Origin of the sequence: Ottowia thiooxydans DSM 14619 (genome assembly GCF_000422885.1) — a bacterium.
Taxonomy (GTDB): Bacteria; Pseudomonadota; Gammaproteobacteria; order Burkholderiales; family Burkholderiaceae_C; genus Ottowia; species Ottowia thiooxydans.
Map to the genome: position 1 here is coordinate 16,416 of NZ_KE383946.1, position 57,671 is coordinate 74,086.

Annotated in this window: 49 protein-coding genes and 2 pseudogenes; 18 read left to right on the forward strand and 33 right to left on the reverse strand. The window is 58.4% G+C overall.

Going from position 1 to position 57,671, the window contains the following annotated elements:
* The 5 genes and pseudogenes from G518_RS41425 to G518_RS0132825 all read right to left on the reverse strand — a co-directional run.
* A pseudogene (locus G518_RS41425) lies at positions 1-376 on the reverse strand (hypothetical protein); the annotation flags it as partial.
* Positions 377-429: 53 nt separating this feature from the next.
* A complete protein-coding gene (locus G518_RS0132810; protein WP_028606074.1) occupies positions 430-1,230 on the reverse strand; it encodes a hypothetical protein in 801 nt (266 codons plus the stop codon).
* Between the two features lie 452 nt (positions 1,231-1,682).
* Positions 1,683-2,582, reverse strand: coding sequence for a hypothetical protein (locus G518_RS41430; protein ID WP_028606075.1), 900 nt, complete (start codon positions 2,580-2,582; stop codon positions 1,683-1,685).
* A gap of 73 nt (positions 2,583-2,655) precedes the next feature.
* Entirely contained in the window at positions 2,656-3,456 is an 801-nt protein-coding gene (locus tag G518_RS0132820) for a hypothetical protein (RefSeq protein ID WP_028606076.1), read from the reverse strand.
* 234 nt (positions 3,457-3,690) lie between these two features.
* A complete protein-coding gene (locus G518_RS0132825) occupies positions 3,691-4,182 on the reverse strand; it encodes a flavodoxin family protein (protein WP_028606077.1) in 492 nt (163 codons plus the stop codon).
* Between the two features lie 116 nt (positions 4,183-4,298).
* On the opposite strand from G518_RS0132825, the gene nirJ reads away from it, so the two are divergent.
* Together nirJ and G518_RS0132835 are read left to right on the forward strand one after the other, a co-directional pair.
* Positions 4,299-5,549 carry a heme d1 biosynthesis radical SAM protein NirJ gene (gene nirJ, locus G518_RS0132830; RefSeq protein WP_028606078.1) on the forward strand — a complete coding sequence of 417 codons (1,251 nt, stop codon included), beginning with the start codon at positions 4,299-4,301 and terminating at the stop codon, positions 5,547-5,549.
* A gap of 73 nt (positions 5,550-5,622) precedes the next feature.
* Positions 5,623-7,179, forward strand: a complete 1,557-nt coding sequence (locus G518_RS0132835) for a cytochrome D1 domain-containing protein (RefSeq protein WP_245598240.1) — start codon at positions 5,623-5,625, stop codon at positions 7,177-7,179.
* 54 nt (positions 7,180-7,233) lie between these two features.
* Here G518_RS0132835 and G518_RS0132840 read toward each other — a convergent pair whose 3' ends face one another.
* Together G518_RS0132840 and G518_RS0132845 are read right to left on the reverse strand one after the other, a co-directional pair.
* On the reverse strand, positions 7,234-7,932 hold the full coding sequence (locus G518_RS0132840; protein ID WP_028606080.1) for a Crp/Fnr family transcriptional regulator: 699 nt from the start codon (positions 7,930-7,932) through the stop codon (positions 7,234-7,236).
* A 503-nt stretch (positions 7,933-8,435) separates the two neighbouring features.
* Positions 8,436-8,726 (reverse strand): putative quinol monooxygenase, encoded by a 291-nt coding sequence (locus G518_RS0132845; protein WP_156909635.1) that lies wholly within the window; start codon positions 8,724-8,726, stop codon positions 8,436-8,438.
* Positions 8,727-8,896: 170 nt separating this feature from the next.
* Between G518_RS0132845 and G518_RS0132850 the strand changes: the two genes are divergently transcribed.
* From G518_RS0132850 to G518_RS0132875, 6 genes are all read left to right on the forward strand, one after another.
* Entirely contained in the window at positions 8,897-9,700 is an 804-nt protein-coding gene (locus G518_RS0132850) for an IclR family transcriptional regulator (RefSeq protein ID WP_028606082.1), read from the forward strand.
* Between the two features lie 128 nt (positions 9,701-9,828).
* Positions 9,829-11,145: a fumarylacetoacetase gene (fahA, locus tag G518_RS0132855; RefSeq protein ID WP_051237668.1), complete on the forward strand. Its 1,317-nt coding sequence runs from the start codon at positions 9,829-9,831 to the stop codon at positions 11,143-11,145.
* Between the two features lie 35 nt (positions 11,146-11,180).
* Entirely contained in the window at positions 11,181-11,972 is a 792-nt protein-coding gene (locus G518_RS0132860; RefSeq protein WP_051237669.1) for an SDR family NAD(P)-dependent oxidoreductase, read from the forward strand.
* Between the two features lie 19 nt (positions 11,973-11,991).
* Complete coding sequence (locus tag G518_RS0132865; RefSeq protein WP_028606085.1) at positions 11,992-12,540, forward strand: VOC family protein; 549 nt, start codon at positions 11,992-11,994, stop codon at positions 12,538-12,540.
* A gap of 92 nt (positions 12,541-12,632) precedes the next feature.
* Positions 12,633-13,655, forward strand: a complete 1,023-nt coding sequence (locus G518_RS0132870; RefSeq protein ID WP_051237670.1) for a Bug family tripartite tricarboxylate transporter substrate binding protein — start codon at positions 12,633-12,635, stop codon at positions 13,653-13,655.
* Between the two features lie 52 nt (positions 13,656-13,707).
* The gene (locus G518_RS0132875) at positions 13,708-14,874 is read left to right on the forward strand and encodes a mandelate racemase/muconate lactonizing enzyme family protein (RefSeq protein ID WP_028606087.1); all 1,167 of its coding nucleotides are present in this window, start codon (positions 13,708-13,710) and stop codon (positions 14,872-14,874) included.
* Positions 14,875-15,059: 185 nt separating this feature from the next.
* On the opposite strand, the gene G518_RS0132880 is transcribed toward G518_RS0132875, so the two are convergent.
* The 10 genes and pseudogenes from G518_RS0132880 to G518_RS0132935 all read right to left on the reverse strand — a co-directional run bounded on the left by G518_RS0132880 (position 15,060) and on the right by G518_RS0132935 (position 26,898).
* Positions 15,060-15,665 (reverse strand): midcut-by-XrtH protein, encoded by a 606-nt coding sequence (locus tag G518_RS0132880; protein WP_028606088.1) that lies wholly within the window; start codon positions 15,663-15,665, stop codon positions 15,060-15,062.
* Positions 15,666-15,930: 265 nt separating this feature from the next.
* A pseudogene (gene paaZ / locus G518_RS38105) lies at positions 15,931-17,484 on the reverse strand (phenylacetic acid degradation bifunctional protein PaaZ); the annotation flags it as partial.
* A 72-nt stretch (positions 17,485-17,556) separates the two neighbouring features.
* Positions 17,557-18,294: an ABC transporter ATP-binding protein gene (locus tag G518_RS0132890; protein ID WP_028606089.1), complete on the reverse strand. Its 738-nt coding sequence runs from the start codon at positions 18,292-18,294 to the stop codon at positions 17,557-17,559.
* On the reverse strand, positions 18,291-20,111 hold the full coding sequence (locus G518_RS38110) for a branched-chain amino acid ABC transporter ATP-binding protein/permease (RefSeq protein WP_051237671.1): 1,821 nt from the start codon (positions 20,109-20,111) through the stop codon (positions 18,291-18,293). The genes G518_RS0132890 and G518_RS38110 overlap by 4 nt, the downstream gene beginning before the upstream one ends.
* Positions 20,108-21,136 (reverse strand): branched-chain amino acid ABC transporter permease, encoded by a 1,029-nt coding sequence (locus tag G518_RS0132900; RefSeq protein WP_028606090.1) that lies wholly within the window; start codon positions 21,134-21,136, stop codon positions 20,108-20,110. Before G518_RS0132900 ends, G518_RS38110 begins: the two co-directional genes overlap by 4 nt.
* A 117-nt stretch (positions 21,137-21,253) precedes the next feature.
* Positions 21,254-22,366, reverse strand: a complete 1,113-nt coding sequence (locus G518_RS0132910; protein ID WP_245598241.1) for an ABC transporter substrate-binding protein — start codon at positions 22,364-22,366, stop codon at positions 21,254-21,256.
* A gap of 395 nt (positions 22,367-22,761) precedes the next feature.
* Complete coding sequence (locus G518_RS0132915) at positions 22,762-23,748, reverse strand: CobD/CbiB family protein (protein ID WP_028606092.1); 987 nt, start codon at positions 23,746-23,748, stop codon at positions 22,762-22,764.
* A gap of 270 nt (positions 23,749-24,018) precedes the next feature.
* Complete coding sequence (locus tag G518_RS0132925) at positions 24,019-25,413, reverse strand: sensor histidine kinase (protein ID WP_028606093.1); 1,395 nt, start codon at positions 25,411-25,413, stop codon at positions 24,019-24,021.
* On the reverse strand, positions 25,382-26,068 hold the full coding sequence (locus tag G518_RS0132930; RefSeq protein ID WP_028606094.1) for a response regulator transcription factor: 687 nt from the start codon (positions 26,066-26,068) through the stop codon (positions 25,382-25,384). Before G518_RS0132930 ends, G518_RS0132925 begins: the two co-directional genes overlap by 32 nt.
* Positions 26,068-26,898, reverse strand: a complete 831-nt coding sequence (locus G518_RS0132935) for a MipA/OmpV family protein (RefSeq protein WP_028606095.1) — start codon at positions 26,896-26,898, stop codon at positions 26,068-26,070. Before G518_RS0132935 ends, G518_RS0132930 begins: the two co-directional genes overlap by 1 nt.
* A 192-nt stretch (positions 26,899-27,090) precedes the next feature.
* On the opposite strand from G518_RS0132935, the gene G518_RS38115 reads away from it, so the two are divergent.
* The 3 genes from G518_RS38115 (at position 27,091) to G518_RS38120 (ending at position 32,372) form a co-directional block, all read left to right on the forward strand.
* Positions 27,091-28,275: an efflux RND transporter periplasmic adaptor subunit gene (locus G518_RS38115; protein ID WP_084652515.1), complete on the forward strand. Its 1,185-nt coding sequence runs from the start codon at positions 27,091-27,093 to the stop codon at positions 28,273-28,275.
* A gap of 2 nt (positions 28,276-28,277) precedes the next feature.
* On the forward strand, positions 28,278-31,382 hold the full coding sequence (locus G518_RS0132945) for an efflux RND transporter permease subunit (RefSeq protein ID WP_169458040.1): 3,105 nt from the start codon (positions 28,278-28,280) through the stop codon (positions 31,380-31,382).
* A gap of 87 nt (positions 31,383-31,469) precedes the next feature.
* The gene (locus G518_RS38120; RefSeq protein WP_036596958.1) at positions 31,470-32,372 is read left to right on the forward strand and encodes an MlaA family lipoprotein; all 903 of its coding nucleotides are present in this window, start codon (positions 31,470-31,472) and stop codon (positions 32,370-32,372) included.
* Positions 32,373-32,422: 50 nt separating this feature from the next.
* On the opposite strand, the gene G518_RS0132955 is transcribed toward G518_RS38120, so the two are convergent.
* The 12 genes from G518_RS0132955 to G518_RS0133010 form a co-directional block, all read right to left on the reverse strand.
* Positions 32,423-33,160, reverse strand: coding sequence for an NUDIX hydrolase (locus tag G518_RS0132955; protein WP_028606097.1), 738 nt, complete (start codon positions 33,158-33,160; stop codon positions 32,423-32,425).
* Between the two features lie 39 nt (positions 33,161-33,199).
* On the reverse strand, positions 33,200-34,444 hold the full coding sequence (locus G518_RS38125; protein WP_036596935.1) for an MFS transporter: 1,245 nt from the start codon (positions 34,442-34,444) through the stop codon (positions 33,200-33,202).
* Between the two features lie 329 nt (positions 34,445-34,773).
* Entirely contained in the window at positions 34,774-35,157 is a 384-nt protein-coding gene (rplS, locus tag G518_RS0132965) for a 50S ribosomal protein L19 (RefSeq protein WP_028606098.1), read from the reverse strand.
* 129 nt (positions 35,158-35,286) lie between these two features.
* Positions 35,287-36,087 carry a tRNA (guanosine(37)-N1)-methyltransferase TrmD gene (gene trmD / locus G518_RS0132970; protein WP_028606099.1) on the reverse strand — a complete coding sequence of 267 codons (801 nt, stop codon included), beginning with the start codon at positions 36,085-36,087 and terminating at the stop codon, positions 35,287-35,289.
* Positions 36,088-36,116: 29 nt separating this feature from the next.
* On the reverse strand, positions 36,117-37,115 hold the full coding sequence (hslO, locus tag G518_RS0132975) for an Hsp33 family molecular chaperone HslO (protein WP_028606100.1): 999 nt from the start codon (positions 37,113-37,115) through the stop codon (positions 36,117-36,119).
* 69 nt (positions 37,116-37,184) lie between these two features.
* Positions 37,185-37,709, reverse strand: coding sequence for a gamma carbonic anhydrase family protein (locus G518_RS0132980; protein ID WP_028606101.1), 525 nt, complete (start codon positions 37,707-37,709; stop codon positions 37,185-37,187).
* A 110-nt stretch (positions 37,710-37,819) separates the two neighbouring features.
* Entirely contained in the window at positions 37,820-38,599 is a 780-nt protein-coding gene (locus G518_RS0132985; protein ID WP_028606102.1) for a ferritin-like domain-containing protein, read from the reverse strand.
* A gap of 388 nt (positions 38,600-38,987) precedes the next feature.
* Complete coding sequence (locus tag G518_RS0132990) at positions 38,988-39,848, reverse strand: isocitrate lyase/PEP mutase family protein (RefSeq protein ID WP_028606103.1); 861 nt, start codon at positions 39,846-39,848, stop codon at positions 38,988-38,990.
* Between the two features lie 64 nt (positions 39,849-39,912).
* A complete protein-coding gene (prpF, locus tag G518_RS0132995) occupies positions 39,913-41,103 on the reverse strand; it encodes a 2-methylaconitate cis-trans isomerase PrpF (RefSeq protein WP_028606104.1) in 1,191 nt (396 codons plus the stop codon).
* A gap of 243 nt (positions 41,104-41,346) precedes the next feature.
* Positions 41,347-43,983, reverse strand: coding sequence for a Fe/S-dependent 2-methylisocitrate dehydratase AcnD (acnD, locus tag G518_RS0133000; RefSeq protein ID WP_028606105.1), 2,637 nt, complete (start codon positions 43,981-43,983; stop codon positions 41,347-41,349).
* 121 nt (positions 43,984-44,104) lie between these two features.
* Complete coding sequence (gene prpC, locus G518_RS0133005; RefSeq protein ID WP_028606106.1) at positions 44,105-45,271, reverse strand: bifunctional 2-methylcitrate synthase/citrate synthase; 1,167 nt, start codon at positions 45,269-45,271, stop codon at positions 44,105-44,107.
* The gene (locus tag G518_RS0133010) at positions 45,268-45,666 is read right to left on the reverse strand and encodes an acyl-CoA thioesterase (protein ID WP_028606107.1); all 399 of its coding nucleotides are present in this window, start codon (positions 45,664-45,666) and stop codon (positions 45,268-45,270) included. Before G518_RS0133010 ends, prpC begins: the two co-directional genes overlap by 4 nt.
* A 161-nt stretch (positions 45,667-45,827) precedes the next feature.
* Between G518_RS0133010 and G518_RS0133015 the strand changes: the two genes are divergently transcribed.
* The 3 genes from G518_RS0133015 (at position 45,828) to G518_RS41255 (ending at position 48,817) form a co-directional block, all read left to right on the forward strand.
* A complete protein-coding gene (locus tag G518_RS0133015; RefSeq protein WP_028606108.1) occupies positions 45,828-47,249 on the forward strand; it encodes a short-chain fatty acyl-CoA regulator family protein in 1,422 nt (473 codons plus the stop codon).
* A 70-nt stretch (positions 47,250-47,319) separates the two neighbouring features.
* The gene (locus G518_RS0133020; RefSeq protein WP_028606109.1) at positions 47,320-47,691 is read left to right on the forward strand and encodes a hypothetical protein; all 372 of its coding nucleotides are present in this window, start codon (positions 47,320-47,322) and stop codon (positions 47,689-47,691) included.
* A gap of 229 nt (positions 47,692-47,920) precedes the next feature.
* On the forward strand, positions 47,921-48,817 hold the full coding sequence (locus G518_RS41255; protein WP_036596938.1) for a copper chaperone PCu(A)C domain-containing protein: 897 nt from the start codon (positions 47,921-47,923) through the stop codon (positions 48,815-48,817).
* A 114-nt stretch (positions 48,818-48,931) separates the two neighbouring features.
* Here the strand turns inward: G518_RS41255 and G518_RS38135 are convergent, their stop codons facing one another.
* From G518_RS38135 to G518_RS0133040, 3 genes are all read right to left on the reverse strand, one after another.
* Positions 48,932-50,806, reverse strand: a complete 1,875-nt coding sequence (locus G518_RS38135; protein WP_051237673.1) for an O-linked N-acetylglucosamine transferase, SPINDLY family protein — start codon at positions 50,804-50,806, stop codon at positions 48,932-48,934.
* Positions 50,781-51,704, reverse strand: a complete 924-nt coding sequence (xerD, locus tag G518_RS0133035) for a site-specific tyrosine recombinase XerD (RefSeq protein ID WP_028606110.1) — start codon at positions 51,702-51,704, stop codon at positions 50,781-50,783. Before xerD ends, G518_RS38135 begins: the two co-directional genes overlap by 26 nt.
* A gap of 102 nt (positions 51,705-51,806) precedes the next feature.
* Positions 51,807-52,772 carry a tripartite tricarboxylate transporter substrate binding protein BugE gene (locus G518_RS0133040; protein WP_028606111.1) on the reverse strand — a complete coding sequence of 322 codons (966 nt, stop codon included), beginning with the start codon at positions 52,770-52,772 and terminating at the stop codon, positions 51,807-51,809.
* A 146-nt stretch (positions 52,773-52,918) separates the two neighbouring features.
* On the opposite strand from G518_RS0133040, the gene G518_RS0133045 reads away from it, so the two are divergent.
* A complete protein-coding gene (locus G518_RS0133045) occupies positions 52,919-53,824 on the forward strand; it encodes an AEC family transporter (protein WP_036596940.1) in 906 nt (301 codons plus the stop codon).
* A 197-nt stretch (positions 53,825-54,021) separates the two neighbouring features.
* On the opposite strand, the gene queG is transcribed toward G518_RS0133045, so the two are convergent.
* Positions 54,022-55,071 (reverse strand): tRNA epoxyqueuosine(34) reductase QueG, encoded by a 1,050-nt coding sequence (queG, locus tag G518_RS0133050; RefSeq protein WP_028606113.1) that lies wholly within the window; start codon positions 55,069-55,071, stop codon positions 54,022-54,024.
* Positions 55,072-55,098: 27 nt separating this feature from the next.
* Here queG and tsaE point away from each other — a divergent pair, with 27 nt between their 5' ends.
* From tsaE to G518_RS0133065, 3 genes are all read left to right on the forward strand, one after another.
* On the forward strand, positions 55,099-55,608 hold the full coding sequence (gene tsaE / locus G518_RS0133055; protein WP_425414329.1) for a tRNA (adenosine(37)-N6)-threonylcarbamoyltransferase complex ATPase subunit type 1 TsaE: 510 nt from the start codon (positions 55,099-55,101) through the stop codon (positions 55,606-55,608).
* On the forward strand, positions 55,605-57,032 hold the full coding sequence (locus tag G518_RS0133060; protein ID WP_036596942.1) for an N-acetylmuramoyl-L-alanine amidase: 1,428 nt from the start codon (positions 55,605-55,607) through the stop codon (positions 57,030-57,032). The genes tsaE and G518_RS0133060 overlap by 4 nt, the downstream gene beginning before the upstream one ends.
* A gap of 283 nt (positions 57,033-57,315) precedes the next feature.
* Positions 57,316-57,648, forward strand: a complete 333-nt coding sequence (locus tag G518_RS0133065) for a cupin domain-containing protein (RefSeq protein ID WP_028606116.1) — start codon at positions 57,316-57,318, stop codon at positions 57,646-57,648.
* The last annotated feature ends 23 nt before the right edge of the window (positions 57,649-57,671 follow it).

A 57,671-nucleotide genomic window follows, 5' to 3' on the forward strand; every position in this document is an offset into this window, starting at 1 on the left:
CGCCGGTGGCACCTGTGACACCCGTAGCACCTGTCGCGCCGGTGGCACCCGTAGCACCCGTAGCGCCAGTGACACCTGCGTCTCCCGTTGCACCAGTGGCACCCGTTGCTCCAGCAGGCCCTGTTGGACCCGCACCCACGGACAGTTTGCCCGTCGAATCAGTGAACACATACCCGCCCGTCGTTCCCAAGGCAGGAATCGTGACAGAACCATCATTGGCAAACCCGGTAATCACAGCACCACCAGGGGTCTTGACGGCCACGCCATTAGCACCCGACAGCGAGACCTGCGCGTGAACTGACATACCGCTCATGAGCAAGGCTGCGGCTACGGCGAGCGGACGCATGCCGCTTGTAAGGTTGAATTCTTGAGTCATGGTGATCTTCCTGGGCGGGGTTCTATGTCTGGGCGAAAAGAATGGGGGGTGCATCACGAGCGCTTCGATTTCACAAAGCGGCGCCGCAGGAATGCGGCCACGCCCATGAGAAGCGCCATCAGCGTCAGACTGGCCGTGCTGCTGGCTGGCACCGGCGCCACCATGGTCACGATGCTGGATGGGTTGCTGAACCAGTTGGCTGCAAAGCCACCACTGATCACATTGGTCTGAGTGGGTGCCAAGCGAAGACCACGTGAGGCATTCACATTACTCACACCCACCGTGGTGATGTTCTGAGTACCGCCCGGCTGCAAGCTCAGATGTGCCGTGCCACCCGACCCTTGCAAGGTGGTGTTTATTAGCGTCAGGACACCAGCCACCGTCTGTTCGGTACCGGCTGCAAAGCTCAGCGTGAGACCCGCTGAAGTGGCGCTGAAGTTGTTGAAAGGGGTATTGCCAGAAAAAGATGTGCTGGTGTTGGCACAAGCGTTGCTCGCCAGAACCGTGCTTCCTGCTCCGCTGAAAGTGCCGCTGTTCTGCCAGCTTTGCGTGAGCTCCACACTGGCTCCAGTGGCGGTCAGCGAACCGCCCGCACCAATGATCACGTTGCCTACCTTTTGAAAGGTCGCATTGCTGATGTCCAGCGTGCCATTGACCACCAGATCATCACAATCCAGATCCATGGTGATTCCGGCCAAGCTGACCGGACCATCCGCTGGCTCTATGGTGATACCCGCTGAGTGTGCCGTGGATACCGACACCAAGCCAGCCACCAGCCACGCAGCCTTTGCCTTGTGCAGCCCTCGCCACAGCGCCCTTGGCTCTCCAAGGTCTTCAAATTGCTTGTTCTGCATGTAGCGCGCACTTCCCTAGGGGTTTACAAAAAACAACTAATTGTGAGTTTTGTGTGAATTAGCGCGCAGAGTGTAAAACTATATTACAGTTTTTTCTAAGTGAAAACCCTAGTATTGGATTATTTTTTTAGACGAAATTAATGACAAATCAGCGGGGAATGCAGTTTTTTTTTGGTCTAAAACACTCCTGTGACGAGCCCCCGCCGTAAGCCGTCCGTCAGCGAGCTTTCGCACAAATCCTTCGATGCTCGACCAGAGCGGACTCGACGATACGCCGAGTCTGCGGAGTGCTCCGGATCACTTAGGGTGCTGATCTTGGGTGGCCGGTTGGCTTGCGGCCCTCACGAATGCACACGAACACCCACATCAAGAGTCACTAACCAAGCCTGCGCAACCGCTCACGAGCAATGCAGCAGAGGAAAGCAGCCCCAGGTTTTTTCAGGAAGTGCTCTTCACGGCATGGTCCCTCGCACGTGCCAGCTGATAGGGATCTGGGTAGGGAAAATCGGAATGAAGGTGGTAAAGGGTGCACTAGCCAGCGAAAACAAATCCCCCGCCAGGAAACCCACTGAACCAGAACCGGCGCAACTGGTACTCGACCCGATCATTTCGCAAGAGATGGGAGTTGTCACCCCATTCTTGAGAAGAGTGAATGTGTATCTCTGGGCGCCGATACCAGTGGAACTTCTGGGTGAACTTCCGTCAATTGACTTCACGCTCAAAGTCGTCATCGTGCCTGCTGCTGGCATAAGAAAGCCATAGCCAGGTGTGATCAGTGAGGCACTGGAAACACCGACATATTGAACTGCAACGTTAGAAAGCCTATCCCCCGAGCTACCGTACAGCGTTTGGACATTCGATCCCGAAGGTCCGACAGGCCCGGTTGGGCCAATATCGCCCTGGGGTCCCGGGGCGCCCGCTGAACCCGACTCACCGTTCATCCCAGGCGGGCCTGGGATGCCCTGTGGACCCGTTGGGCCCTGTATCCCCTGAGGACCTGTGGCACCAGTTGGCCCGATGACACCGGTCTCGCCAACGAGCCCTGTCGCCCCGGTAGCGCCTGTTGCGCCCGTCGCCCCTGTCGCACCTACGGGACCTGTGGGACCCGCACCCACCGCAAGCTTCCCTGTGGGGTCAGTGAAAACGTAGCCGCCTGTCGATCCCAAGGCTGGAATGGTCACCGAGCCATCATTGGCAAAACCGGTGATGACAGAGCCACCAGGCGTCTTGATGGAAACGCCATTGGCCCCTGACAGCGAAACCTGCGCATGAACCGCCACGCCGCTCACCAGCACAGTAGTGGCCACGGCAAGCGGGCGAAAAACGCCTTTGAAGTTGGCTTGATGAATCATGAGATCGCTCTTCCTTGACGAGGTTCTGGGTATGGGTTTGAGTCTGGATACGGCTAGAGGGGCATCTTCTATTTCAGGAACGCTTGCGCTTTTGCGCCCGACGTTTCAGGAAGGCAGTTCCACTCAAAAGAAGTGCCATCAGCGTCAGGCTGACAGCATCACTGGTTGGCACTGGCGCTATCCCGGACACCACGCTGGAAGGGTTGCTGAACCAATTGGGTGAATAGCCGTTCATGATCTGGTTCATCTGGGTGGGCGCGAGGCGCTGGCCACGCGATGCATTCACGTTGCTAACCCCAACCGCGGTGATGTTCTGCGTACCCGCCGCTTGCAAGCTCAAGAAGGCAGTGCCCCCCTGCCCTTGCAGCGTGACGTTCTGCAGAACAAGAAGGCCAGACACCGTCTGATCTGTTCCGGCCGCAAAGCCCAATGCCAGGCCGGCGGAAGTAGAGCTGAGATTATGAAAATTGGTGTTGCCGGCAAATGAGGTACTGGCATTGGCGCAAGCATTACTTGCGATGACTGAGCTTCCCGCGCCGCTGAAGCTGCCGTTGTTTTGCCAACTGTGCGTGATCTCAATGCTGGCATCAGAGGCAGTGAGCGAACCACCTGCGCCAATCACGACATTGCCCACCTTCTGCAGAGTGGCGCTACTGATGTCGAGCGTGCCGTTGACCACCAGATCATCGCAATCCAGATCCAGTGTGATGCCCGCCAGGCTCACCGGACCGTCGGCTGGTTCAATCGTAATACCTGCCGCATGCACCGTGGAGGCCCCTGCCATGCTCGCCACAAGCCAGGCAGCTATGGCGACGTGCCGCCCTCGCCACAGCGTCCTTGGCGCTCCAAGGTCTTCAGGTTGCTTGTTTTGCATGGAGCGGGCACTTCCCTATGGAGTTAACAAAAAACAACGGATATCTAGTTTTTTGTGATTTAAGGCACGAATTGTAAAACTCAACTGCAGGGTTTTAATGCGAAATAACCCTCATTTAGCGACTTTTCAAGTCAGAAACACTGGCATAAAGTATTAACTGAGCCACTTTTATTTTCAAATTACCCCTCCACCCACCCGCGTTCTAGTAATCGTGTTCGGCCACACATTCAGGATCTAAAACACTCCGGCGCCCATCCCGGCAGCAAGTCCTTCGCCCAATTGCGCGCAACGTTCCAGGTCAATCGGGCTGATGTTCTTGGGCGCCAGGATGGATTCCGGCGTTTGCGCATGGGTGCAAACAATCAAGCCAGGAGCCACCTGCCTGAGCCGCCAACCGGTGGCAATACGGTCAATCTGGCGCAGGGCGTTTTGCCCATCGCTCCCAGCACAGACCATGGCGATGTACGGGCGTCCATTGATTTTTTCCAGTGCGGGGTAATAACACCGGTCAAAAAAATCCTTCATCAAGCCGGATACCGCGCCCAAGTTTTCAGGCGTGGCGAACAAATAGCCATCTGCCCCCAGAACGTCCTGCGGCCCGGCTTCCAGTGCGGGTAAAAGTCGTACATCCACGCCCTCCTGTGCCCGCGCAGCCTGGGCTGCGGCCTCGGCCATTTGACGTGTCCCGCCTGTGAGACTGTGATAGACGATGAGCAAGGTTTTCATGAGCAGAGCCCTACAACGCAGTACTTGGAAACGACGGCAAACTTGACTCACATCATGTGCCGCGCAGGCGCACAGGCCTAGCATGGGATTCGTTTTAACACCCCAGCGATTGCCCCATGTTCCGCATCTCCCAATTCATGCACGAGCTGGCCCGCGCCGAAGCCACGGGTATGTATCCCCCGCCTCTGCGGCGCGGCACTCCCAATGCCAGCGCTCCCGGCCCGGTGGTGATCTGGAACCTGATCCGCCGCTGCAACCTAACCTGCAAGCATTGCTACGCTTTTTCGGCCGACCACGACTACCCAGATGAGCTGAGTAAGGATGAGGTGTTCGGCGTCATGGAAGACTTGAAAGCGTTTCGAGTACCGGTGCTAATCCTCTCCGGTGGCGAGCCACTGATGCGGCCTGACATCTTTGAAATCGCCGAGCGCGCCAAGGCCATGAAGTTCTATGTGGGTCTTTCCACCAATGGCACCCTTATCGATGAGCCACTGGCTCGCCGCATCCATGAAACCGGCTTCGATTACGTAGGCATCAGTCTCGACGGCATCGGCGCTACGCACGATAAATTCCGCAGGCTGCAAGGAGCGTTTGATCGCAGTCTTGCCGCCGTGCGGCATCTGCAGAAGCTCGGCACCAAGGTGGGGTTACGTTTCACCATGACAGAACTGAACGCACACGACTTGCCCAATCTGCTGGAGTTGATGCAGGTCGAAGGCGTGGACAAGTTTTACTTCTCTCACCTCAACTACGCTGGCCGCGGCAACATTCACCGAGGCAAAGACGCGCGCCACGTCGCCACCCGCCAGGCACTAGATCTACTCTACAGCACCGCCTGGGCAGATGCCCAAGCCGGCGGCCATCATGAGTACGTCACCGGAAACAATGATGCTGACGGCGTTTATCTACTGCAGTGGGTGGAGCAGCACCTACCCCGCTGGAAAGATTCTGTGCGGGAACGCCTCATCGCTTGGGGCGGAAACAGCTCGGGCGTCAATGTGGCCAATATCGACAACGTGGGCGAAGTTCATCCAGACACCATGTGGTGGCATCACGGCCTGGGCAACGTGAAGGCGCGCCCTTTCTCCGAAATCTGGATGGATACCAGCGATCCGCTGATGGCTGGCCTGAAGGCGAAGCCTCGCCGGGTCAGCGGCCGCTGCAGTGCCTGCCGGCATTTCGCCATCTGCGGCGGAAACACCCGCGTGCGAGCTCAACAAGTCACGGGCAACGCATGGGCGGAAGATCCGGGCTGCTACCTCACCGACGAGGAGATAGGCTTTGAGGGCGGACACAACAGAGTCGAAACCACTGCATTCTCCTCCCGCCGCCGGGTCATTGAACTCGTGCCATTCGGCGATGATTGATCAAATCACCATGATTGAATCCAGCAGATCCGGTTATATGCCGAGAAAGTTTTTCGTCCGAATTTTCTTGAGCATGGCCTTGGTAGGCTCCGCAGCAAATCTGGCTGCACAGCCATCACCGCAGACTGCCATCGACACCGCCAAACTCTATCAGCAGCACTGTGCCGTTTGCCATGGCGCGCAGCGTCTGGGAGGCATGGGTCCGGCCCTGCTTCCGGAGAGCCTTGCACGGCTGAAAAAAAACGCAGCGATCGCCGTCATACGCGAAGGTCGCCCCGCCACACAGATGGCCGGATTCAGTACGGAGTTGAAGGCACCGGAAATTGCAGCCTTGGCTGAATGGATCTATACCCCGGTGGTTCCCGCGCCCGCTTGGAGTGAAGCCGACATCACTGCGAGCCGCACCGAAACCTCAGGTTGGCGCGATTGGCCGGCAAGCCCTCAATGGAGCGCCGATCCCATGAACATGTTCGTGGTGGTGGAAGCAGGCGATCACCATGTGTCGCTGGTGGACGGCAACAGCTTCGAGCCCATCCACCGCTTTGCCTCGCGCTTTGCGCTGCACGGCGGCCCCAAGTTCACGCCTGAGGGCCGTTATGTGTTCTTCGGCTCCCGCGACGGCTGGATCACCAAATACGACCTGTGGAATCTAAAAACCGTTTCAGAAGTACGCGCAGGCATCAACATGCGCAACATCGCTGTGAGCGGCGACGGCAAATGGGTGATGGCAGCCAACTATCTGCCTCATACGTTGGCGCTTTTCGATGCCGATCTGAAGCTCGTTAGAACCTATACGGCCAGCACGCTGGACCACAAGCAGAGCTCACGCGTTTCGGCCGTGTACGACGCCCAACCCAGAAAAAGTTTCATCGTGGCGCTCAAGGACATTCCCGAGCTCTGGGAGATCAGCTATGACCCCGCCGCAGCGCCCATCTACGACGGTCTGGTTCATGACTACAAGATGGGTGAGGCCATTGCAAAGCCTGGCTTCCAAGGCGTGCGGCGCACGCCACTTAACGAGCCGCTGGATGATTTTTTCTTTGACCAGAGCTACACCCACGCACTGGGTGCCTCCCGGCCTCACGCCGATGGCTCTCCCAGCGGGCAAGTGGTGAATCTGGACGCGCGGCGCAAAATTGCGGAACTCCCAATAGCAGGCATGCCGCATCTTGGCTCAGGCATCACCTTCGACCATCAGGGCGCGCGTTTGCTGGCCAGCCCCAATTTGCAATCCGGCACGATCAGCGTGATCGATATGAAAACATGGAAGCTGGTGAAAGACATAGAAACACCCGGCCCTGGGTTTTTCATGCGAAGCCATGAATCAACACCCTATGCCTGGGTTGATTCAATGATGAGCCCTACAGCAAAGAACACGCTGACCATCATCGATAAGCGCACGCTCGAACCGGTGGCCAGCGTGAAAGTACCCTCTGGGAAAACGCTGGCGCACATAGAGTTCACCAAAGACGGAAAGTACGCGCTCGCAAGCCTGTGGGAAGACGATGGCGCGCTCATCATCTACGACGCAGCCACGTTCAAGGAGTTCAAGCGCCTGCCCATGCGAAAACCTGTGGGCAAGTACAACGTGTTCAACAAGATCAATCGCTCTGAGGGTACTTCGCACTAGCGCGGTGGTGGCGCCACGGGGCCAGACCATTCAGGCTCGCCCCCTCATCCATGCTCAGCGCGGCTGGTAATTCGCCAGCTTTTCCGTGTCAACGATGTGGATATCCCGCTTGTCGACCTGAATCAAACCGGCCGATTCGAGTTCATGCAATACCCTTGAGAAATACTCCGGGGTCAGGGAAAGTCTTGAAGCAATGGCAGCCTTGGCAACGGGCAAGGATACGGTGGCTGATGAAGCATCTCCATCGCTCGCCACCCTGAGATCACTCAGCAGGTATCCAATCACGCGCTGCACACCACTGTGCAGCGAATAGGCTTCTACATCCTTGATGAGCCCATGCAGCCGCCGCGAAAGCCCGGCCATCACACGCAAGGAAAACCGCCAGTCGTTTTGAATTTCCCGAACGATGACGTCTTTGTCAATGCTCAGCAGCAAAGTGTCTGAGAGCGCTTGTGCGGTGACGATATAGGGCATCTGCAGGAACATGATGGCCTCCGCAAAAGAACGCCCAGGTCCGCAAAGCTCAATGACCTTTTCCACCCCTGAAGGTGAAATGACGAACAGCTTGATTTGCCCCAATACCACCACATGAAACTCTTCACACGGCTCGCCCGCATGGAAGATGATTTTTCCGCGCTCCATCCTCCTCAGTTTGCAGCCTTCAGCCAAGCGTGCGAGCTCCGCCTCCGGCATGTCTGAAAACAGTGGTAGCGTTGCCAGATACCGGGGAAGATTGAATTTTTCTGGTGTCATGAGTTGGCAGTTCGCTGAAAAACAGATCCATTGAAACCTGTGTTGTACCGAATTGCGTTTAATCGATAAACACCGTTCGAGCTGCGCTCAGGATAGATCGAGCTTAGTGTGAACGGTTTACATAGTTGAAAACGAGCTGGAGTCAGGCAAAAAACAGGCGCAGAGATACAAGGTGGTATCTCAAGGGGTTTTCACGCCCCATACACGACACCGACTCCCGCGCAATCTTTCCAGGGAGCTTTCACTTCATGACACCCATCTCACGCCAAATAGTCTACCGCGCTTGAATGGCAGTGAGAAAGTCCTCCGCGGGGAGATTGTGAGAATTCCCGCCGGGCGGCCACTCACCAAACGGCTTCCGCTCCCTAAGCGCCAATCATCCAGGAGGCCCCTGACGACAGCCTTGCGTCAGCCGCAGGGGCGCTCAGTATCCCAACGCGGTAGAGCGATGTCTGAAACAGAACATCAGGACCGTACGCCAAGATAAGACATGAAACATGGCTTCACTCCATCGCCAGCCTCAGTGAATTCACCCGCGCTGGGCCATCTCTCAGCCCCGCCACCGCAGCCTGGAAGTCCCTGACATGCGCAGACTGGCGCTGCTGCGCAATAACGGCCTCGGAGGCGAACCGCTCTATGAGAACAAATGACCCGACTCCATTCTCTGATCGATACACCTCAAAACGCTCCACCCCCTTCAACTGAAGGCTGGCGCGAGCCAACTCCATGAGAGCCATTTCCAATGACGCATCTTGCCCAGGCAACGCCTGCATCTCCACAATCTGATCGATCACTTGAATCCCCTTAGAACGTCCTATGGACCAAGGTTCGAACGTTAACGCGCCGGAACACAACCTCAAGGGATTCAGCTAGGATGATGTCCATCTAGTGGACTCATGAATGAATAAATTGCACAACAAGCATCAATGCCTCTTCCCCGTTCGCTTGGAAGGAATGATCTGAAATGAAAGAAAGCACTGAAGGGAATTTGATTGGCACCTTGCGCCGCTCTGCGATGATTTTGCGCGCGCTCGCCGCAGACCACTACCACGGCAGAGCGCTCACAGATTTGGCTTCTGCAGTGGGTCTCCCCCACCCTACGGTGCATCGTCTGCTCGCGCAGCTCAGCGCAGAAGGCTTGGTGGTGCAGGAAATGCAGTCAAAGCGATACCGCCTTGGTCCTCTCGTTTATGAGCTTGGCCTGGCCGCCGGCAGTGGCTACGACCTGGGTCTCATATACCAACCAGCCATGCACAAGGTCTCCCGCGTCACGGGCGACACCAGCTACGTCATCATGAGGAGCGGCTTTGAGGCGGTATGCGTCGCCAGATCAGAAGGATCGCACCCTGTACGCACTCTCACACTCAACATAGGAAGCCGCAGGCCACTCGGTGTCGGCGCGGGAGGACTCGCCATTCTCGCCGCCTGCGCAGAAGATGAGGCGCGCTGGATCGTTTCCGCGACAAAAGACAAGATCCGCAGGTTCGGACGCCTCAGCATCAGCCGACAACTGAAGGCTATCGAGGAATCGAGGGTACAAGGCTATGCCACCGTGACCAACCAGGTGTCTCTTGGCGTTACTGGCGTTGGCATGGCGTTTCTTGATTCCAACGGCGCGCCACTTGGCGCCATCAGCGTGGGCGCACTGACAGATCGCCTCCCCCGCGATCGCCACGCACAAATCGCAAAGCTTCTAAAAAACGCAGTTGATGAGATCGAAGCGGGTTTAAAAGCCATGCCGACCAGGCCCTGGGCAGGCCTTTCCTGATTTCCATCAATGTCCATTGAATGGACATTGGCATGCCATAGCCTCTGGCTTACCGAATCGTTTTCTTCCAAACTCGCAGCACTGTTGCCGGGCTCCCGCAAGGCACACTGAAACGGAGAAGAGAACTGATGTTGCGCCTGAACCGGACGCATGATGCAACCGCAAGAAGTTGGCTCGCCAGCGCCAATGACGCCGCCACGGACTTTCCACTGCAAAACCTGCCGCATGGGGTATTCAGGAATGTCGGGCATGAAAACGCTCGCGGCGGCCTCGCCATTGGTGATTCAGTTCTTGACCTGCGAGCACTGATCCAATCGGAACTGCTGTACGGGGAGGCTCTCATGTATGCGGAGAAAGCAGCCCTACCCGCTTTGAACGACTTCCTGGCGTTGGGCCACATAGCGGCATCGACACTTCGCTCTGCCATCTTCGACCTGCTGCGAGACAACGCCCCCGCCGATCTCCAGGAGAGGGTACGGACATGCCTGATCCCTATGGCAGACATCAAACTCTTGCTTCCAGTAAGGGTTGGTGGATTCACTGATTTCTTCACTTCCGAACATCACGCCACCCGTGCAGGGCGTATTTCACGCCCGGAGAACCCCCTGCCCCAGGCATTTCTGCAAATGCCAATGGCTTACAACGGGCGCGCAAGTTCCATACGCACCAGCGGAACGCCCCTGAAGCGCCCGAAGGGCATCTTTGTGAAGGATGGCGAGTATGTGTATGAGCCATCGCTCTGCCTGGACTACGAACTGGAAGTAGGCTTCTTCGTGGGGCAAGGGAACGCGCTCGGTGAAACCCTTTCCTTGGACGAGGCCGAGCAACGAATTTCCGGATGCTGCCTGGTCAACGACTGGTCGACCCGGGACATTCAGCGCGCAGAAATTTTCCCGCTCGGCCCCTTTCTAGGCAAGAGCACGCTCACAAGCATTTCGCCCTGGATTGTCACGGCAGAAGCGCTGCTGCCATTCAGAACGCAAGCCGCAGCGCCAGGCCGCTACCCGGCACATCTCTCCAGCAAACGCAATGATTCCTCAGGTGCGCTAGACCTTACCTTGACCGCGCTCATGACCACCAAGAAATCGAGAGCGGAAAAACACAAGCCCGCTGTCCTCACAAGCACCAATCTTCTGAACTGCCACTGGACGCTGGCACAGATGCTCGCACACCACGCCAGCAACGGTTGCGCCATCGAGCCTGGTGACCTGATGGCATCAGGCACCACTTCAGGCCCGGAACAGCACTCTGCCGCCTGCCTTTACGAGCTTTGCATCGATCCACAACGCCAGGTGTTGCGCGCCATCTCTTTGCCCAACGGCGAATCAAGGATGTGGCTTGAGGACGGCGACGAAATCATCCTGCGTGCGCGAGCGCAGCGCGAAGGATTCGTCTCAATCGGCTTTGGCGAATGCGTGGGCCGAGTGGAACCGTGCGCGGAATGAACTGAATCCCAACCAGTAGTTAATGGAGAAAACTTATGCAAGAAACGAACACAAAAGCAGAACTCAGAGCCGGCGGCCAGGGCGTGCTGTCCTTGAAAGACAAAGTCGCAGTGGTCACAGGAGCCAGCAGTGGAATAGGCGAAGCGACAGCGCGGCGCCTTGCGGAAGCCGGCGCACGTGTGATCGTGGGCTACAACGAGGGTGAAGAGCGCGCGAGAAAAGTGCTCGCCTCCCTTCCAGGAGAGGGCCACGCCATACAAAAGATTACTTTGACAGACACGCGAACCATAGAAGCCGCTGCAGCAGCCATCAAGGCCAGCCACGGGCGTGTGGATGTGCTCGTGAACTCGGCCGGCATCGCCAAGATCATCCCGCATGCCGACGTACAGGCGTTAGATGACGCAACCTTCGACCACATCATGGTGATCAACGCCCGTGGCCCCTTTGCCGTGATCCGCACGTTTCTTCCGTTGCTGCAGGTTGGCACGGACAGCGTGATCGTTAACGTTTCGTCGATCTCGGCGTTCACAGCTCTAGGCAGCAGCATCGCCTACTGCGCTTCCAAGGCGGCCCTGGACACCATGAGCATGTCTTTGGCACGGGTGCTTGGCCCCAATATCCGGGTAGTGGGGATATCACCCGCTGCGGTGGCCACGCCTATTCTTCCGGAGCTTGGCCGAGCCCGCGTTGAGAAGCAAGCCGCGCTGACGCCACTCAAGACTGTGACCGAACCAGACGATATCGCCCTCTCCGTGATGGCCGCCGTCACGCACCTGCGGCTCATGACTGGCAGCACCATCGTGGTCGACGGTGGACGTCACCTTTAATCCTTGGACGGAGATTCTGATGCTCTGCAAACAATTCCATCATGTTGCCTACCGATGCAAAGATGCCAAGCAGACAGTTGACTTCTACACCCGCATGCTGGGGTTGAAGTTCTCCCACGTCATGGGAGCGGACCATGTTCCCTCAACCGGTCTGTACAGCCCGCACATTCACATTTTCTTCGAACTTGAAGACGGCTCCAACATCGCCTTCTTTGAATGTCCGCATGATCCTGGCGAGGTCAAGGACCTCACCAGCCCGGACTGGATCCAGCACATTGCCTTCCGGGTAGCGGATCTTCAAACATTGGAAGCAGCCAAGAAAGATCTTGAATCCAAGGGGATCAAGGTGCTGGGGCCAACGGTACACGATGACTTCGTGACATCCATCTACTTTTGGGATCCGTCCGGACATCGCCTCGAACTGACATCGGTGATGGCAGATCAGCAACGGATGAAGCGCTACGAGGAAGAGGCTCCTCGCGCGCTTGAAGTATGGAATCGCACGCACGACTGGAGCAACCGGCGAGAAGCCTTTGGAGCGGACCAGGGCTACGCCCACCGCGAATGAAAACGCCAATGTAGCGCCTAAAGCTGGAGAGGGTTTCAACCCCTTCACCCTCCGGATCCTTTCCGCAGGTGAAGGCCATCAACGCCCCACCCATGAACGAACACCGAGCGGCAAGCGTCGCACAAAAGAATGGAGACATCAACATGCGCCTGAAACTACTGAAATCTACGGCAACAGCCCTCATCATGTGGGCAGCAGCTACCGGAGCCTCGTTCTCGCAAACCTGGCCCGCCAAGCCCATAGAACTGGTTCACGGCTTCGCCGCTGGTGGCCAGGCCGACATCGTCGCCAGGTTGATTGCGCAGGGTTTGACCGAGCGCTTGAAGTCACCGGTCGTGGTGGTATCAAGAAGCGGCGCTGGTGGCAACCTGGCTAGTGAATCGGTCACCAGGGCTACGCCAGATGGCCATACGCTAATTTTGCTCACCGGTGGCCACGCGGTCTCCGCCGCGCTCTACAAGAATCTCAAGTTTGATCCGGTCAAGGACTTCGCGTTCGTTTCACCGATCTCGATTAACCCGTTCGTTTTGGTCGTCCGTAAGGACAGCGCCATTACGGACATCGCTTCCTTGATCGCAGCGGCGAAGAAACAACCGGGACGAATCACCTACAGCTCCGTTGGAATCGGATCCACGCAACATCTGGTGGGCGAACTATTCGCGAGCAGCACGGACACCCAGTTGACGCATGTCCCGTACCGAGGTGGCGGCGCACCTATGGCAGACCTGCTGGGAGGGCAGATTGACCTGAACATCGACTCAATCGCAGCCACGCGTAGCGCCATAGAGTCAGGGCGCGCTCGCGCCATTGGCATCACAAGCGCTGACAAATGGCCCACTTTGCCGTCGATTGAACCGGTGTCTGCAGTTCAACCTGGCTTCGCGGTCACCTCATGGATTGGCATAGCCGCCCCGGCTGCGACGCCTCAGCCGATTGTCAGCAGGCTGAACACGGAGCTGCAATCTCTACTGGCTGATCAACAGTTCCAGCAACGCCTTCTGGACAACGGTTCACGCGTCAATCCTGGCTCCCCGGAGGACCTTCGCCGTCTCGTAACCTCCGAGATCGATCGTTGGACCAAGGTCATCAGCAAGGCTGGCATTGAGCGCAACTGAAGCTCAAATGAAACTCAATCAGGCGCGACCTTTTTTTCTGGATGGCAAGAGGATGCACAAGATTTCGTCGGTTGAGGCACTGCATATTGGGCAATTCCTCTATGCCCGCATCAGGACCGAAGCCGGATATACAGGCTACGGTGAGGCGGGCTCCTGGGGCCACATAGAAGCGGCCAAGGCTGCCTTGGAGAAATTCGGCCACTACCTCGTCGGCAAGGACGCGAACCAGATTGAGTACCACTGGAACGTGATGCAACGCTTCTCGCATTTCCGCGGAACAGCGGTTAACGCGGCCGTGTCCGCCATAGACATTGCACTTTGGGACCTGCTGGGAAAGCGCCTGCAAACTCCAGTCTGGCAATTGCTAGGCGGTCAGTACCGAAACAAGCTGCGTGTCTATGGGCATGTGTATGCCGAATCGCTTGAAGAAGTTCTGAAGGAATGCCGCAGGCTGCGCGCCGAAGGCTTCACTGCAGTCGGGCATATCAACCCATTTTTGGATGAGCCTGAGGGAGAAACCTATTTCCGATCGCACGTTGGAAAGCTGAGCGACGCCAAAGAACGGGTGATGGCATTTCGTGAAGCCGTGGGGCCTGATGTCGACCTGCTGATCGAGATGCACAGACGCCTGAATCCCGCTGAAGCCATAGCGATAGGCAATTTATTGGAACCTGCCGCGCCCATGTGGCTGGAAGACCCTCTGCGTCCTGAGTTCTACGCGCAAACCACCACCGTAGGGCAATCCATTTCGGTGCCCATAGCGACCGGCGAGCGCTTTTCCACACCGGCAGAGTTTCAGATGCAACTGGCTGGCGGGGGTGTTCGCTATGCGAGGGTCTCGGTCTGTGTGTGCGGCGGCATTACGGGTGCAAGAAAAGTGGCCGCCCTGGCTGAAGCGCAGAACATTGACATTGCCCCGCACAATCCACTATCGCCCATCAGCCTCGCAGCTTGCATGCAAGTCGCCGCAAGCAGCCCCAATTTTGCGATTCAGGAGTACCCCACTGGCTTCGAGAATCTGGTTTTGAAATCAGGCAAAACTCTTCTTGGCGCCGACCTTGTAGACCACTACCCTGTACCCGAATCGGGGTTCATTACGGTGAGCGACCGCCCTGGAATTGGAATAGAGTTGAGAGAAAACGCCCAATCATCCCGGCCCCCCATTTTCAGGCCGGTGTCCATGCGCATGAGCGCAGATGGCGCCCCGTTGGACCAATAGCTCAAAGGCTATTGGTGATGAAAGAGCACGGAGGGCATGTGCTCCGACATGGGAGGTGTCGTAGCATCCCCCCCAGTGGAATAGACCGCTCAGGCGAGTAAATCGCAACCAAGGTTTGAGACGGTCCCGACGAATTCCGTTGCCAAAGCGAAGAAACTCATCCTGGGAACGCCTGACTCAGGACACTAGCCTCCGCACTCAGGCCCCTCACAACCACCTCCAGGCTGACCACCACCGCCTCCTGGGCTACCCGCTTCAACGCAAGCCTCGAGCGCGACAATACAGCCCGCGGAGGGTGCAAGTGATTGGCCGATTTGGCACGTACTACCCGCCGCAACCTGACCTCCGGAGGCTATGAGGCTTGAGATCTTCAGCGGTACAGTGGTGGTGTTGGTCAATGTGGTGCTGAGGGCAGTAATCGGGACACTGCCACCTGTCGCACTGGACATGCTAGCCGCGGCTGCCATCGCTTGATTGATCACCAAGCCACCGCTACCTGCCGCCAGTACAAACGCCAAGCCAAACAGCACTGCCCAATGTTTCGCGCTGCCACCGAGGCGCACCCGACGAACTCCCATGAATCCCAACATCGAGGCCAGGATCAGCAAACCCCAGAAGGTAAAAGATGGCACTGCCGCTGGAGGAAGGATTGGGACAGGAATGGGTGCGTATGCGAGGGTGGCGTTGCACAAGAGAGGCACTTGGGCCTGCGCCGCACAAGTGAAGACGGCAAGGGAAGCCGTCGCTAACCAACGGGTTCCGCGGCTGTGCCGGCGGGTGCTTATCAGCATGGTGTTCTCTCCATTTTTGGGACAGTCGTGAGTGATTTACTTCAACAACTGACAACAAGTCTAGAAAGAGCGCAATAAGCCAGGAAGCGTAGTTCCCGTCAAAAATCCGTCAAAAACTCGATTTTTGTGCATTTTTCCACACCCACGTGCATCTTCCGGAGGCGAGCAGAACTACGGAATTCTCAGGGGTCGGGCGCGAGACTCTCAACCGTGCAAGCGCCCCACTCCTCGGGACGCTCGCTTATCGCTGGAAATTTCAGGCTGTTTCGCCTGTAATGGCCGCTAGCATGGCAGGTGAGCCTTGCACGGCGGCGCGTTGCATCATGTGCTTGACCGCACGCAGGCCGCCTAACTCCTCACCACCGCCCGCGCGGCCAGGGCCACCGTGCTTGAGGAAAGGCAATGCGGAACCGTGGCCGGTAGATTCAGGTGCAGCGGCACGGTCAAGGATCTGCAAGCGACCATGCAACATGGCCATTTGCGGAATGACCTTGGCAGCCACTTCAGCGCTCTTGGTGACCAATGTACCGGCCAGGCTGCCCTTGCCCTTTGCTGCCAGAGCAACGGCTTCTTCTATCCCGCCGCTGTAACTCATGAGGGTGCTGACGGGCCCAAAAGCCTCAACGTCATGGGCTGCGTGGTTGGAAGAGTCGCGAGCCAGGAGCAGCGTAGGTTGGAAGAAAGCGCCGTTCTCGGCGCCCTCGCCCACCGGAGCAAAACCTTCCGCACCACCGAACACCACTTCAGCCCCTTGACGCAATGTATCTACGCGGTCGCCCACGTCTTTTTGCTGCGATTTAGATGCCAGCGCACCCATGCGAACGTTCTCAAGCCGTGGATCGCCCACCGTGGTCTTGGCCAGACGATCCTTGAGCTTGGCTGCCACCGCATCAACATGCTGTGAAGGCACAATCGCCCGGCGGATGGCCGTGCATTTTTGACCCGCCTTTTGTGTCATCTCACGGGCAACTTCTTTAACGAGGAGATCAAACTCTTCGTCATCGGGCGTGACGTCAGGCGCCAGGATGGCACAGTTCAGCGAATCAGCTTCGGCGTTGAAGGGAATGCTGTTCTTGATGATGTTGGGCGACACACGCAACTTGGCAGCCGTGTCCGCTGAGCCGGTGAAGGTCACTACATCGGACACATCCAGCCTATCCAGCAGATCACCCGTGCCGCCAATCACAAGCTGCAAGGAGCCTTCCGGCAAGATGCCAGAGTCATTGATAAGGCGAACCAGCTTTTCTGTGAGGAAGCTGGTGGCAGTGGCCGGCTTTCCAATGCTGGGCATACCAGCGAGGAACGTGGGCGCAAATTTCTCCAGCAGTCCCCACACGGGGAAATTGAAGGCATTGATGTGCACCGCCACCCCACCACGCGGCACGAGGACGTGCGTGCCGGCGTAGGCGCCTGTCTTGCCCAGAGACATTTGCTGGCCCTCGTGCCAGAGGTTTCCGCTACGAGGCAACTCCTTGGCCATGCTGGCATAGGCGAACAGAGTGCCCGTGCCGCCTTCTATGTCTACCCAACCGTCTGTGCGGGTAGCGCCGGTGTGAACGGAAAGCTCATACATTTCTTCCTTGCGCTCTCCCAGGTACTTGGCGAGCGCTTTCAGCGCCGCAGCGCGCTGTTGAAAATCCATGGCCATCAGGGCCGGTAAACCCACCTTGCGAGCATGTTCGAGTGCTTCGGCGAAATCGATGGCTTCAGCATGGGTGTGGGCGATCACGCCGTTGTCGATGGCGCTACGCAGAACCTGCGCAGGTTCTGCGCCAATCCAGCGGCCGGCAATGTAGCTTTGAAGTTGAGGCGTTGTCATGGGAGTATTCCGGGAAAATTGAAAGAAATGAGGCCGTCCTGGGCAAGCTTTGCCGGGACGGCCCTGATGCGATCAAGCGGCCTTTTGGCCGCCTACACCCAGATAAGTTTCGATCACGCGGCGATCGTGTAGCAGATCGCTCGCGGCGCCTTGCAGCGCAACAGCGCCCATCTCCAGCACATAGGCTCGATCAGCTACCTGCAAGGCAGCCCGGGCATTCTGTTCAACCAGAAGCACCGAAACTCCCAGACGGCGAAGCGAGGAGACTATATTGAGCACCTCGCGCACGATCAAAGGTGCCAATCCGAGCGATGGCTCATCAAGCATCAACAGACGTGGGCGTGCCATCAGCGCGCGGCCAATGGCCAGCATCTGGCGCTCTCCGCCTGAGAGAGTAGAAGCCATCTGAGCACGACGCTCATCGAGACGCGGGAACATCTGAAACACCTCGGTCATACGCTCCTTCTGGTCGCGCTGGCCACGTCTCCAGCGGGCAAAGCCCCCCAAGAGCAGGTTGTCTTCCACGGACATTTCGCCGAACAGTTCACGCTTCTCAGGAACCAGCCCGACCCCCGAGGCCACCATGGCCTCCACGGTAGGGCGATTCACACGCGCACCCGACAGGTTGAGCCCACCACTGGAGGGCAATAGGCCCATGATGGCATTGAGCAAGGTAGATTTGCCTGCGCCATTGGGTCCGATGACGGTAACGATCTCGCCCTCACCTACCGTCAGCGCCACCTGGTGCACGGCTTCCACCGGGCCATAGCAAACCGAAAATCCGTTGAGCTCCAGCAAAAGCTTACTCATGCGGCTACCTCCGGTAAATCGCCGCCAAGGTAGGCTGCCATGACGCGTGGATCTGATTGCACCTGCGCAGGGGTTCCCGTGGCAATCACCGTGCCGAACTCCAGCACTGTAATGCGATCAGCCAGGTTCATGACGAATTCCATGTCGTGTTCCACCACCAAAATGGCCAGACCTTCTGAGCGCAGTTGCGTCAAGAGTGCGGCCAGGGATTGCTTTTCGAGGTGGCGCAAACCAGCAGCCGGCTCATCCAGCAACAATATCGCTGGCTGCCCGGCAAGCGCCCGGGCGATTTCCACAATACGCTGCTGGCCTAGCGGCAGCGATGCGGCTGGCGTATCTATGTACTCAAGCAAACCACAGCGTTCGATCTGGCGCCGTGCTTCAGCCAATAGAGCGGCTTCCTCTCGGCGGTCAAGCCGCAACATGGCAGACATCCAGCCGCGGTGCCCCCGCAGGTGCGCGCCCAGCGCCACGTTCTCAAGCACGCTGCGTTGACCCAGCAAGCGAACGTGCTGGAAAGTGCGGCCAAGCCCGAGCGAGGCAAACGCCCGGGAAGGCTTGCCCTTCATGTCCTGGCCCATCAGCTTGACGCTGCCGGAGGTGGGATCGTCCACGCCTGAGATCATGTTGAAGAACGTGCTCTTGCCTGCGCCATTGGGCCCGATCAAGGCGTGTACTTCACCACTCTTGACGGTGAGGTTCACCGCGTTATTGGCGATCAGCCCTGAAAAGCGCTTGGTGACATCGTCTGCTTCAAGAACAACCGAACCCGCCTGCGGCAATGCACGAGTGGCAAGAGTCACAGGCGCCGCAGAGTTGGCGCGCGGAGGTATTGGCTTGAGGAATTTCCGTACCTGTACGGCGATCAATGGCCACAGTCCATCGGCCGCGCGCTGCAAGACCAGCAGCATCAACAGACCGAACACAATGACCTCGAAGTTCCCGCTGGCGCCCAGCAGCTTGGGCAGCAAATCCTGCAACTGCTCCTTGAGCAAGGTGATCAGTGTGGCGCCCAGAACGGCACCCCACAGGTGCCCGGATCCACCCACCACCGCCATGAACAGGTATTCAATACCAATGTTGATGTTGAAAGGTGTGGGATTGACGAAGCGCTGCAAGTGCGCATACAGCCAGCCCGACACAGCAGCCAGCAAGGCCGCCAGTACGAACAGCTTGATGCGCTGGCGAGCAGTATCCACCCCCATGGACTCAGCCATCACGCGGCCAGTCTTGAGCGAACGAATAGCCCGGCCCTCACGCGAATCAAGCAGGTTATGCAGAGTCCAGATGCTCAGGAGCAGCACAGCCCAGATCAGAATACCGAGCACGCGAGGTGAGCTCAGATCCAACCCGAAAAGTGACAGCGGCTGCACGCCGGTGATCCCTGTAAAGCCGCCCAGCACTTCCAGGTTGCCGAAGATGTAGTACAGGCTTAAGCCCCAGGCAATGGTGCCCAGCGGCAGGTAGTGCCCAGATAGACGCAATGTGACTGCACCTAACGCCCATGCAATCAGAGCAGTTACGGCAAGGCCCAACAACAACCCCAGCCACGGGAGCAAGCCCGGAGGCAACGCTGCCAAGGCCTCCCGAGCCATAGGGGAAGTGCATATCCAGGCCGTGGCATAGGCACCCAAGCCTACGAAGGCGGCTTGACCGAACGAGGTCATGCCCCCCACGCCGGTGAGCAAAACCAGGCCCACGGCGACCATCGAATAAAGGCCGATGTAGTTCAGCAGCGTGACTGTGAACGGTGCAAGGAACGACCAGATCAGCGCCAGCAGCGCTATAGCGATAAGAGTAAGGTGGCGCGAGTTCATTCCTCGTCCTCCACATGGTGCGTGTGCAGCGAACGCCACCACAGCACAGGAATGATCAAAGTGAACACCAAAACTTCCTTGAAAGCACTGGCCCAGAATGAAGAGAAGGATTCAAGCTGCCCCACCAGCAGGGCGCCCAAAACAGCCAGCGGGTAACTTGCCAAGCCACCAAAGATGGCTGCAACGAAACCCTTGAGGCCAATGATGAAACCGGTGTCGTAGTAAACGGTAGTGATTGGTGCAATCAAAATCCCGCATACCCCACCGATCAGCGCCGCCAAGGCAAAGCTGAGATCGCCAGAAAGCTCCGTGGGAATGCCCATCAGCCGCGCACCGACCCTGTTCATCGCAGTGGCGCGAAGCGCCTTGCCCACAATGGACTTTTCGAAAAACAGGAACATGACCGCCACCAGAACCGCCACTGCCCCCACCACCACCAACGACTGGCCGGTAAACGGGATACCGCCGATTTCCCAGCGTGCGTCGGAATAGGCCGTAGTGCGTGAGCCCTCCGCGCCAAAGAAATAAAGACCCAACCCCACCAGCACTCCATGCAGCGCCACCGAGACGATCAGCAAAATCAGAACCGTGGCATGCGCCAACGGACGGAACGCCAATCGGTAGAGCAATGGACCCATGGGGGTGATCAAGGCAAGAACCGCCAATGTCTGGCCAAGCTGGGATGTGGGTTTAACACCCCAGATCATTGCCAACGCCAACACTGGCAAGCCAATGGCCCAGAAAGCGGTGGAAGCCCAGTCGACCCGCACACCACGCATGTGGCGCCAGGCTTCGACCACCAGCGTCATGCCGGCGAGTGCAATCAGCAGCCAGACTAAAGCTGGCGCCTTGCCTGCTTGCAACGCCGCCATGGCCAGCGCTGCATAAGCAACAAACTCACCTTGCGGGATAAAGATGACTCGCGTGACAGAAAAAACAAGCACGAGCGCGAGCGCCATGAGCGCATATATGGCGCCGTTCACCACGCCATCTTGCGCCAGCATCAGGGCGATTTGCAAATCCATCGAATGATCTTGGTTGGGCAGAGGCCCTTGCCACCGCAAGAAGCCGCCGCGAGCATGGAAAGCCAATCTGGTGTGGTGCTAGGCACCACACTAGGATTTGGCCTCGTCAAGCATTAATCAGGGTTGGTAAACCCACTTGCCGCCCTGGATTTTCACCATGACGCGAGCGCGTTGATCCAGACCCAGGTGGTCGTTGGCGGACATGTTGAAAATGCCATGAGCACCGGCGACTTCCTTCACGCCTTCCATGGCGTCACGCAAGGCGGCGCGGAATGCAGGCGTACCGGGCTGCGCTTTTTTCAGGGCCACAGGAATTGCGGAAGCCAGGATCTGACCTGCATCCCATGCATGGCCACCGAAAGTGGAGACGCTTCCCTTGCCGTTGGCAGCTTCATAGGCCTGGATGTAAGCCAGCGCTGATTTGCGCACTGGGTTGCTTGTGGGCAGTTGGTCAGCCACCAGCACTGGGCCAGCTGGCAACAGGGTGCCTTCGACGTCTTTACCGCCTACGCGCAAGAAGTCAGCATTCGCCACGCCGTGCGTCTGGTAGATCTTGCCGGTGTAGCCACGCTCTTTGAGCGTCTTTTGCGGCAGCGCGGCAGGTGTGCCAGAGCCAGCAATCAGCACTGCATCTGGCTTGGCGCCCATCAGCTTCAGGACCTGGCCGGTCACAGCTGTATCTGTGCGGGAATAGCGCTCGTTACCCACCAACTTGATCTTTTTCAGATCAAGGGCTTTGACGGTTTCCCGATACCAGCCTTCGCCATAGGCATCAGCAAAGCCGATGAAGCCCACGGTCTTGATGCCATCCTTGGCCATGTGCTCGGCAATAGCCAGCGCCATCATGATGTCATTCTGTGGGGTCTTGAAGACCCAGCGCTTTTTCGCGTCCACCGGCTCGATGATGACAGCCGAGGCACCCAGCGTGATCATGGGTGTTTGAGCTTCTGCCACCACATCGATCATGGCCAGCGAAGCAGGCGTGGTGGAGGAGCCGATGATCACGTCAATATTGCGCTCGGAGATCAGCTTGCGAGTGTTGGTGACGGCAGCCGTGGTGTCTGACGCGTCATCCAGCACGACGTAGTTCACAGTCTGGCCACCCATGGTCTTGGGCAACAGCGCAATCGTATTTTTTTCCGGAATGCCCAGCGAAGCCGCAGGCCCGGTAGCCGACACAGTGACGCCAATCGTCACTTGCGCGGTGGCCAGCACAGGCAGACATGCCAATAGAACCGATAGGACGTTCTTCTTGATGTTCACAGCTTCTTGCTCCTTGAATAATGAAATAACTGCATCGATCAGCCGCCGCATAAGGGTGGCGAATTAACCGACCGATCGGTCGACTATTGTAATAACCGCTTTCGGCCAGATCGCCGCTGAATTCTCAGTACATACCCGAAGGCCTGACGAAAATCCGCAAAAATGGACCGACATAGGGGCGTCATTTTCATCGCCGGGCCGCTCCCAAGATGAAAAAGCACCCCCTCGGGGGGCAGCGCACCTCGCGAAGCGGGGAAGCGTGGGGGCGTCATTTTCATCGCCGGGCCGCTCCCAAGATGAAAAAGCGCCCCCTCGGGGGGCAGCGCACCTCGCGCAGCGGGGAAGCGTGGGGGCATCAGTTTCTAGCCTAGCACGTGTGCCAGCGTAAGAAGCACCAGCAACAACAGCCACAAAGCCACCATACGCCACACAAGCCCCACCACCTGGACGAGATGTGCAGATTGAGGCTCACGGCCTGGCAGCGCATTGCCGCCGGGGAGAGCTTCGCTAACTCCCGCGGGCTGGGCTGTCAGGTCGGCTGTGACTGGCTTGAGCGCTGCGCCCCCTAGCCGTACACCGATCGCGCCCGCAGTGGCCGCGAGAATGACCCCGTCATTGCTGTCTGAAAAGCGGCCTGCATAGTTGCGCCAAGCATCAATCGCGTCTTCAAAGCTGCCGACGATGGCAAACCCCAGTGCCGTCATACGCGCCGGTAACCAGTTAATCGTATGCCAGGCCGTATCTGCCACGGTCCGAAGCGCAGGACTTGCTGGATGATCTGCTGCATGCGCCTTTCTGCGCCAGTAACTGGCGGCGAATTCGGCGTTGCGGTAGAACACCGCGCCAGCGGGTCCAAAGCCGAGCATGGCGAGAATGGAGAACCAGGCCAGAACGCCGAATACATGGCGATGCGCAGCGAGCACAGAGTATTCGATCACGTGCCGCACGATCTCCGCGTGCGGCAGCCGGCTGGCGTCTACCTGTTGCCATTGGGCCAATAATTCGCGCGCGCGCTCTTCATCCCCCGCCTCCAAAGCATCGCGAATGCCTGTGAAGTGATGGCTGAACTGACGAAATCCCAGCGTGAGATACAGCAGCACCACGCTCCACACCAGCGCCAGCGGCCAACCACCCAGCCACATCAGCAACCAATGAACCGCCAGCGCCGCAAAACTGGGTACGCCCACAGCCAGCGCCCAAGCCAGCCAACCGTGGTGAAGGGCTCCTGCATCCACGCTGCTACCCACCCATCGCACCCATTGACGCAAGCCCGCAGCCGCGGGGTTCGTCGGACCGAGCGGGCGCACCTGTTCCAGGAGCAACGCTATGACAATCGCAAAAAGGGCCATGAGCGGATGATAGAGGGTGTCATAGGGATTTTTTCAGCGCCGGGCCGCCCCAAGCTGAAAAAGCCACCCCCTCGGGGGGCAGCGCACCTCGCGAAGCGGGCAAGCGTGGGGGCTACATTTTTCAGTGCCGGGCCGCCCCAAGCTGAAAAAGCTCCCCCTCGGGGGGCAGCGCACCTCGCGAAGCGGGAAGCGTGGGGGCCACTTCCCAGTGCCGGGCCGCCCCAAGCTGAAAAAGCACCACCTCGGGGGGCATAGCGGTGACAAACACCCTCATGCGTTGGAAGTTGGACTCCCCTTCCCCGCTTCAATAGTCAGCCGGAACCGAAGTCCCGGGTCAGCCTTCTCGGCGATCAAATGCCACCCGTGTGCCAACGCAATCTCCTGGCAAATGGATAAACCCAGTCCCGCGCCAAGGTCACGTCGGTGCTCCGCGCGCCAGAAGCGTTCGAACAACAGTGGGAGTTGACCAGCCTCAAGGCCTGGCCCCCAATCCCTCACAACCAGTGCATCGCTTTGGACGATCACTTCCACCGTCGTCTTTGCGGGAGCGTGTTGAATGGCGTTTTCCAACAAATTCTTCAGTAGCGTGAACAAGGCACCACGATCGGCCTTCCAGTTCACATCGTCAGCCGTGGTGGATATCGTCAAATACACGTTGGCCGCCTCTGCCATGCGCTGCAAGTAGGAGACGGTCTCCTCCACCACACCCTCGATGCGTACAGTCGTAAATTCGTAGTTGTGAGCTTCACTCGCTTCAGCCAGGAGAAGGAGTTGTTGCACTTGGCGTGTCATGTATTCGACATCGCTCAACAACGAGTCCTTGTCGCTCCCATCCACTTCCATCAACTCGATCTGGGCGCGAATCAGCGCAAGGGGGGTCTTCAACTCGTGGGCAGCATTGCCGAGAAACTCCTTTTGCACTCGGTAACCTTGATCGAGACGCTCCAGCGCGCGGTTGAAACTATCTACCAACGGGCTGATCTCCGCAGGGACGACCTCGGTCCTCAGCCGCGCATGAAGCGAGCTTGGTGAGATAGCCGCTGCAGCTTCGGAGATGCCATGCAATGGTTTAAGTGCAAAACGTAGCGTGATGTATGCACACAGGCCAAACGCGACGATCAGCACGGCACTGAAGATGCCAATTCCAATTCCCATGTAAGGCAGCGCAAATTTGTGCTGAATGAGCTTCATAAGGCGAGCGCTGGTGGCGAACTGCATATACCACTGCCGTCCTTCGTGTTCGACAGTTGCGGTGGCACCGTGCAGGGTGACGCCGTTGTGCTCGAAAGAGAAGGTGTCTCGCTTCAACTGGGGCGCGCTGCTTTCAGATGGCCAAAATGCTGCTCCAGCTTTCGAAACCAGGGCAACATTTCCTTGCGCATCCAGCAACCGATAAGCTGTCTCATGAGGAAGGCTTTCGTACAACCAGTCGAGCTCGCCTCCACTGACATCCAATTCAACTGGCTTACCGTTAGCGTCGAACTTGAGCTTGCTCGCAAGGGTCTCCACCCGCTCCCTCAGTTCCAGATCAGCCAGAACGTCGTGCTCCACCATCCAGACCGCAGCGGCTACGGCCAGCGTGATGCTCAAGAGAGCCCCGACCACGTAGGCCAGGAGGACCCTCAGGCCCAGGCTACTGAGCCGAATCGTCTTCGCGGAGCGCATAGCCGAGACCTCTGACGTTGACGATCCGCTGCCGTGAGCCGATTGCAGACAATTTACGGCGTATGCGGTGAAGAGCCACATCCAGCGCATTGGGCGTGACTGCTTCACTCAACCCCCATGCAGCCGCCTCCAGCGCACTGCGCCGCACGACCTCTTCATGTTTGCGTAAGAGCAACAGCATGATGTGCACCTCCGCCGGAGCAAGCGTGACCTTATTGGCTCCGCAGCACAGCACGCTGCCAGCGGAATTCAGCGTCAGATCATCGTAGCTAGGGTCGAGCGGCCGAAGCTCCACGGGGCGGCGCAGCAAAGCCCGCACTCTTGCCACCATCTCGTCCATGGCGAATGGTTTGGGAAGGTAGTCATCCGCCCCTGCTTCGAGACCTTCCACACGGTCGTGCAAGGCATCCCGAGCCGTCAATACAAGGCAGGGGATACGAATGCCGGCACGACGCAACCTTTGTAATAGGTCGAGTCCGTCTCCGTCAGGCAACCCCCGATCAAGTACGAGCGCTTGATAGCTCATCTGCTGGATGGCGGCCCAAGCGGTATCAATACGGCCGCTCACGTCCACACCGATTCCCGCAGCCACCAACCCTTGGTGTATCAGCCGGGCCATCCGCTCATGGTCTTCGATCAGGAGTATTCGGCTCATCAGAAACTGTACTTGTAACCCAGCATCACCCGGCTCTCGGTTGAACGATCCACGATCGGACTATTTTTGACTCCTTTGCCCAAGGAAGTCACGCCAACGTTAAGCATCAGGGAATGGTGTCGGTCAAAACGATAAATACCAGTCAAGCTGACTTCCGGATTGACTGTGGCCTTGCCAGTATAGGCAGCACGCCCCACCGTCGCTTCGCTGGCGCGCACGCCGTAGTAGTAGTCCACGTATTTCCTATCTACCCATTCAGCGCCGACCTTAGGTATCAGCATCAGTTGCGGGCTCAGCATGATCTTGCGTTCAAAGCTTAATGCCAGGCGCTGGCCTTTGCTCTTGCCCGAGGCGTCCCCCAGCCACTCCAGCTTGACGTCGGCCAGATCGTTCTCCCACTCCACCTTGGCGCCCAGCCAGGCACCGGACTTTCGATCAGCCATGCCGGTCAGGGCCGACGAGTCGCTCGCCTCATAGCCTGCACCATCGAACAGCTTGGTCACGACGCCAAAATTGAGGCGCTGCGATCCGCTCAACTCGATTCCGGGGAGCTTTAACTCAAGGTTGGGGCCAAGCAGCTTCACATACCGGTTTTCGTAGGAGATCATAGGTAACACCTTGGACTCACGGCTGATCCCTTTGTACGCTTTCTGCGTGCTGATGACGGCCATGCCCAAGCCCCAAGGGGAACTCTCCAACTCGCCTTTGCCGGGAGGCTGCTGTGCGAACGCTGGAGCCAAACAAGCTAGCAGCGCCGAGAGAGCTGACGTACGGGTCAGATTGGCGGCGTTCGCCTTGTAAAGAGAGGCGACGACTGATGAGGAAGGCATGAGCCGGTTCCTTGATGGTGTTGAAAGTCCTCATCCTCCAACCTCCCGTCTTACGGAACACTTACCCAAACCAGGGACGAGGGCTCGGGCCCTCCAGCCGCGCATCGAGCGGGCTCTCGGTAAGTGTTTGGAAAGTCATGCGGCCGGATAGTCGCCTTCATTGCAAAGCAAGGCGCCACATCTGAGTTGACAATGAAAACATCAAACACACTCGAAATCTCCGCGGCTGCCATCCTGGTCGTGACAGCGGCCATAACGTTTGTACTCGCATGGGATGTGCCAGTAACGCATGCGCAGGAGGCCACCGTGCCTTCCGCGAAGCAGTCCTCCATGACCGTTGTTGTGGCAACGCCGCAATCTGCAGCGCTTCCCGTCCGAATCTCCGCGAATGGCAACATCCTGGCTTGGCAGGAAGCCAGCATCGGCTCAGAGGCCAACGGCCTTCGGCTCATTGAAGTCAAAGTCAATGTGGGAGATAGCGTGCGCCGCGGCCAGGCGCTGGCGATCTTCGCCTCAGATACGGTTGAAGCTGAGCTGGCGCAAAGCCGCGCAGCAGTAGCCGAGGCAGAGGTGGCGCTTGCGGAGGCCGCCGCCAATGCCGAACGCGCCCGTCTATTGACTGAAAGTGGCGCATTGTCAGCCCAGCTCATCCTGCAGTATCTGAGCGCGGAGCGCACGGCGCGAGCCCGTCTCGACGCAGCTAAGGCGGTCGAGAAAATGCAGCAGATCCGGCTCACTCATACCCGGGTCACAGCGCCAGATGATGGCATCATTTCTGCACGGACAGCCACGGTCGGAGCCGTATTGCCATCGGGTCAGGAATTGTTTCGTCTGATCCGAGGTAGCAGACTGGAATGGCGCGCAGAAGTCGCAGCCACCGATTTGGCCAAACTCAAAGCCGGGCAAAAGGTCAGTATCACGCCCGTGGGTGGAGATGTCATAGAAGGCAGGGTAAGGATGCTCGCGCCTGCAATCGACATCCAGACCCGCAATGGCCTGGCCTATGTAGACCTTCCTCGCAGCGAAACCGCGCGCGCAGGCATGTTCGCTCGCGGCGAGTTCGAGATCCACTCCGCGGACGTGATGACCTTGCCGCAGAGTGCTGTGCAGTTACGTGAGGGCTTCAGCTACGTGATACAGGTCGGGCCGGATCTCAAAACCATTCAGACCAAAATCAAAACCGGTCGTCGTTCAAATGATCGTGTCGAGATCCTTGAAGGCCTCGACAAGAACGCCCGTGTCATCGTTTCCGGCGCAGCTTTTCTAAGTGATGGCGACCTTGTGCACATAGCCACGAAATCGGGCGCCGCAATACCGGCAACACCCTCATCGACCTCACTGAGATTCATGCCGGCCAACCGTGGAGGCACGCCATGAGCATGAATGCTTCCTCATGGGCCATACGCAACCCGGTTCCGGTCATCCTGGCGTTCATGATCATGACGTTCGCAGGTCTGACGGGCTTCTCAAGCATGAAGATCCAGAACTTTCCGGATATGGATGTCCCCACGATCACCGTGATGGCGGCCTTGCCCGGCGCGTCGCCATCACAGCTGGAGACCGAAGTCGCGCGCAAGATCGAGAACGCGCTCACCTCCGTACAAGGTATTAAACACATCAAAAGCACCCTGACTGGGGGTGTGGCAAGCATCACGGTCGAGTTCCGCCTTGAGAAGCCGACGCAGGAAGCGCTAGACGACGTGCGCGATGCTGTCGCTCGCGTGCGTGCAGACCTGCCTGCCAACCTGCGCGATCCAGTGATCCAGAAGAGCGAGTTGTCAGGTTCCCCGATCTTGAGCTACACCGTCGCCTCAACGCGAATGGATGAGGAAGCCTTGTCCTGGTTCGTTGACAACAAAGTCCGCAACGCCGTGCTGGCAGTATCTGGCGTGGGTGCGGTTACCCGCGTTGGTGGCGTCAGCCGAGAAATTCGCGTGGATCTGGATCCAGATCGCCTGTACGCCCTGCACACAACGGCAGCACACATCTCTCGCCAATTAGGAGAGGCACAACAGGAGTCGTCAGGGGGGCGTGTACGCCTCGGCAGCGCAGAGCAGTTCGTCCGCGTGATAGCTACTGTGCAGACTGCCGAGGAGATGGGTGCCATCGAATTGACCCTCGGTGATGGTCGTCGCATTCGGCTGGATCAGGTCGCAACGGTTACGGACTCCGTGGCCGAGCGGCGTTCGGCGGCCCTCCTCGATGGTGCGCCTGTCGTCGGCTTCGAGATCGTACGTGCCAGAGGTTTTGGCGAAATCGACGTTGCGGCGGGCGTTCGCCAAGCGCTGACCGAACTGAAGGCTGCTCACCCAGAGATTAGCTTCACGGAAGCCTTCAATCTCATCGACCCGGTGATCGAAAACTATGACGGATCCATGCGTCTGTTCTTCGAAGGCGCTGCGCTGGCGGTATTGGTGGTATTTCTGTTCCTGCGCAACTGGCGTGCGACCTTGGTGGCGACGGTGGCATTGCCGCTTTCGGTCATTCCAAGCTTTGCGCTGATGTACGCGATGGGTTTCACACTCAACACCGTGACCTTGCTGTCGCTTTCCTTGGTGGTCGGGGTGTTGGTGGACGATGCCATCGTCGAGGTAGAAAACATTGAGCGCCATTTGCTGATGGGTAAAACGCCGTTGCAAGCCGCCACGGACGCGGCCACCGAGATCGGACTTGCGGTAGTGGCAACGACCTTCACTCTAATCGCCGTTTTCCTGCCAACAGCCTTCATGAGCGGCATGGCCGGCAAGTTCTTCATACAGTTCGGCTGGACCGCCGCGGGCGCCGTATTTTTCTCTCTGGTCGTCGCCCGCCTGTTAACGCCAATGATGGCAGCCAGCCTGTTGCGATCGCCAGCGAAGCGAGAACGGCTTGAGCCAGCATGGATACCCCCTTATCTGCGCTGGGCGAGCTGGTGCCTGCAGCATCGGTCCGCCACGCTTGCGATCGCGTTCGCTTTGCTCCTGGGCGGCCTGTGGCTGGCAACATGGCTTCCGACGGCGTTCGTGCCTCCTGACGATGACGCACAAACCCAGGTCACACTCACGCTGGCACCGGGCACTGAACTGCACGACACAATGGTGCTGGCCGAACATGCCCGCGCGCTTGTGCAGCAGAACCCTCATGTGCTCCAGGTCTACACGGCCATTGGCGGCGGCAGCGCAGGAGGTAACCCAGCCGAAGCGCAAGTAGCATCGGCACCAGATGTCCGCACGGCAGTGCTCACGCTCAGCCTCACGCCCCGCTCCCAGCGCGGGGGCCTGCGCAAGCAGGAAATAGAGCAGCAACTGCGTGCGGCATTGGAGCCGCTGCCCAGCGCACGGATAGGGGTGGGGATGGGTGGTTCCGGTGAAAAATACGTGGTAGTGCTAACGGGTGAGGACCGCTACATCCTAGAACAGCACGCACATCAGGTTCAACGTGATCTGCGCTCCGTGCCCGGTATCGGCGCGGTGACCTCCAGCGCGAACCTGACTCGTCCTGAATTGATAGTCAGACCCGATTTCACTCGCGCAGCCGATTTGGGCGTTACAGCTTCAGCCATAGCTGAAACGCTGCGCGTGGCGACTATCGGCGACTACGATCAAAATCTGGCAAAGGTGAACCTGGGCGAGCGTCAGGTGCCTGTGATGGTGCGGCTCAACGACCTTGCTCGACAGGATTTGGAGACGCTCAAGCGTCTTCCAGTGCCCGGCGCGCGCGGTGCGGTAATGCTGGGGAACGTCGCCACACTTCAGATCGGAAGTGGCCCCGCGGAAATCACACGCCACAACCGGATGCGCAACATCAACATCGAGGTAGAGTTAGGCGGCCTGCATTTAGGTGACGTTGAGCGCGCCGCGCTGGCACTGCCAAGTTTGCACAATATGCCCTCAGGGGTGCAACGTAGTTCACTTGGTGAGGCCGAGGAAATGAAGGAGCTGGCTAGCAGCTTCGGCATCGCCATGTTGACCGGCGTTCTGTGTATCTACATGGTTCTGGTGCTGCTTTTCAAAGACTTCGTGCAGCCCGGCACGATCCTGGCCGCCCTGGTACTTTCGATTCCGGGGGCCACGCTGGCCCTGTTCCTGACAGGCTCGGCCTTGTCCATGCCATCAATGATCGGCTTGATCATGTTGATGGGAATCGCCACGAAGAACTCGATCCTGCTGGTGGACTACATCATCATCGCACGCCGGGATCACGGGCTAGACCGCACCGAGGCCATTCTCGATGCCTGTCGGAAGCGGGCGCGCCCCATCATCATGACCACCATCGCCATGGGTGGCGGCATGATCCCCGTGGCTTTGGGACTGGGCGGCGATCCGAGCTTTCGCGTGCCGATGGCCGTGGTCGTGATAGGCGGCTTAATCACCTCAACCGTCCTGAGCCTGCTCATCATTCCGACTTTGTACAGCTGTGTAGATGACGGCTTGCGATGGATCAAGGTGCGCCTGGGCCCCAAACAATCTCTAACCACCGCGATCCCCAGCACCTCCGCCAGGTAAGTGTTCAGTAATAGCTGGGGCCCGAGCATAGAGGTTCCCTTTCTCGGTATCTCGCCAATCCCGGCTGAACCTCGACGGAACACTTACATGAGAGCCTTTCACCCCCTCCTTCTCACTGCGTTCATGCTGGGCACCAGTGCATGCGCCAGCAACGCTGCCAATCACCCCATCACAGCTTTCGCGACTGAGGAGAAGCCAGCGGTTGCCATGGTGGCCGTCTCCGTGGTTGGAGAACCTGCCACGCCTGAAATGCCTGTTCTCCAGGGCCCAGTCATCACTGCCGAACCTATCACCCAAGTTGGTCGACGCGCCAATATTGAAGACGACAGCCAGACCGAACTGAATGCTGGAGACAGCGGCTACCAAGCCCCCATCCATGACCCCTGGGAAAGCTTCAACCGCAGGGTGCACAGCTTCAACGACGCTGCCGACAGATTCGTCTTGCGCCCGGTGGCAATCGGGTACAAAAAAATCATGCCGGAGCCTGTCCAGACCGGCATATCTCGCTTCTTTGCCAACCTGGGCATGCCAGTCACCTTAGTGAATCAAGCCTTGCAGGGGCGTCCTCATGATGCGGCGAAATCGCTGGGGCGATTTGCCATCAACACGACGCTTGGAATCGCTGGCGTTTTCGATCCGGCCTCGCGCTTCGGCCTACCCAAGCGTAATGATGAAGACTTCGGCCAGACTTTGGCGACTTGGGGGTGGAGCGACTCACGCTACCTTGTGCTCCCGCTGCTGGGTCCTCGCACTGTTCGCGACACGCTCGCAATCGTGGGGGATCAACCTCTGTCACCTATCACCCAAATTCACCACAGCGGCACAGCCAGCGGATTGCAAGCTCTGGAAATAGTCGACATGCGAACACGACTGCTCCCCATAGATCAGTTTCGCCGCGAAGCGCTCGATGACTACCTGTTCATACGCAACGCGTGGATGCAGCGACGCCATCACCAGATTCAAGAGAGCGCGCGAGACGACCGCGACTAAAGCAACCCACTGCCTTGCTTGGAGCGGATCGCACGAAGGGCAGCATGCGCTCAGGCGGACAAAAACCTGTAGAAGTTGCGCAGCATCCCCGCGGTCGCACCCCAGATGAAACGCTCCACGGTCAAAGCTGTAGACGGTGACGACTCGCCTGCGGACACGTCAACCAAGGTTTCTGCATACGGCATGGAGAACCACTCGCGCGAAGTGCCTTCCCATTCAAAGCGATGTCGCCTGTGGTGCGCGGGATTCATCAAGAACGCGAGCGGTACCTCGAAAGCATGGGCCACCTCGTCCGCATTGGGGTGCAAGACGAAGCCTTCCCGTACCAGCGCAACCACGGGCGTTACAACAAACTGGGTACCTGTGATGTAGACCGGCAGTTGCCCTATCACCTCGATAAAGCCCGCACCGAGCCCCACTTCCTCGTCAGTTTCACGCAGCGCCGCAGCCACTACATCCACATCTCCCGGATCTACTTTTCCTCCGGGAAAAGCTACCTGTCCGGAATGTGTGGACAAGTGAGCCGTTCGCTCTGTCAACAGCACTGACAGCCCCGCCGGACGCGCGATCAAGGGAATCAGTACTGCGGCCGGTGCTGGCGCCCTGTCTTCGAACTTGGGCTCCTGCCGCACCTCCGGCTGCCAGACGGGAGGCGTCAGAAAGCGTTGTCGCAAGCCCTCAGGTGTCAGCCGCTCCGGCGGTATAGAGGGCAAGTGCCCGTCTACCCCCACAACGGGGATAAGTTTCGGGTCAAAACGGGGTAATTTGGAAAGAGGCGTGGCAACCATAAGCTGCGATATTGTGATCCAAGGGAGGAATACGGTTTTTCAACGCTCGTCGGGCACTTGAAGTGCAAGTTGGCTACCGAGCTTGTACTTACGCGCATCCGCATACGCAAAGCCGAATATCACCAAGCCACCTAGCGCCAGCAGAAGCCCCACCCACCCCGTGGAGGCCCAGCCAAACCCCATGGAGATCGTGATGCCGCCCAGCCAGGCGCCAAGCGCGTTGGCTAGATTGAAAGCCGAGTGATTAAGTGCTGCGGCCAGGGTTTGAGCATCGCCTGCCACATCCATAAGGCGAATTTGTAGAGCAGGCCCTAGAGCCACTACGGTACCAATCAACAGAACATTGAATGAAGCCAGCCACAGATGGGAGGCCGTGAAACAAAACAGCCCCAGCACTACTCCGGCCCACACCAGCATGCCGCCTATCGTAGGCATGAGCGCCCTATCAGCCAGCCTGGAGCCCACCAGATTGCCAATCACCATACCTGCGCCAAACAGAGCCAGCACCAATGGCACGCCCTGTACAGGCAAACCCGCCAGCTCCATGAGCGTGGGTTTGATATAGCTGAACACCGAGAACATGCCGCCAAAACCAATAGCGGCAATCCCAAGCGTCAGCCAGACCTGTTTGCTGCGCAGCGCGCCCAACTCGCGCCAGGGGCTGGCAGCTGAGTCTGCCGGCAACGGGGGAATCCAGCGCCATACCAGGCTCACGCAGAGCAACGCAATCACACCGACCAGCGCAAAAGCTGCCCGCCACCCCAGCCATTGTCCTAAACCGGCCGCGATGGGCACGCCCACCAGGGTGGCTCCGGTGAGGCCAAGCATGACATAGCCCACCGCTTGCGCACGTTTGCCAGGCGGTGCCAGGTGCGCGGCAACCAGCGCGGCGACACCAAAATACGTGCCGTGCGGCAGCCCACTGACCAGCCTCATCGCGAGCATGGAGCCATAGCTGGGCGCCAGCGCACTAGCGAAATTCCCAAGCGCATAGAACAGCATCAGCACCACCAGCAGAGTGCGGCGCTGCATGCGGGAGCTGAGCACGGCCAACACCGGAGCGCCCACTACAACGCCCAAGGCGTAGGCGCTGATCAAGTGGCCGGCAGTGGGAATGGATACCGCAAGGTCTTGCGCGGCGTCGGGCAATAAGCCCATGATGACAAATTCACCGGTTCCAATGCTGAATCCGCCCGCTCCCAACGCGAGCAGGGCTCTCAGGAAAGATTGGCTGGAACCAGCAGCCTTGGGCGACGATAAGTCCGACCCTGGATATGTATGCATACTTCTCAAAAAGGCGTGGCCGAGGCATTGCTCTCTGAATGCGACCCACTTTCCCCTCTAGGCTTGGAGTCTGCGCGGCTGGGCGCCCCCGGCAGAAGGCGCCGAAGCGAAACGAGCGAAAAACGAGGCCAGTGTGGTGATACCGAGAAGCCCATAGCAGGGCTATGGGTGCAGGAGGTAGTGCCGCAATGGACCGTTTTCTCGCGCGTTGCAGCCGGCGATCCTTCTGCCGGGCAGACTCCTAGGGCGTGTTCACACTAAATTCGCCATAGCAAATAAAAAACCGCCTGGGCGCAGGCCACAGGCGGTTTTCAGGAAGCGCTTGAAGATCAGGCAGCAGTGCTGACTGGCTTCGCGCGGTTAGGCAGTTTTTCCTTGATACGCGCCGATTTACCGCTGCGCTCACGCAGGTAGTAAAGCTTGGCACGACGCACATCACCGCGACGCTTGACTTCAATGTTCGCAATGATAGGGCTGTAGGTTTGGAACGTACGCTCAACGCCTTCGCCGTTGGAGATCTTGCGCACGGTGAAGCCACTGTTGAGGCCACGGTTACGCTTAGCGATCACAACGCCTTCGTAGGCCTGCACACGTTTACGTGTACCTTCAACCACGTTGACGCTAACAATCACTGTATCGCCAGGAGCAAACACAGGGATCTTCTTACCCAGGCGCTCGATTTCCTCTTTTTCGAGGGTTTCAATCAGGTTCATTGGTTTTCCATCTTCGATCATGCGCGCGCTACACAAAAGGCGGCTGGAAGGTTTAAAAACCTAGGCGCCGCGGCCGGCAGAGGATCGAAAAGCCTTGGATTATAGCCTGGGCGTGCGTAACGCACAAATTCAAGAAACCCGCTTGGCCTCAAACGCAGCCAACGCCGCTTCATCTGCCTTGCCAATGAGCCCGTCAGCGCGTGCAGCAGCAAGCAAATCGGGGCGATGGCGTGCAGTGATCTCAATCCTGCGATCACGGCGCCAGCGCTCAATCTGTGCATGATGACCAGACATCAGCGCAGGCGGCACTGGCTGATTCTCCCAAACCTCCGGCCGGGTGTAGTGCGGACAATCCAGTAAGCCATCGAGCGCAGGGTTGAAGCTGTCTAGCTGATGGCTGCCCTCATCATTGAGCACGCCAGGCTGCAGGCGCGCTACGGCATCCAGCAGGGCAAGCGCAGCAATTTCTCCACCTGACAGTACAAAATCGCCCAGGCTGATCTGCAGATCGACGTGCGAATCAATGAAACGCTGATCAATGCCTTCATAGCGCCCGCAGATCAGGATGGCGCCTCTGCTCTGCGACCAGCGCTCAACGGCCGCATGACGCAGCACCTCACCAATAGGAGAAAAAAGCACTACAGGCACTGAGATGGCATTGATGGCATTTGCAGAACCGCCGCTCTGCTCTTCTCCACGGTCAGCACGCGCTGCCTGGAGGCAGCGCAACAAGGGCTCCGCCATCATGACCATGCCAGGGCCTCCGCCAAACGGCCGATCATCTACCCGGCGATAGTTACCCTCCGCGAAATCACGCGGATTCCAGAGCTTCAGCTCCACCAGCCCCGAGGCAAAAGCCCGCCTGGTAATTCCGGACTCCAGAAACGGAGCGAATAGCTCGGGAAATAGCGTGATGACGTCAAAGCGCATTTAGAACCCTCTGCAAAACCCCTGCCTTCTTATTGGATAGCGGGGTTGGCAGGAGGCAAGTCCTGCACCGGCAGGAACAGGCTCGCGACATCAACCGAGTCAAAACGCTCCTGTTGGCCGCAAAAATCACAGCCGACCTCCACCCGGCCTTGCTCGGCGAGGATCTCATCGACCTCATCCCGACCCAGGCCGCGCAGCATGACACCCACCCGCTCACGACTGCATGAGCAGGCGAAGCGTGGGCCCTGCGCACCCGCCAGCGGGGGAAAGCGCAGCAGGCTTTCTTCCCAGAACAAGCGCCGCAAAATGGTGTCTGTATCCAGTTCGAGCAGTTCTTCGCGCTTGAGGCTGCGGGCCAGCAAGGCTATGCGGGCGTAATCGTCTTCCACTTCGTCGCCCTGCTCGCCCTCTGCGTCTTCACGCACCACACTGCTTTGCGAAAGGTTGGCCACTCCCTGCACCGGCAGGCGCTGGATCAAAAGACCGCACGCCACCTGCTCGTCCGCGGCCAGCACAATGGTGGTGTCCAGTTGCTCCGATTGCCGCATGTAGTGTTCAATCATTTCAGCGACTGACTGGAGCTTGTGGCCATCGAAATCCTGCAAAGGCACCACACCTTGGTAGGGCTGCCGGCCGTCATCCCGGTCTGAGGGATCGAGTGTGATCGCACAGCGGCCTTTGCCACGCACATTCACCATCTCAGGCAAGCGCGCACCGGCATCCAGATTGCCCACCACAGTGGCGGTAGCACGCATGCGCAGATCTGATTGCGTCTCAGCCACAGCTACTTTGACAGGGCCATCGCCAAAAATCTGCATGACCAGCGCGCCATCGAACTTGATGTTGCCCTGCATCAGCACGCTGGCTGCCATCATCTCGCCCAGCAATTCCGCCACCGGCGGCGCATAGGCTCCAGTTTGCGTATTGGCAGCGCGGCGACGCAGGATTTCCTGCCATGCGTCGGTCAGGCGAACCAATTGACCGCGTACTGGCAGACCGTCGAATATGAATTTATGGAGTTCTGACATTCAATGCAATGTGAGGGCACGCCGCCCGAATCCAAGCCTGGAGCCTAAACACGTTCGTTGAACAGAGTTTTAGCTCGTCCGCTTCAAGGTTTCACGAAACAAGTGTGCGTTCTCAATGTAATGCCGCGCGCTATTGCGCAGCCCCTCTATCTGCTCCGGCGAGAGCTGGCGCACCACCTTGGCCGGGGTGCCCATGATCATGCTGCCGTCTGGAAATTCCTTGCCTTCGGTGACCAATGAACCAGCGCCCACCAGGCAATTTTTACCAATTTTGGCACCATTGAGCACGATCGCGCCGATACCAATGAGAGATTCGTCGCCAATAGTACAGCCGTGCAGCATCACCTTGTGTCCTATGGTGACATGCTTGCCCACCGTGAGCGGCATGCCACGATCAGCGTGCAGTACTGAAAGATCCTGGACATTGCTGCCCTCACCTATAGACATGCTCTCCGTGTCACCGCGCAGCACACAGCCGAACCACACGCTGGCATCTGCGGCAATCGCCACATTACCCATGACCTCGGCGGAATCGGCAATCCAGGCACTGGGCGAGATTTGGGGGGATTTTCCATCCACTTCATATACAGCCATCGATTTGCTCCTTATATTTCGTTCGTGGGACCACCCGAGCTCCACCGGGCGAGATCGCCCCAATTCTAGGAGGCCGCGAGGCCAGGCCGACCAGGCGCCGCCGGCGAACCTTATTGCCCCATCAGCTCAAGCTCTTCAAGGCTGAAGCCCGCTGCGAGCCTGGCTTCCATGTTGAAAGGGCCCCGCAATCGAGGCGCGTCGTAGGTCTGAGCCAATTCTGCATACGTTGCCACCGGATCGAGGCCCCGCTGCTGGCAGAGCCAGTTGTACCAGTGGTTGCCCACGGCCACGTGGCCAATCTCATCCCGAAGAATGATGTCCAGGATGGCGGCGCCCTCATGATCGCCCGCTTTGGCAAGCTTGGCTCTGATGGGCGGCGATGCATCAAGCCCACGCGCTTCAGCCGTACGGGGAACTAAAGCAATACGAGCGAGGAGGTCGTGCCTGGTCCTCTCCGCCATATCCCACAGGGCGTTGTGCGCTGGCAAATCGCCGTAACGGACATCCAGGGTGGCAAGATGATCCCGCAGTAACTCGAAATGCAGGGCTTCTTCCCGCGCAATGCCCATCCATTGTTCATAGAAGAGATCTGGCATCCCCTTGAACCGCCAGCAGATATCAAGGGCTAGGTCAATGGCGTTCAGCTCTATATGCGCAAGCGAATGAATGAGCGCCGCGCGGCCCTCATTCGTGTGCACCGACCTCTTCACCAGCCCGGTATGGGCAACCAGAATGGGCTTGGCAGGCCGGCCAGGAATGATGCCTCGCGCCAGAATGTCGTCGTCAGCGCCAGCACGTAGGCCGGCGCTCATGGCACGAGTGAGGCTGGCCTTTTGGTTAGGATCTGTGGTGGTCAGCAGGTCAAGGGACAGGCTGCGAAGTGTTTCCATGCGGGAATGCTACGCGAATGCTCATGGTCAAAGCCGAGAGGTACTCCAGGCCGCCCATTGCAGCGAGGCCAACGACGACACAGTAGTGAATCATTTGCGTACGCTTCGCCCTTCGATAAGCTCAAAAAATCCGTTCGCGCCTGTCGAAGCGTTGCGCGAGGTTTCGACAAGCTCAACCCGAACGGTATTTTTGTTTCAACGCTCCTGGCCGCTTAACCGAAACCATAGAACCTCAAAAAATCCGTTCGCGTTTGTCGAAACGTTGCGCCAAGCTTCAACGACCTCAATAGGTAGATTTTTTAAATCTATTTTCAACAATTTACCAACCAGACCCCGTTCACGCCTGTCGAAGCGTCGCGCCATGCTTCGACAGGCGTGTATGGATTGATCAGCCGTAACGCTTCTCCAGAGCATCCCACTCTGGCTTGCCCACCAAGCGTTGCCGCTCTTCAAACGTCGCGACCAATCCGCTGGATTCGCGGACTTCCTTCTGATCGCGCAGCACCGTCAAGGCATTTTGCATACCGACCACCGCGCCTTGCAGGGCTGCATTGGCATAGAGAACGACGCCAAAACCCAGCTCAGCCAATTGATCCGCATTGAAGATGGGCGTCTTGCCGCCAATCACCATGTTCATCAATTGCGGCTTGGAAAGGCGCTGGGGTAGTGCGCGCACTTCTTCGGCTTTGGTGACGGCTTCGACGAACAAAATGTCAGCGCCCGCCTCTGCGAATATCTGAGCGCGCTCTATGGCAGCTTCGAAGCCATGGGTAGCCGCGGCATCAGTGCGCGCCATGATGAGGAGATCAGAATCACGCCGGGCATCCACGGCCGCCTTGATCTTGCTCACCGCCTCTTCTGTGGAAATGACTTCCTTGCCAGAAAAGTGGCCACAACGCTTGGGGGCCACCTGGTCTTCAAGCTGAATGCAATCAGCCCCCGCGCGCTCCAGTGTGCGCACCGTGTGATACACGTTGAGCGCATTGCCAAAACCGGTGTCAGCATCCACCAGCAACGGAACGTTTACCGTATCGCGAATGCGCGCGGTGTGGTCTGCAATTTCGGCCAGACCCATGAACCCCTGGTCCGGCATGCCGAACCACATGTTCGTCACACCAGCGCCGGTGATGTAGATCGCCTCGAAGCCAAGGTCTTCGATCACCTTGGCTGACAAGGCATTGAATGCCCCGGGAACCAGCACGCCACGGCGAGCCTCGACCAGTTTTTTTAGTTGCTTGCGTGTAGACATATGTTCCTTGATTTCAACTATTCATGGGGCTGTGCGGCTCACTTGGATAACACCCAGTAGCGGGTTAGCTGACGCTATCCGCCGGTACCCGCACCCAGCCCTCCATCAGCACCCGAGCGCTTCGGCTCATCAGTGCCTTGGTGACCTTCCATTGACCGTTCTCCAGTAACGCCTCCGCGCCCACACGCAATGTGCCCGACGGATGCCCAAACCGCACAGCTTGGCGTTCTCCGCCACCTGCCGCCAGATTGACCAGGGTTCCTGGCACCGCTGCCGCCACGCCAATGGCCACTGCCGCCGTGCCCATCATGGCGTGGTGCAGTTTGCCCATGGAAAGTGCTCGGACAAGCAAATCCACATCACCTGTGTTCACTGACTTTCCGCTGGAGGCCGTGTAGGCCGCAGGTGGTGCGACGAAGGCTACCTTGGGAGTGTGCTGGCGTTTAGCGGCTTCACTCAGGTCTCGGATGAGGCCCATCTTCAGGGCACCATGGGCACGGATGAGCTCAAATTGAGCGAGGGCTTTCGCGTCGCCGTTGATAGCGTCTTGCAGCTCGGTTCCGGTGTAGCCGATATCGCTGGCGTTCAGAAAGATGGTGGGGATGCCTGCATTGATGAGCGTGGCCTTGAAAGTACCCAAGCCCGGCACTTCCAGATCGTCAACCAGCCGGCCCGTGGGGAACATGGCTCCCCCCTCCTCGCCTTCGTCTGCCGGATCAAGAAACTCCAGTGGAACCTCGGCGGCAGGAAAGGTCACACCATCCAGTTCGAAATCCCCGGTTTCCTGCACTTGGCCATTGGTGATGGGTACGTGGGCAACGATGGTCTTGCTGATGTTGGCTTGCCAGATACGCACGACGCATGTGCCGTTTTCAGGAATGCGCTCTTTGGGAATCAGTCCACTCATGATCGCGAAGGGACCCACGGCAGCGGATAGATTGCCGCAGTTACCGCTCCAATCCACGAAAGCGCTATCAATGGAGACTTGGCCGAACAGGTAATCCACATCGTGGCCAGGTTGGCTCGGGCGAGAGAGGATCACGGTTTTCGAGGTTGATGAGGTGGCAGCGCCCATGCCGTCAATCTGTTTGCCGTAAGGGTCCGGGCTGCCTATGACGCGCATCAGCAAGGCATCGCGCGCTGCACCGGGGTGCTGCGCGGCCTCAGGGAGATCTTGCAGACAGAAGAACACACCTTTACTGGTTCCGCCACGTATGTAAGTAGCGGGGATCTTGATTTGAGGAAGATGGGTCATCTCAATGCAATGGTCGTAATGAGGAAAAAACTCTTTTCAGCTATAGAGAAAAGGGCATGGATTATTGACGTTTCTCGTAATTCAAGACAACTAACCCACCACCGTTCACGCTGAGCTTGGCCTGTCCTGAGGTTCTTTGGTTTTCGTCAAGCGGTAAGAGGCGTTCAATCGATTAATACCGTTCGGGCTGAGCCTGTCGAAGCCTTGCGCGGCGCTTCGACAGGCTCAGCGTGAACGGTTTTTTCATGTCTCACATGAGGCCAGGAAATCCTGCGCAAAACGCTGCAGGACGCCGCCAGCTTCATAGACAGAAACCTCCTCTGCAGTGTCCAGACGGCAGGTCACGGGCACCTGCATGATCTCGCCATTCTTGCGAAGAACAACCAAGGTCAGCTCAGCCCGCGGCGTACGCTCGCCCACCACATCATAGGTCTCCGTACCGTCCAGGCCCAGAGTCAATCGGTTGGCACCTGGTTTGAACTCCAGCGGCAACACGCCCATTCCGATCAGATTGGTTCGGTGGATGCGCTCAAAACCCTCGGCGACTACGGTTTCCACACCCGCCAGACGCACCCCTTTGGCCGCCCAGTCTCGGCTGGAGCCCTGACCATAATCAGCGCCGGCGATGATGATCAAAGGCTGGCTGCGGCCCAGATACGTCTCCATAGCCTCCCACATACGCACCACTTTGCCCTCTGGTTCGATCCGCGCCCATGAACCCGCCCTCACGCTGCCATCCTCATTGCGCACCATCTCATTTTTGAGCGTGGGATTGGCGAACGTGGCACGAATCGCCGTGAGGTGATCACCGCGGTGCGTGGCGTACGAATTGAAGTCCTCTTCTGGCAGACCCATTTTCTCAAGGTATTCACCTGCCGCTGAATCCAGCAAGATGGCGTTGGAAGGCGAGAGATGATCGGTGGTGATGTTGTCCGGGAGCAGAGCCAGCGGACGCATCCCTTTCAGCGTGCGCGGGTTCGCCGCGAGTGCGCCAACGCCTTCAGTGTCCCAATAGGGCGGGCGGCGAATATAGGTAGATGTGGGGCGCCAGTCGTATTGCGGAGCCACGCTTTCGCCGTCATCTTTGCGGATGGCGAACATGGGCTCATACACTTTGCGAAACATCTCTGGTTTCACAGATGACTGAACGATGGCGTCAATCTCTTCGTCTTCAGGCCAGATATCCTGGAGACGAACTTCCTTGCCATTCACTACCGCCAGCACATCCCGTTCAATGTCAAAGCGCATCGTTCCCGCTATGGCATAGGCCACTACCAGGGGCGGCGATGCCAGAAACGCCTGCTTGGCATAGGGGTGTATGCGGCCGTCGAAGTTGCGGTTGCCTGAAAGCACGGCCGTGGCGTAGAGATCACGCTCGATGATCTCCTTCTGAATCTTGGGATCAAGGGCACCGCTCATGCCGTTACAGGTGGTGCACGCGAAGCCCACGATGCCAAAGCCCAGTGCCTCTAACTCGGCGAGCAGCCCCGCTTCCTTCAGGTACAGCTCTACAGCCTTGGAGCCAGGCGCCAAGGATGTCTTGACCCACGGCTTGCGTACCAGCCCCAACCGGTTGGCATTGCGCGCCAGCAATCCGGCTGCAATCACGTTTCGTGGATTGCTGGTGTTGGTGCAACTGGTGATGGCCGCGATGATGACCGCGCCATCGGGCATCAGCCCTTGCGCCTCATGCGCCTTGGCCTTCTCCAGATCTACCGCAATACCGCGCTCAGCCAACTGCGAAGTCGGCAAACGGCGGTGCGGGTTCGACGGACCGGCCATGTTGCGTACTGCGGTTGAAAGGTCAAACTGGAGCACCCGCTCGTACTTCACGTCGCGCAGCGTATCAGCCCAGAAACCGGCTTGTTTGGCATAGATTTCGACCAGTTGAATCTGTTTGTCATCCCGGCCGGTCAGACGCAGGTATTCCAGGGTTTGTTCGTCTATGAAGAACAGCGCCGCGGTGGCCCCGTATTCAGGGCACATGTTGGAGATGGTCGCTCGATCACCAATGGTGAGCGTGCGCGCACCGTCGCCAAAAAACTCCAGATAAGCGCCCACTACTTTTTCTTTGCGCAGGAACTCAGTCAGGGCGAGCACGATGTCAGTCGCCGTGATGCCAGGTTGGCGCCGACCCGTGAGCTCCACACCCACGATATCGGGCAGGCGCATCCAGGACGCCCTGCCCAGCATGACGTTCTCCGCCTCGAGCCCCCCTACTCCCACGGCGATCACACCCAAGGCATCCACGTGCGGGGTATGGCTGTCGGTACCTACGCAGGTGTCTGGAAAGGCAACGGCGGTGCCATCCTTTTCCTTTTGCACGTAGATGACTGGTGACATTTTCTCCAGGTTGATCTGGTGCATGATCCCGTTGCCTGCGGAAATCACCTCGACGTTCGCGAACGCTTTCTTGGTCCATTCGATGAAGTGGAAGCGGTCTTCATTGCGGCGGTCTTCGATGGCGCGATTTTTATCAAATGCGTCTGGATCGAAACCACCACATTCAACGGCCAGGGAATGGTCCACGATGAGTTGCACGGGCACCACCGGGTTCACGGCAGCGGGATCACCGCCCTCCTTGGCAATCGCATCGCGCAAACCCGCCAAATCGACGAGAGCTGTTTGGCCGAGAATGTCATGGCACACCACACGCACCGGAAACCAGGGAAAGTCGATTTCACGTTTGCGCTCAATAAGCTGGCCTAGGTAGTCGTTCAGCCGCTCCGGATTGGCGCGGCGCACCAGATTCTCAGCATGGACACGCGCGGTGTAGGGCAACGCCTCCCACGCACCGGCTTGAATCGCATCAACTGCGGCGCGTGCATCGAAATATTGGAGCGTTGTGCCTGGGAGTAGTTTTCTATGGGCGGTATTCATCGTGATTCGGGAAATTCTGGCGCGTGACCGGGGTTTGTGAACTTGCAATCCATCCCCCGGTGAGGCTTAGGTGCGACGTCGAGCGCACGAGCGTGGAGTCGCCCGTTCTAGAGCTTTGAAATCAAGCCCGGGCCTCGATCGGGACGAACTTCAAATCCTCAGGCCCCGTGTAGTTGGCGCTTGGCCGAATGATCTTGTTGTCCACGCGCTGCTCGATCACATGTGCCGCCCAACCACTGGTGCGCGCTATGACGAACAACGGCGTAAACATCGCTGTAGGCACGCCCATCATGTGATAGCTCACGGCGCTGAACCAATCGAGATTGGGAAACATTTTCTTGGCTTCCCACATCACGTCCTCCAGGCGCTCGGCGATATCGAACATCTTGGTGGAGCCGGCATCTTCCGACAGCCGCTTGGCAACGCCCTTGATCACCACGTTGCGTGGATCGCTCACCGTATAAACGGGGTGCCCAAAGCCAATCACGACCTCTTTTGACTCCACGCGGCGGCGGATATCGGCCTCGGCTTCATCGGGGCTGTCATAGCGCTTTTGTATCTCGAAAGCCACTTCATTCGCGCCTCCGTGTTTGGGCCCGCGGAGCGCACCAACGGCGCCCGCGATGGCCGAATGCATATCACTTCCAGTACCGGCGATGACCCGCGCTGTGAAGGTTGAGGCATTGAACTCATGCTCGGCGTACAGGTTGAGCGAGGTATGCATGGCCCGCACCCATTCATCACTGGGTCTTTCGCCATGCAGCAAGTGCAGAAAGTGTCCGCCGATGGAATCGTCATCAGTTTCAACGTCGATCCGTTTTCCTTGCGTGCTCCAGTGGTACCAGTACAGCAGCATCGAGCCCATGCTTGCCATCAACCGGTCAGCGATATCGCGCGCGCCGGGCAAGTTGTGGTCATCCTTTTCGGGCAGCACGCAACCGAGGGCGGACACGCCTGTGCGCATCACATCCATGGGGTGAGCACTCGCGGGAAGTGACTCCAGGGCGTCTTTCACACTGGCCGGAAGTCCTCTCATGGCCTTGAGCCTAGCCTTATAGGCCTTCAGTTCAGCGCGTGAAGGCAGTTTGCCGTGCACCAGTAAATGGGCAATCTCTTCAAATTCGCAAACCTCGGCAATATCGAGAATGTCATAGCCGCGGTAGTGCAGATCGTTGCCAGTACGGCCTACGGTGCACAGGGCGGTATTGCCAGCGGTCACACCCGAAAGCGCAACGGATTTTTTAGGTTTGAACGAACCATTCGTAGTGGCTTGTACGGCTTGACTCATGAGCGGGACTCCTGTTTCATATATCTGGACTCAATGACAGCCGGACGGCCATTGCCGTCGACCGCCACCATTTCAAACACCCCCTTCAACGCCTCTTCAGGCGGCGCAGCGGGCGCCTCGGTGTGACCACTGACGCACACGGTCATCGAGCTGCTGCCCACCCTGCTCACCCACGCACGCAAGGTCAGTGAATAGCCCACCGGAATCGGGGACATGAAGTCCACTCCGGTGACGCCAGCCATCACGACCTCGCGTTGCGCCAAGCCGCGGGCGGCCAGAAAAGCAGCCTTCGCCATCAGTTGCAAGCCCTGTCCTGCAAACAGGGTGCCGTGATGGTTGGCCATCACGGGCAACACCAGTTCGTGCAGCTCAGTGGTTCCTTGAGGGGTTGTCATAATTCGCAATTTACGCAAAATACGCTTCTCACGTAAGAGCTAAAAGAGCGAATGAATGTGAATGAATTTCAGCAAATTTGCGAATCTTGCGAATTTTTAACCACTTCAACGCGGGCACCACGACTAGCCCGACAACTGGCACCATTACGGGCGATCTAACAATGAAGAAAACCTTCATGGGCGTGAAGCTGCGCCGTCTGCGGGCAGAACGCGGCATGTCACAGATAGCCATGGCACAGACCTTGGGCCTCTCCCCCAGCTATCTCAATCAACTGGAGCAAAACCAGCGACCGCTCACCGTGGGGGTGTTGCTCAAGATCAGTCAAGTACTGGGCGTTGACGTTCAGCAGTTCTCCGAAGACGAAGAGGCCCGTATGGTGGCCGCACTGCAAGAGGCCTTGGCCGATGCGCCTACGCCAATCACACTGCCCGAACTCAAGGAAGTTGCAGCGCAGATGCCGGCCCTTGCTCAAGCGGTCATCTCGCTACATAGGCGCAACCTGGAGGTTATGGATCGCGCTGAATCGGTATCGCTGCGTTTGGGAGATGAGCGCACAGACACGGTCTTGCTGCGCGCCATGCCGTTCGAGGCGGTACGAGATTTCTTTTTCGCTCACCAGAACCACTTTGATGGCCTCGACCGCTCTGCCGAGGCATTGGCCGGCGAGGCCCAGGCACGCGGTGCGCATCTTGCAGACTGGCTGGCCGAGCGCCTGCACAAGCGCCACGGCGTTCGCGTGCTACACACTCAAGACACGGGCGCCGGCAAGCGCCGCTTTGATGGCACGGCGCGCACAGTCCTGGTCTCTGACACCCTGGCTCCGGGGCAACTCGCGTTTCAACTTGCCACTCAGCTGGCCTTGCTGGAACACAGCGACGCCATCGATGCCATGATCAATGTCCCGCCATTCACCAGCGATGGCGATGCGCACCGATTGGCACGAGTCGGCCTTGCCAATTATTTCGCGGGAGCTCTGCTGCTTCCGTATGGAGATTTTTTACAGGCAGCCGATGCGCTTCGGCACGACATAGACCGCTTGAGCCAGCGCTTTGGCGTTGGATTCGAAACGGTATGCCACCGCCTTTCCACTCTGCAGCGCCCGGGCGCACCGGGCGTGCCCTTCTTCTTCGTGCGGGTAGATCGCGCAGGCAATATCAGCAAGCGGCAGTCAGCCACGCACTTTCACTTCAGTCGCACGGGTGGCACCTGCCCGCTATGGAATGTGTATGAAGCTTTTGGCCAACCGGGGCGCATCATGCCCCAACTGGCGCGCATGCCTGATGGCCGCACGTATCTCTGGATCGCGCGCACGGTATCGAGCGGCGCGCGCGGATGGGGCGCTCCCCGCAAGGTTTTCTCCATTGGATTGGGATGTGACGTACGCCACTCGCACCGGCTGGTCTACGCCAATGGAATGGATTTAAGCGCCCCGGACGCCGCCACCCCCATTGGAATGGGTTGCAAGGTTTGCGAGCGAGAAGCCTGCCCCCAACGTGCCTTCCCTTTCATTGGTCGCGCGCTGGATGTCGATGAGAACCGGAGTCGCTTTACGCCTTATGGCTTCGGCCCGGAGTTGGCTTAGAACCCTTTTTTCTCTCAACAAGATAAACCGTTCACGAGCCTGTCGAAGCGGCGCGGATAATAGACGTCTTATGTCCACCCTCCGCCTCCTTCACCTGAGAAGCGTCGGCCACCTCGGCCGCTGGGTATTGCTATGGTTCATGCTGTCGCTGGGGGTGGCCATGGCCTCACCCATCGTCAACCCGTCCGCATTGGATATGGTGTGCTCGAGCGCGGGCATGGTGAAGGTCGTCGTCCAGACAGACGATGGTGTGCGGGAATTGGGTGCAGTGCAACTCGATTGCCCCATGTGCATGCCTACCGGCACGCCACCTCCAATCACAGGCTGCGCGGCGCCACCTCTGCCTCAAGCTCTGAGGCATGTGCTGGAATTCATCGCATCTGCCAGGATTGCCACGGACACAGCCGCTCCCCCGCTTGCGCGTGGGCCGCCGCTCCTTTGATCCGCTGTTGAATCTGCAGCACCAGGCCATGTACGACGGTTTGGTGCACCAACCCCCAAGAGTCAGATGATGGCTCCGGTTGGTGCCGGCAGATTTTGGAGGCAGTCCACACCGCACTGCACGCGCGGTGTTCAAGCAAAACCTCCGATCACAGCGCGTTGATCACATTCCAATCGCCGTCAATCCAAAGTGCATTGACCGTTGAGCACACTCGAATTTAGCTAAAGATATGTCATTACTCATTAAATCCGCTTCCGCAACCGCACTTCTGGCTTGCGCCACCACCGCTTTTGCACACATCACCCTGCCAGCTGGTCCTGCGCTGGCAGGCAGCCAATACGAAGCGGCTTTTCGGGTTGGCCATGCATGCAAGGATGCCCGTTCCACCACAGGCATTACGGTGCGGATGCCACAAGGATTCACGTTGGAAGATGTGCCAGCACGCTCAGGCTGGCGAGTGGAAATTGACCAAAAGGGCGAAGGCTACGGCACTGTCCGCTGGATCGCTGAAAGCGCCGCCCAAGCCCTTGCGGGCGATAAAAAAACCGAATTTGTGATGCGCGGAAAATTGCCCACCCAAACCGGACCGATCTACTTCAAAGTACTTCAAACTTGCGACAGGGGCAGCGCTGACTGGGCTCAACTGCCGAGTGACGTCACCAAACCGGGCGAAAAGCAGGCTTTCCCCGCTGCGCGCCTGCAGGTAGTTGCACCAGGTACGGCTCTGGTGGAAGCCAGCAGCGCCTGGATACGCGCCACCGTACCTGGCCAAAGCGGCACAGGTGGGTTCATGAAACTCGCCGCAGGCGCCCCGCTGAAGCTGGTAGGTGTCAGCACGCCAGTTGCCGGCGTTGCAGAGATTCACGAAATGCGAATGGAGGGTGACACCATGAGGATGCGAGCCATTTCCGGATTGGAGTTGCCCGCACGCCAGTCTGTGGAACTCAAGCCCGGCGGCCATCACCTCATGTTGATGGAGCTGAAACAGCCGATCACCGCCGGACAAAGCGTGCCTCTGACGCTCACCTTCGAGGATACAAAAGGCGCGAAAAGCACATTGCTTGTTCAGGCGCCAGCGCAAATGCTTTCAGCGGGTGGCGGGGACGCCAGTGCTCACAAGCACTGACTGACGCTGCTTTAAGGCGCATCCTGAGTTCCAGGCTTTGTCCCAACTTGCTTTAAAGCATATAAATCCGTTCGCGCTGAGCTTGTCGAAGCGTTGCACGAGGCTTCGACAAGCTCAGCCCGAACGGTGTATCTCGATCAAACGCAATTCGGTACTGATTTGCAAGGCCTGAGCACACGCGTCACGCCATATCTCGCGGATCAGATCGTGCCAATCACGCGAGAAACGTGCATTGTCGAACAAGGCGCTGCCCAGTGCCTGCGCGCGCAAGCGCTTGCGCTGCTCAGCCAGCGCGGGCCAGGCCGCCGGCTCCGCAAGCGCCACTGCGCGAGCCACATAGGCGTCTTCGTCAAAACAGACCCACTCTTCAGCCAGGCCTGCTGCGGCCATGATCTGCTCGCCTTGGCGGCCCAGCATGCCTGGCGTGGAAAGCGTCAAAGTGGGCACGCCCATCCATAGCGCTTCTGCAGAAGTGGTGCCTCCGGGATAAGGAAAAGTATCGAGAGCCACATCGATCTCGCCGTAGCTTGCGAAATATCGCAAGCGCGGCAAGGAGGCATCCACCCTGAACCGGTCTGCCGAAATGCCAGCATCCACCAGCCTTTGCGTTAGCAAACGGCGATCTTCCTCATTGCTTGTCAGACCACAGCGAATACGCCAACGCGCCGTGGGTGCGAGCTTCGTAATGCGCGCCCACGCAGAGATGACCCTGGGGTTGATCTTCCCCGTAGTCTGGAAACAGCTAAAGGTGATCCCTCCCTGGCGAAGTGCGGGAAGTGCTGCGACTTCTGGCGCATTCTTGGGGGGCGTGAAGCAATACCTCGACACGGGCATGCGCCAAACGCGCTCACTGAACCACTGCTCTTCTGAGGCGGGCACACAGACAGGATCGGCGATCACCGCTTGCACACCTGGCAAGCCTGTGGTGCCGAAGTAACCCAGCCAATTCACTTGTACGGGCGCCGGCCTGCGAGCCAATACGCCCAGCCGGTGGCCACTGCTCATGCCAGACAGATCGAGCAGGATGTCGACGCGATCGTCTCGTATGCGCGCAGCCAGTTGATCATCCGACCAGCGCAACACCTCGTTCCAGGCGGAGAAGGCGGGCGCAATGCGTTCAGTCAATGCGGTACGCTTTTCCTGGTTGGCATAGGCGATCCAGGTGACTGCCTGGCCAGTCGAATGGGTCAGCAAGCCTTCGATAAAAAAACCTACTGGATGATCGTGCAAATCTGCCGAAAGCAAGCCAATGCGCAGCGGCCGTTCAGCCTCATAGGACACCAACCAATTGGAAAATTGTGGCCCATGCTCAGCACATTGCGCCCCCAAGCGCCGAGCCAGCGCCGACAGTTGCTGGGGATCTGGACGCTCCAGATAATGCTGGGTGAAAATCAGCTGCGCCTGGGCGATCAAATGCCCGGGATCTATAACCAGGACACGACGATACAGCTCATGCGCTCGCTCGAAGCGCCCGGCATCCGCGTGAAGCTGGGCCGAATTGAAGAGCGCCTGCACATGATTCGGGTCGATCGCAAGAACACGTTCATACCAGAGCAAAGCCTCATCAAGACGATTTTCGCCTTGATGGAAAGCGCCCATATTAAGAAGTGCCAGCGGTTCTTGTGGCTGCAACTGCACCGCCCGGGAAAAATACTCCAGCGCCTGCTGCTTGCGCCCAAGCATCCAACTGGCCCGCCCCAGATTGGCGACGAGACCGGCGTTGTCCAGATCAAGGGCGAGCACCCGCTGCCACAACACGACGGCCTCGGCCAAGCGCCCGTGCTGCGCCAAAAGCACTGCTGCCAGGTTCTGAACGGATGCCTCCCGGGGCATCCGTTGTGCAAGTGGTAAAAGCAGCGCGAGCGCCTGTTCCCACCGGTTTTCGCGTTGAAGGCGAACAGCTTCAGAAAAGGTAGCCTCCCAGCCTGCAGGAGTTGAATGGGGCGGTAAGGAACTCACGACACTAGCCCCGTGGATGATGCTGTGCATGCAATGTTTTCAAGCGCTCCCGCGCCACGTGCGTGTAGATGGTGGTGGTGGAAATATCAGCATGGCCCAGCAGCATCTGCACCGCCCGTAGATCGGCCCCATGGTTGAGCAGGTGCGTGGCAAAAGCATGGCGCAGGGTATGCGGAGATGGCGGTGCGGCTATGCCGGCTTGCAAGGCATAACGCTTGACCAAACCCCAGAACATCACCCGCGACATAGCCGTACCCGGGCTTGGGCCAGCGCTGGTGACAAATAAAGCATCTGTCTGGCGTTGGCCGAGCAACACCGGCCTGCCTTCGGCGATGTACCGTTGCAGCCACTCGCCTGCCACCTCTCCAAAGGGTACCAACCGTTCTTTGCTGCCCTTGCCCAGTACGCGCAGCACACCCTCGTTTAATCCGACATTGAAAGTCTTGAGAGTCACCAGTTCGCTCACTCGCAGGCCACTGGCGTATATCAGCTCCAGCATGGCGCGATCACGCAGGCCTAAGGGGGTGTCTGTATCCGGCGCGGTCAGCAGCGCTTCGACTTGCGCCTCGCTCATCGTCTTGGGAACCCGAAGCGGCTGCTTGGCGGTGAGCAGTTTCAGCGTGGGATCCACGGAGATGATCCGTTCACGCAGCAACCAGCGGAAATACCGCTTGAGTACCGTCAGGCGTCGGTTGGAAGAAGTGGCCTTGCCTTTCGCACGCACTGCAAAGTAGCCTTGCAGATGATGCTCCTGGGTCTCTGGCAGCCGCAAGCTGTGAGTTTTTCCCAACCAGTTGCCGTACAGAACCAGATCCCGCCGATACGCCGCCAGCGTATTAGGCGAGAGTCCGTCTTCCAACCAGAGGGCGTCTATGAAACCGTCGATGGATGCTTCCGGTGCAGGTTCGGAAGAGGATGGATGGGGCAATGAAACTGTCACGTTGAATTGAGTGTGGCACAGCCCCTTTTGTACCGCAAAAAATGCCAGAAGGCCCCCTACGCAAGAAATTGCGCAGGGGCTATGGGCCAATTACTGCAATGCCAGCTTCTGCGTGGCAACCACTTTTTTATAGACTTCGAACTCAGCCTTGATCTGCTCAGCGAACTGCTCTGGCGTGTTGCCGATGATGAGCGAGCCGGTCTCCTCAATGCGCTTTTTCACTGCAGGCTCTTCCAGCGCCTTCTTCACGCCGGCATGGATCTTGTCGACGATGTCCTTCGGTGTGCCCTTAGGTGCGAGCAGGCCGTAGTAGGCCATGCGGTTAACCGGCTCCAGGCCCACCTCTTTGAAAGTGGGCGTATTGGGCAGGCCCGCCACGCGCTGCGGTGCAGCCACCACGATGGGGATCAAGCGCTTTTGCTGGATGAATGGAAGTGCAGAAGGCAGGTTATCAAACATGATGGGCACTTGGCCACCCACCACATCGTTCAGCGCAGGGCCAGCGCCGCGATAAGGAATGTGGATGAGGTAAGTGCCCGTGAGACTTTTGAAAAGCTCGGTTTGAAGGTGTCCAATACCGCCCGCACCAGAAGACGCGAACGAGTGCTTTCCGGGCTGTTTCTTAATAAGCTCCAGGAAACTCTTGTAGTCTTTCGCCGGGAAATCGGGGTGAACCGCAATGATGTTCGGTGTGGCTGCGATATTGATGATCGGCACGAAGTCGGTCACCGGGTCATAGCCGATTTTCTTGTTGATCGCAGGGTTAGCTGCCGTAGTGGAAACCGTAGCCACGCTCAGGGTGTAGCCATCTGGCGCCGCGCGAGAAGCCTCAAGCGCGCCAATCCCACCGCCCGCACCGGCCTTGTTGTCTACTACCACGCTCTGCCCCAGCGCACGGCCCAGCGGCTCCGAGATGACGCGGGCAATGATGTCAGTGGTGCCCCCGGGTGCAAAAGGCACGATCAAACGCACTGGTTTGGTGGGATACGCTTGCGCAAAAGCTGTACCAGTAACGAATGTGGCCGCGGCAAACGCGATCAGGGAGCGACGATGCATTAGGCAATCTCCTGAGGTTAAGGACCCACCGAAAAGTGGTTTAGCCAATCCTAACCCCGGTACACCCTGCTGACGCAGTTCACGATGTGCAGGATTTCCCTAGTTTTGCCCCCTGCGCGGTCAGATTGTGCAGTTATTCTCCTGGGGTGAACTACGTCCAACTGCTTTTCCCCGATTTCTCCCTGATTGTGATCGGCTTCCTTCTTTGCCGATATACGGCACTGAACAGGCCCGTCTGGCAAGCAGCCGAGACATTGGTGTACTTCTTTCTCTTTCCTGTGCTGCTGTTTCAGTCCATCGTGCGCACGCCGCTGGACCTACGGGCCACATCAGGCTTGATAGGCGCGGGCTTGTTTCTCATCCTGGGCGGAATTTTGTTGGCAGCGGCCTTGCCTCGGTTGCCATTCATAGGCCGGTTCATTGACCCGCGCGCGCATGCGGCCAGTTCCCAGGTGGCTTTTCGCTTCAATTCCTTCATCGGCCTGGCCCTGGCCGAGCGGCTGGCCGGAGCGCAAGGAATTCAACTCATCGCGGTGTTGATTGGTGTGTGTGTGCCTATCTGCAATATTGCCGCCGTATGGCCTATGGCCCGCCATGCCGGGCGGGGCATATTTGGAGAGCTGGCGCGTAACCCACTGATCATTGCCACCGCGTCCGGCCTAGCAGCTAACCTCCTGGGCTTTTCCATCCCCGATTGGCTGGCCCCTTCCGTCAGCCGCATAGGCGCGGCTTCCATTGCGCTGGGCCTGATGGTGGCCGGCGCTGGCATGCAATTCACCAGTCTTGCTCAAGCCAAGGTGCTCACAGTGAGCGTCCTCACGATACGCCATTTTGTAATGCCCTTCATGGCCTGGGCGCTCGCCCGCGCCTTTGGCCTCGGCGGGCCCGAAACCTTGATTTTGTTGGCGTTCTCCGCTTTACCCACCGCCTCCAGCGCCTACGTATTGGCGGCGCGAATGGGCTACGACGGCGCCTACGTTGCAGGGCTGGTGACGCTTTCGACGGTTTTGGGCGTCGCAAGCCTGTGGCTGGCTTTGGGATTGTTGGGCTGATGGTGGGCTGAATGACGGCGCGTCAACAGCCTGCCCTGGTTTCGATTCGCATGAGATAAATGTCCCAAGTCTTTATCTTGTCACGAATTTTTTACCATAAACGGGTTGACGAAATGGCCTTTTAGCTATAAAAATAGCAGCGTTTGGCGACACCGCACCGACGCCCGGCCACCAAAATGCCTGAATACGCCGCTTCCTTATCGCCCAAGTGCCCATTGCACGTGCTCGCGCACGAGGGCTTCGGGGTGCGTGGCGCGCTCGGAAAGGGCAGCTTTAAGGGTTGCACGCTGCGGATCGGTCTCGGACAATTCGCTCAGGGCGTTGCCAAGCGCCACAGCAATATTGCGCAGCCATCTCACATGGCCTATGCGCCGAATGGGGCCACCTTCTGTTCGCCGCAGGAATTCAGCCTCACTCCAGGCAAAAAGCCGCACCAGAGATTCGCCGGTCAAACCTTCGCGCGCATCAAAATCCGGCAACTCACTGCGGCCCGCATATTTGTTCCAGGGGCAAATGGTCTGGCAATCATCGCAGCCGTAGATGCGGTTTCCGATCAGCGGACGAAGCGCTTCGTCAATGGCACCGGAATGTTCGATGGTCAGGTAAGAAATACACCGCCGAGCATCCAGACGCTTGGGCGCGACAATGGCCTGGGTGGGGCAGATGTCCATGCAGGCTTGGCAGCTGCCACAGTGCCCACTCACAGGCTCGGTGGGCGGCAATGCGAGATCGACATAGATCTCCCCCAGAAAGAACATCGAACCAGCTTCACGCGAGAGCACCAACGTATGTTTGCCGCGCCAGCCTTGGCCGCTGCGGGTGGCGAGCTCAGCCTCCAGTACGGGCGCAGAATCTGTGAACACCCGATGGCCGAACGGACCAATGGCCTCGGAAATCCGCTCCTGAAGTTTTTGAAGGCGCGCTCTCAGCACCTTGTGATAGTCACGCCCTCTGGCGTAGACCGAAATCACACCTTCCCCCGGCCTTGTTTGGCGGGCCAACTCAATTTCCTGCCAGCCAGCGGACGTGGTGCGCGGAAGATAATTCATCCGGGCCGTGATCACACTCACTGTGCCGGGAACCAGCTCAGCTGGCCTGGCTCGCTTCAAACCGTGCGCGGCCATGTAATCCATCTGGCCGTGAAAGCCGTTATCCAACCAGGCTTGCAGGCCCGCTTCTGCGCTGGCCAAGTCAATGCCCGCCACTCCGATTTGGGAAAAACCCAGTTCGTTGGCCCAAGCGCGAATACGCGCAACAAGAAAAAGAGGATCGATCTGACCGCCTTGAAGAGTCACCCGCCGATTGTAGGAAACATGCCGCCTTTAGAAATTTACTGGAGCAGCGAGAGCGATACCAGCACCTTCGCCAGCCGCATGGCTGCATTGCCCGGATTGCACAATGCCTATATTGAACTGCATGGCGACCTGGGCGCCGGCAAGACCACGTTCGTTCGCCACCTTCTGCGTGGGCTAGGGATCACTGGGCGTGTCAAAAGCCCAACCTACGCCGTGGTCGAACCGCATGAAACGCCCGATGGGCGTGCCATCTGGCATTTCGATTTCTATCGTTTCAATGATCCCCAGGAATGGGAAGACGCAGGCTTTCGTGATCTGTTCGCTGCCAGTGGCTTGAAGCTGGCCGAATGGCCCGAAAAGGCAGCAGGCCTTCTGCCTCCTGCAGATTTATCACTCACGATTGATGTTTTGCCAAACGATACGCGTCGCGTGCGCCTGGTGGCATCTACGCCGCTTGGCCTGGAATTGATGGAAGGCCTGCACCCATGAAGCGCCGCGAATTGCTTCATTCAGGAGCCCTGGTACTGTTGATCGGGGCTCATCAAATTGCGCGCGGAGCGGGTATTGTGGCCGTTCGAATCTGGCCTGCGGAAGACTATTCGCGCGTCACTATCGAATCCGACACCGCGCTCAAGGCCACTCACAAGATGATTGGCTCACCCCCTCGCCTGGCCATCGACATTGAAGGGCTCGATCTCGACCCATCGCTGCGCGAGTTGGTCGCCAAAGTCCGCGCGGATGACCCCAATATTGCCGGTATCCGTGTTGGCCAGAACGCGCCTCACGTCGTACGCCTGGTAATGGACCTCAAGCAGCCCACGAATCCGCAGGTCTTCACCCTGGCGCCGGTAGCGGCTTACAAGCACCGGTTGGTGTTTGATCTTTACCCGCAAAACCCTCCTGATCCGCTTGACGCTCTGATTGCCGAGCGCATGAAGGAGTTGGGCACTTCCCCAGCGGAACCCCTACCAGCCCCAAGCGTGGCCGTGACCCCAGCCCCGCCCCCAGTCGTGGCGGGCATGTCCAACACCGATACATTGGGCGACCTGATCGCCAAACAGATCGAGCGCGCCACTGTCATGACCCGGCGCCCCGACAGCCCACCGGCCCGCATGCCGGTGCCACCGCCCAAGCGCGAGGAGAACGTGGCAGTAGCACCCCCGCCCAGGGTGGCTCAGCCGGCCAGCACTGATCGCCTCATCATCATCGCTCTAGACCCCGGCCACGGTGGCGAAGACCCTGGTGCTATAGGCCCCAATGGCACGCGCGAGAAAGATATCGTGCTGCGGGTGGCTTTGAAGTTGCGTGATCGCATTAACAACAGTACCGTGGGTGGAAACCCTATGCGCGCTTTCCTCACGCGTGACGCTGATTTTTTCGTTCCCCTGCAAACACGGGTTCAAAAGGCGCGGCGTGTGGGCGCCGATCTGTTCATCAGCATCCACGCTGACGCTTTCATCAACCAGAATGCGCGTGGTGCGAGCGTCTATGCCTTGAGCCAGGGCGCCGCATCCAGTACGGCCGCCAGGTGGTTGGCCAACAACGAAAACCAGGCTGACCAGATTGGAGGCATTAACGTCAATGCCAAAGATGCCCACGTCCAACGCGCCCTTCTGGACATGAGTACCACCGCCCAGATCAATGACAGCGTCAAACTGGGAAGCGCCATGCTGCGTGAAATCGGTGGGGTGGGCCGCTTGCACAAACCGCAGGTAGAACGCGCAGGATTCGCGGTTCTGAAAGCGCCGGACATCCCCAGTGTGCTGGTGGAAACGGCTTTCATCAGCAACCCTGAGGAAGAGGCCAAGTTGCGTACTGATGCCTACCAAAATGACCTTGCCAATGCACTGATCGTAGGTATTCAGAAGTACTTTTCCGCCAATCCGCCGATGGCACGCACTCGATCAGTGTAGACAAGCTACCAGAGTGGTTCGGGGCCACAAAAGACTCTGCGACCTGAACATTTCCGCGCAGGACATCATAGGACACGCGTTGTCCGCGGTGTCCTACACCACGTAGCCAGACGTCAGGCGTATAGTGGTGATGAGTCTCCAAAGGTTTAGCGGAAATCCACTTCAGCAACGGGTTTCCGCTTTTTCTTTGCTGACGCATAAGGAGGACTGTGCGATCGGGCTTGCGCAAAGGCTTGTGCGTGACCAGAATAGACCGTCAACACGTCCCAAGGAGTGATTCGCCATGGCTCAGCCCCATCTCCAATCTGGCCAAATCGGCAGCGTGCTTCCTTTGGGCGAAGCCATGAAGAAAACGCCCTCTTACGCCCTGTTGAAAGCGAAACAGCTAGAGGTAATTCGCTTGGTTTTGTTGGCCGGAAAAAGCATGCCTGAGCACCAGGTGAGCGGGGAAATCACAGTGCAATGTCTTGAGGGTGAGGTCGAGTTTCGCTCAGGATCCGAAGTGCACGTGATGCACGGCGGAGATTTTTTGCACCTGGACGGACGCGCGCCTCATTCGCTGATTGCTCAGAAAAACGCGTCGGTACTGCTGACCATCTGCCTCGCCCCAGCCTGAAAACGTGCTCTTGTGCTTTTCGG

Coding starts and splice junctions, on each gene's coding strand:
- G518_RS0133040 (WP_028606111.1), bottom strand. CDS start 52,772: ATGCATCGTCGCTCCCTGATCGCGTTTGCCGCGGCCACATTCGTTACT.
- G518_RS0132945 (WP_169458040.1), top strand. CDS start 28,278: ATGAATGCTTCCTCATGGGCCATACGCAACCCGGTTCCGGTCATCCTG.
- prpF (WP_028606104.1), bottom strand. CDS start 41,103: ATGACCCATCTTCCTCAAATCAAGATCCCCGCTACTTACATACGTGGC.
- trmD (WP_028606099.1), bottom strand. CDS start 36,087: ATGCGCTTTGACGTCATCACGCTATTTCCCGAGCTATTCGCTCCGTTT.
- G518_RS38120 (WP_036596958.1), top strand. CDS start 31,470: ATGAGAGCCTTTCACCCCCTCCTTCTCACTGCGTTCATGCTGGGCACC.
- acnD (WP_028606105.1), bottom strand. CDS start 43,983: ATGAATACCGCCCATAGAAAACTACTCCCAGGCACAACGCTCCAATAT.
- G518_RS0132835 (WP_245598240.1), top strand. CDS start 5,623: ATGGCCTTGGTAGGCTCCGCAGCAAATCTGGCTGCACAGCCATCACCG.
- G518_RS0132890 (WP_028606089.1), bottom strand. CDS start 18,294: ATGAGTAAGCTTTTGCTGGAGCTCAACGGATTTTCGGTTTGCTATGGC.
- G518_RS0132915 (WP_028606092.1), bottom strand. CDS start 23,748: ATGGCCCTTTTTGCGATTGTCATAGCGTTGCTCCTGGAACAGGTGCGC.
- G518_RS38135 (WP_051237673.1), bottom strand. CDS start 50,806: ATGCACAGCATCATCCACGGGGCTAGTGTCGTGAGTTCCTTACCGCCC.
- G518_RS38110 (WP_051237671.1), bottom strand. CDS start 20,111: ATGAACTCGCGCCACCTTACTCTTATCGCTATAGCGCTGCTGGCGCTG.
- G518_RS0132825 (WP_028606077.1), bottom strand. CDS start 4,182: ATGAAAACCTTGCTCATCGTCTATCACAGTCTCACAGGCGGGACACGT.
- G518_RS0132875 (WP_028606087.1), top strand. CDS start 13,708: ATGCACAAGATTTCGTCGGTTGAGGCACTGCATATTGGGCAATTCCTC.
- G518_RS0132930 (WP_028606094.1), bottom strand. CDS start 26,068: ATGAGCCGAATACTCCTGATCGAAGACCATGAGCGGATGGCCCGGCTG.
- G518_RS0133020 (WP_028606109.1), top strand. CDS start 47,320: ATGTCCACCCTCCGCCTCCTTCACCTGAGAAGCGTCGGCCACCTCGGC.
- G518_RS0132900 (WP_028606090.1), bottom strand. CDS start 21,136: ATGGATTTGCAAATCGCCCTGATGCTGGCGCAAGATGGCGTGGTGAAC.
- G518_RS0132985 (WP_028606102.1), bottom strand. CDS start 38,599: ATGGAAACACTTCGCAGCCTGTCCCTTGACCTGCTGACCACCACAGAT.
- prpC (WP_028606106.1), bottom strand. CDS start 45,271: ATGAGTCAAGCCGTACAAGCCACTACGAATGGTTCGTTCAAACCTAAA.
- rplS (WP_028606098.1), bottom strand. CDS start 35,157: ATGAACCTGATTGAAACCCTCGAAAAAGAGGAAATCGAGCGCCTGGGT.
- fahA (WP_051237668.1), top strand. CDS start 9,829: ATGTTGCGCCTGAACCGGACGCATGATGCAACCGCAAGAAGTTGGCTC.
- G518_RS0132860 (WP_051237669.1), top strand. CDS start 11,181: ATGCAAGAAACGAACACAAAAGCAGAACTCAGAGCCGGCGGCCAGGGC.
- G518_RS0133010 (WP_028606107.1), bottom strand. CDS start 45,666: ATGACAACCCCTCAAGGAACCACTGAGCTGCACGAACTGGTGTTGCCC.
- G518_RS0133065 (WP_028606116.1), top strand. CDS start 57,316: ATGGCTCAGCCCCATCTCCAATCTGGCCAAATCGGCAGCGTGCTTCCT.
- G518_RS0132865 (WP_028606085.1), top strand. CDS start 11,992: ATGCTCTGCAAACAATTCCATCATGTTGCCTACCGATGCAAAGATGCC.
- hslO (WP_028606100.1), bottom strand. CDS start 37,115: ATGTCAGAACTCCATAAATTCATATTCGACGGTCTGCCAGTACGCGGT.
- G518_RS0132870 (WP_051237670.1), top strand. CDS start 12,633: ATGAACGAACACCGAGCGGCAAGCGTCGCACAAAAGAATGGAGACATC.
- G518_RS0132810 (WP_028606074.1), bottom strand. CDS start 1,230: ATGCAGAACAAGCAATTTGAAGACCTTGGAGAGCCAAGGGCGCTGTGG.
- G518_RS38115 (WP_084652515.1), top strand. CDS start 27,091: ATGAAAACATCAAACACACTCGAAATCTCCGCGGCTGCCATCCTGGTC.
- G518_RS0132980 (WP_028606101.1), bottom strand. CDS start 37,709: ATGGCTGTATATGAAGTGGATGGAAAATCCCCCCAAATCTCGCCCAGT.
- nirJ (WP_028606078.1), top strand. CDS start 4,299: ATGTTCCGCATCTCCCAATTCATGCACGAGCTGGCCCGCGCCGAAGCC.
- G518_RS0132820 (WP_028606076.1), bottom strand. CDS start 3,456: ATGCAAAACAAGCAACCTGAAGACCTTGGAGCGCCAAGGACGCTGTGG.
- G518_RS0132955 (WP_028606097.1), bottom strand. CDS start 33,160: ATGGTTGCCACGCCTCTTTCCAAATTACCCCGTTTTGACCCGAAACTT.
- G518_RS0132840 (WP_028606080.1), bottom strand. CDS start 7,932: ATGACACCAGAAAAATTCAATCTTCCCCGGTATCTGGCAACGCTACCA.
- G518_RS0132990 (WP_028606103.1), bottom strand. CDS start 39,848: ATGTCTACACGCAAGCAACTAAAAAAACTGGTCGAGGCTCGCCGTGGC.
- G518_RS0133015 (WP_028606108.1), top strand. CDS start 45,828: ATGAAGAAAACCTTCATGGGCGTGAAGCTGCGCCGTCTGCGGGCAGAA.
- G518_RS38125 (WP_036596935.1), bottom strand. CDS start 34,444: ATGCATACATATCCAGGGTCGGACTTATCGTCGCCCAAGGCTGCTGGT.
- G518_RS41255 (WP_036596938.1), top strand. CDS start 47,921: ATGTCATTACTCATTAAATCCGCTTCCGCAACCGCACTTCTGGCTTGC.
- G518_RS0132880 (WP_028606088.1), bottom strand. CDS start 15,665: ATGCTGATAAGCACCCGCCGGCACAGCCGCGGAACCCGTTGGTTAGCG.
- G518_RS0133060 (WP_036596942.1), top strand. CDS start 55,605: ATGAAGCGCCGCGAATTGCTTCATTCAGGAGCCCTGGTACTGTTGATC.
- G518_RS41430 (WP_028606075.1), bottom strand. CDS start 2,582: ATGATTCATCAAGCCAACTTCAAAGGCGTTTTTCGCCCGCTTGCCGTG.
- G518_RS0132935 (WP_028606095.1), bottom strand. CDS start 26,898: ATGCCTTCCTCATCAGTCGTCGCCTCTCTTTACAAGGCGAACGCCGCC.
- G518_RS0132925 (WP_028606093.1), bottom strand. CDS start 25,413: ATGCGCTCCGCGAAGACGATTCGGCTCAGTAGCCTGGGCCTGAGGGTC.
- G518_RS0132850 (WP_028606082.1), top strand. CDS start 8,897: ATGAAAGAAAGCACTGAAGGGAATTTGATTGGCACCTTGCGCCGCTCT.